Genomic DNA, 55,713 nt, shown 5'->3' on the forward strand with positions numbered 1-55,713 from the left:
CGGTGTGTCAGTCGCCATCTTCATTAACTGACCCACCGCCTTCGCGAGCAAGCCCGCTCCCACACTCAGGCCTCACCCGGCTTGACTACAGCGCGACCGGCGCTCTTTCACACAGGGTATTGAGCGCCGCCGCCCACTGCGGGTCATCGTTCAGGCACGGCACCAACACCAACTCCTCGCCCCCCGCCTCGCGGAATTGCTCCAGGCCACGATCACCAATTTCCTCCAGTGTCTCGATGCAGTCCGCAACAAACGCCGGGCACATCACCAGCAGCTTCTTCACGCCCTGTTGAGCCAACGCTTCAAGGCGTGCCTCGGTGTACGGTTCGATCCACTTGGCCCGGCCCAGCCGCGACTGGAACGCCACCGACCATTTGCCATCCGGCAACCCCAGGCGCTCGGCAAAATCCCGCGCAACGCTGAAACACTGCGCGCGATAGCACGTGGCAAGCACCTCGGGAGAGGCGTTCTGGCAGCAGTTGGCGTCCTTGAAGCAGTGTTGCCCGGTAGGGTCGAGCTTTTTCAGGTGGCGCTCGGGCAACCCATGAAAGCTCAGCAGGAGGTGATCGAAATCCTCTTCCACATAGGCTCTGGCGCTGTTGGCCAAGGCGTCCAGGTACTCCGGTTCATCGTAGAACGGCTGCAGAATCGAAAACTCGATCGCCAACTTTTTGTGCCGCACCACGCGCCGGGCCTCTTCGATTACCGTGGTCACGGTGCTGTCGGCAAACTGTGGGTACAACGGCGCCAGGGTCACTCTCTTGATGCCTTGGGACGCCAGCCGGGTCAGTACGCTTTCAATCGACGGCTCGCCATAGCGCATGGCCAACTCCACCGGCCCCTGGGTCCACTGTGCAGTCATCTGTTGTTGCAAGCGACGGCTAAGAACTACCAGCGGCGAGCCTTCGTCCCACCAGATCGAGGCGTAGGCATGGGCCGATTGCTCCGGGCGCTTGATCAGGATCAGCGACACCAGCAAACGCCGAACCGGCCATTGCAGGTCAATGACGTAAGGGTCCATCAGGAACTGATTGAGGTAGCTGCGCACATCCGCCACCGAAGTGGACGCCGGTGAACCCAGGTTGACCAGTAACAACGCGTGATCCGTCATGCAACATCCTATCTCTAGAGGCGGCTGGACAAGTCGTCCAGGGCCGCATGCAACTCAGTGAACTGGAAAGTGAAACCGGCCGCCAACAGCCGCTGCGGCAAAGCCCGCTGGCCACCCAGCAACAAACCGGACAACTCGCCCAGGCCGATACGCAAGGCAAACGCCGGCATGGGCATGAACGCCGGGCGGTGCAGCACCTTGCCCAGGGTCTTGGCGAACTCCAGGTTGCGTACCGGGTGTGGCGCGCAGGCATTATAAGGACCGCTGGCATCGGTCTTGTGCAGAAGAAAATCAATCAGGGCGATTTGATCCTTTATATGGACCCATGGCATCCACTGCCGACCATTGCCGATAGGCCCGCCCAGCGCCAGTTTGAACGGCAGCAACAGCCGCGACAAAAAGCCGCCCTCCGCCGCCAGCACCAGCCCGGTACGCACCAGCACCACGCGGATGCCCAATGCCTCGGCACGCTGGGCGGTTTCTTCCCAGGCAATGGATAACTGGCTGCCGAAATCGTCCTGCACCGGGCCGCTGTCTTCGGTCAGCTCGCGCTCACCACCGTCGCCGTACCAGCCCACCGCGGAACCGGAGATCAACACCGTCGGTTTGTGTTCAAGGCCCTCAAGCCAGGCCAGCAGCGTTTCGGTGAGGCCGATACGGCTGCTCCACAACAGCGCCTTGCGTTTATGCGTCCAGGGCCGGTCGGCAATCGGCGCGCCGGCCAGATTGACCACCGCGTCCACCGCCTCGTTTATGTCTTGCAGGCGGGCGACGCCACGCACCTGGGCGCCGCACAATTTAGCCACTTGTTCGGGATGGCGGCTCCAGACCGTGAGGCGATGGCCCTGGGCAAGCCAGTATTGGCAAAGTTGACGGCCGATCAAACCGGTACCGCCGGTCAGCAAAATGTGCATGAGTTGTTCCTCGTGTAACGTTCGCCGACCACCGTTAGTCTATTTTATAAACAGGGATGTTTTAATCGGGCGCAACGCTGGTTAAACCTTCAGGTTTAACCATAGGTCACGCCAAACGATCAGGTACGCCAAAACTTATACCAAAAAACAATATTGTACAGCTATTGGTGTCGGCGTAGTCTGTACCCAACGGTAAAACGAGGCCTCCCATGACTGTTCCCATCGCGATCATTGGCACCGGCATCGCCGGTCTCTCCGCCGCCCGAGCGTTGAAAGACGCGGGGCACGTTGTACAACTCTTCGATAAAAGCCGCGGCAGTGGCGGTCGCATGTCCAGCAAGCGCAGCGATGCGGGCTCGCTGGACATGGGCGCACAGTACTTCACCGCCCGCGACCGGCGCTTCGTCAACGAGGTGCAACGCTGGCAGGCCAATGGTTGCGCCGAGCAATGGAAGCCACAGCTGTACAACTTCAAGTCCGGCCAACTGACGCCCTCCCCCGATGAACAGATCCGCTGGGTCGGCACGCCGCGCATGAGTGCGATCACCCGCGCCCTGCTCGATGACTTGCCGGTGCAGTTCGGTTGCCGCATCACCGAAGTGTTCCAGGGTAAACATCACTGGAACCTGCTGGACGCCGACGGCGAAAGCCACGGCCCGTTCAGCCACGTGATCATCGCCACCCCGGCGCCCCAGGCCACTGCCTTGCTGGCCGCTGCGCCCAAGCTGGCGAGTGTCGCCGCCGGGGTCAAGATGGACCCGACCTGGGCCATTGCCCTGGCCTTCGACAAGCCGCTGGATACGCCCATGGAAGGCTGCTTCGTCCAGGACAGCCCGCTGGACTGGCTGGCGCGCAACCGCAGCAAACCGGGGCGCGACACCACCCTCGACACCTGGGTTTTGCACGCCACCAGTACCTGGAGCAAGCAACACCTGGACCTGTCCAAGGAAGCCGTGATCGAACACCTGCACGGCGCCTTCGCCGAACTGCTGCACAGCGCCATGCCGGCGCCATCCTTCACCCTCGCCCACCGCTGGCTGTACGCGCGGCCGTCCACCAGCCATGAATTTGGCGTGCTGGCCGACGCCGACCTGGGCCTGTATGTATGTGGCGACTGGTGCCTGTCAGGCCGCGTGGAAGGTGCGTGGCTCAGCGGCCAGGAGGCGGCGCGGCGGTTGATCGAGCACCTGCGATGAACCGCATCAATCCCGCCAAGTTGCTGCTGTCGAAGTGGACAGCAGCCCGCCCGCAGCACAAGGAAAAACATTTTCTGGTGACCAAACTGCTGCGTGATGACGAAGGCGATGTGCAGGAAATCGAGCTGGAAGCCGTGATGAGCCATCGCGTGCAGCGCCTGGCCTGGCAAACCCTGCAAAACGCCGAAGACTGGAAAATCGGCTGGAAATAGCCATTCCGCAAATACCTGTACAAATTATTTGACTTGTACAGCTTCAAACCTATGATGAGATTAAGTTGTACAGAAATTTAACTCTGTACAGGAATTTCATCGAGGTTTGGCCATGTCCAGCACCCTGCCCGCCACCGGCAAACCGAAAATCGCCATCAGCGCCTGCCTGTTGGGCGAGAACGTGCGCTTCAACGGCGGGCATAAACAATCCCAGCTGTGTAGCCAGACCCTGGCCGATTATTTCGACTTCGTGCCGCTGTGTCCTGAAGTCGCCATTGGCCTGGGCATCCCCCGCGAGCCGATTCGCCTGGTGGGCGACCCGCTCAATCCCCAGGCCGTTGGCACCGTAAACCGCGAACTTAACGTGACCCAGCCGCTGGACGATTACGGCCAGCAAATGGCTGCTGAACACACCGACCTCTGCGGTTACATCTTCATGCAGAAATCCCCGTCCTGCGGCCTGGAGCGGGTCAAGGTCTATCAGGACAACGGCATGCCCATCGACGGCGGCGGGCGCGGCATCTACGCCCAGGCGTTTTGTGCGCGCCACCCCAACCTGCCGGTGGAAGAAGACGGTCGGCTGAATGACCCGGTGCTGCGGGAAAACTTCCTGACCCGGGTGTTCGTCTACGCCACCTGGCAGCAACTGCTCGCCGAAGGCCTGACCCGTCACCGCCTGCTGGAATTTCACTCGCGCTACAAATACCTGCTGATGGCCCACAGCCCGGTGCATTACAAAAGCCTCGGCAACCTGCTGGGCAGCATGCCCAGGGACGTCGACCTGGGCGCCTTGGCCGCCGGTTACTTCAGCGAACTGATGAGCGCCCTGACCCAGTGCGCCACACGCGGCACCCACACCAACGTGCTGCAACACATCAGCGGCTACCTCAAGCAAGCCATCAGCGCCGAAGACAAACAGGAAATGCAGACCATCATCAGCCAATACCGCCAGGGCATCGTGCCGCTGGTGGTACCGCTGACGCTGCTCAAGCACCACTTTCGCCAGCACCCGGACCGCTACATCGCGCAGCAGGCTTACCTGCAACCGCACCCGGAAAACCTCAGCCTGCGTAATGCGATTTAACCTATGACTTTTCCCCTGCAAGAACCTGGCGAAGACATCGCCGAGGCCATCGAACAAGGCTGGCTGCCGATCCGCGAAGTGGCGCGACAGACCGGCGTCAACGCCGTGACCTTGCGCGCCTGGGAGCGCCGCTACGGCCTGATCGTGCCCCAGCGCACGCCCAAGGGGCACCGCCTGTTCAGTGCCGAGCACGTGCAACGCATCCATACCATCCTGACCTGGCTCAACCGCGGTGTGCCGGTCAGCCAGGTCAAGAGCCTGATCGACACCGCGCAAGCCACCAGCGAACCGCCGGTGGAAAACGAATGGCACAACCGCCGCCAGCACCTGGTGCAGGCCATCAGCGAACTGGCCGAGCGCCGGGTGGATGATGCCTTCAACCAGGCCATGGCGCTGTACCCGCCGCGCACCTTGTGCGAGCAACTGTTATTGCCGTTGCTCAAGGAGCTCGAACTGCGCTGGCAAGGCCAGTTCGGCGCGCAGATGGAACGGGTATTTTTCTATTCCTGGCTGCGCAGCAAATTCGGTGCGCGGATGTATCACAACAACCGCCAGCTCAACGGCGCCCCCCTGCTGCTGATCAACCATTCCGACCTGCCGCTGGAGCCGCACCTGTGGCTCACCGCCTGGCTCGCCAGCAGCGCCGATTGCCCGGTGGAAGTTTTCGACTGGCCATTGCCGGTGGGCGAACTGGCCCTGGCCGTCGAGCATCTGCAACCCCGCGCGGTACTGCTGTATTCGAGCAAGGCACTCCATACCTCGGTGCTGGGCAAACTGTTGAGCGGCTTCAGTTGCCCAAAACTGATAACCGGACCAACGGTATGCATCCACCAGGCGGAGCTGTCCGTATTAACCCAAGAGATTCCTGAATTGCTCCTGGCCGAAGACCCGTTGTCGGCCCATCAGGTACTGATCCAGCGTGGACTTATTTAAATGCACTTGATCTGGCTGCGCACCGACCTGCGCCTAAAAGACAACACCGCCCTCGCCGCCGCCGCACAGCGTGGCCCGACAGCGGCCGTCTACCTGATCAGCCCCGGGCAATGGCTGGCCCACGATGACGCGCCGTGCAAGGTCGATTTCTGGCTGCGCAACCTGCAGCGCTTGAGCTCAGCGCTGGGCGAGTTGAACATTCCGTTATTGATCCGCCATGCCGACACTTGGGATCAAGCACCTGAAGTTTTGGCAGGCCTGTGCCAGGAACTGTCGGTGGAGTCGGTACACGTCAATGACGAATACGGCATCCACGAAGAGCGCCGCGACGCCGCCGTGGCCAAGGCCCTCGAAGCTCAAGGCATCACGTTCCACACCTATCTGGACCAGTTGTTTTTCCAGCCCGGCAGCGTGCTGACCAAGACCGGCACCTACTTCCAGGTGTTCAGCCAGTTCCGCAAGGTCTGCTACAGCCGCCTGCATGGCGCCTTGCCGCGTTTGGTCGCCACTCCCAAGGCGCAGGCGCCGCTCACACTCAAAAGCGACGAGGTTCCGGATCACGTCGAGGGCTTCGCTACCCCGAGCGAAGCCTTGCGCGCCCTGTGGCCTGCCGGCGAAGCCGAAGCCCGGCGCCGTCTCGACCAGTTCGCCGACGCACAAATCAGCTACTACAAGGACGAACGCGACTTCCCGGCCAAGCCCGGTACCAGCCAGCTTTCGGCCTACCTTGCAGCGGGCGTGGTTTCACCGCGCCAGTGCCTGCATGCCGCGCTGCAAAGCAACCAGGGTGAATTCGAAAGCGGCGACATCGGCGCGATTACCTGGATCAACGAGCTGCTGTGGCGCGAGTTCTACAAACATATTCTGGTGGGCTACCCACGGGTCTCGCGCCACCGCGCATTCCGCCCAGAGACCGAAGCCGTGGCCTGGCGCAACAGCCCGGAAGACTTGAAAGCGTGGCAGGAAGCACGCACCGGCCTGCCGATCATCGACGCCGCCATGCGCCAGCTGCTGGAAACCGGCTGGATGCACAATCGCCTGCGCATGGTGGTGGCGATGTTCCTGACCAAAAACCTGCTGATCGACTGGCGCGAAGGCGAGCGCTTTTTCATGCGTCACCTGATCGACGGCGACCTGGCAGCCAACAACGGTGGCTGGCAGTGGAGCTCGTCCACCGGCACCGACTCGGCCCCGTACTTCCGGATTTTCAGCCCCTTGAGCCAATCGGAAAAATTCGACGGCGAAGGTGTGTTTATCAAGCACTGGCTGCCACAGTTGTCGGCGCTGAACAAAAAGGAAGTGCACAACCCCGACGCCGTGGGCGGCCTGTTTGGTGTGGCCGACTATCCTCGTCCTATCGTCGATTTGAAAAAATCCCGCGAGCGCGCCCTCGCCGCTTTCCGCAGCCTGCCTTCACGCCAGGCGGTCGGAGGTGCTTATGAGTGATTTCCTGCGCCGCTTCGCCCAGGTGTTCGCCAGTGTGGACAAGCACAACCTGCACCTGCTCGACGGCCTGTACAGCCAGGACATCAGTTTCACCGACCCACTGCACGAGGTGCACGGGCTGCCGGCGTTGCACCGCTACTTCGCCGAGCTGTACGACAACGTTACCCAGTTGCGCTTTGACTTCCATGGCTTTGATCAAGTGGCGGAAGGCGAAGGCTACCTGCGCTGGACAATGAGCTTCTGCCACCCGCGCCTGGCCAAGGGCGAAGTGATTCGTGTGGAAGGCTGCTCGCACCTGCTGTGGCGCGACAAGGTGTATCGCCACCGGGATTATTTTGACGCTGGACAGTTGCTGTATGAACACGTGCCGGTCCTTGGCGGTGTGGTCAGCTGGCTGAAAAGGAGAATGGGATGAGCCTTAACCTTCCACGTCGTTACTGGTTGACCGGTGCCAGCAGTGGCATCGGGGCCGAACTGGCCAAGACGCTGCTCGAAAGCGGTGCCCATGTGGCCCTCAGTTCCCGCTCCAAGGCGCCCCTGGAACAGCTTGCCCAGCAATACCCCGGGCAAGTGCTGGTGGTGGCCGGCGACCTGACCAACAGCCAGACCGTGCGCGAGATCGGTGAACACATCGCAGTGGTCTGGGGCTCGCTGGACACCGTGATCCTGAATGCCGGTACCTGCGAATACGTGGATGCCAGGCAGTTCGACGCCTCGATCATCGAGCACGTGGTGCGCACCAACCTGCTGGCCAGCAGTTACTGCATCGAGGCCGCGCTGCCGCTGTTGCGTGCCGGTCATACACCGCACCTGGTCGGTGTGGCCAGTGCGGTGACCTACCTGCCGATGCCCAGGGCGGAAGCCTATGGTGCGTCGAAGGCAGGCCTGCGTTACCTGTTCGAGTCCCTGCGTATCGACCTGTCACCTGAAGGGATCGACGTCACCGTGGTCAGCCCGGGGTTTGTCGACACGCCGCTGACCGCCCGCAATGACTTCCCGATGCCCTTGAGCTGGCCGGCGGACAAGGCCGCGCGACATATCTTCGCCAAGCTGCAAAACCGCCCATTGGAAATTGCCTTCCCTGCCCTGTTTATTGCCGCCTTGTGGCCACTGTCGAAACTGCCGAACCGCGTCCAGTTGATCATTGGCAAACGCATGCTGCGCAGCCCGCCGCCGAGAAAGGACGACCTGTGAAGATCGCCATTATCGGCAGCGGCATTGCCGGGCTGACCAGCGCCTACCTGCTCAGTCGCCGCCACGACATCACCCTGTTCGAAGCGGGCGACCGCATCGGCGGCCACACCCATACGGTGAATGTCACGGTGGAAGGCAAAAGCCATGCGGTGGACACCGGCTTTATCGTGTTCAACGACTGGACCTATCCCAACTTCATCAAGCTGCTGGGGCAAATTGGCGTGACGTTCAAACCCACCGAAATGAGCTTTTCGGTGTGCGACCCGAACGCCGGGTTCGAGTACAACGGCAACAACCTCAACAGCCTGTTTGCCCAGCGCCGGAATATTCTGTCGCCGGGGTTCTGGGGCATGTTGCGCGATATCCTGCGCTTCAACCGCCAGGCGCCCCTGGACCTGCAAGAGCAACGCATCAGCGCCGAGATGACCCTGGGCGAGTACCTGCAAGCGGGCGGCTACGGCCAGCGATTTATCCAGCACTACATCGTGCCGATGGGCGCGGCGATCTGGTCGATGTCCCTGGCTGACATGCTCGGGTTTCCCCTGCAATTCTTCGTGCGGTTCTTCAAGAACCATGGCTTGTTGTCGGTGAGCAACCGGCCGCAGTGGTGCGTGATCGAAGGCGGTTCCAGCCGCTATATCGAGCCGCTGACCCAGTCCTTCCGCGAAAATATCCGCCTCAATTGCCCGGTCACCCGGGTTGAGCGCTCAGCCATCGGCGCAGTTATCCACAGCGCCGCCGGCAGCGAGGCATTCGACAAGGTGGTGTTCGCCTGCCACAGCGACCAGGCCCTGGCGTTGCTGGGGGATGCGAGCCTGGCCGAGCAACAGATCCTTGGCGCCCTGCCCTACGCCGACAATGACGTCGTCCTGCACACCGATACCCGTCTGCTGCCCGAGCGCAAACTGGCCTGGGCCAGCTGGAATTACCGCCTGGATGGCCGCGCGCAAAAACAGGCGGCGGTGACCTACGACATGAACATCCTGCAAGGCATCGACAGCACCACCACCTTTTGCGTGAGCCTCAATCAAACGGCGCTGATCAACCCGCTCAAAGTCCTCGCCCGCTACACCTACGCCCACCCGCAATACAGCCTGGCCGCCGTGGCCGCCCAAGCGCGCTGGGAAGAACTGCACGGCACGCAGCACACCTATTATTGCGGCGCCTACTGGGCCAACGGTTTCCACGAAGACGGCGTGGTCAGCGCATTGCGCGTGGCCAAGGCGTTCGGGGAAATCCTGTGAACAGCGCCCTGTACAGCGGCTGGATCGCCCATCGGCGGTTTACGCCAAAGGGCCATGCCTTCCGCTACCGGATCGGCCTGCTGTACCTGGACCTCAGCGAACAGGACGAAGTGTTCGGCTTGTCGCCATTGGCGGGCGAGCGCTGGGCGCCGTTCGCGTTTCGCCAGCAGGATTACCTGCGTGAATTTACCCGTCACGGCATGAGCTTGACCGATGCCGTACGCCAAGAAGTCGGCAAGGCCCTGGGGCGCATCCCCTCGGGCGTTATCTGCCTGCTGACCCAGGCCCGCAGTTGGGGCCTGGCCTTTAACCCGGTGAGTTTCTTCTACTGCTTCGAGGCCGACGGAACGCTGGCCGCGATCCTTTGTGAAGTGACCAACACCCCGTGGCGCGAGCGCTATCACTACGTGCTGCCAGCCCAGGCGCTGCCTGCCGGTGAGCATCAGCACTTCGCCGTGGCCAAGGCGTTTCATGTGTCGCCGTTCTTGCCCCGGGACCTGGAATACCGCATGAGCTTCAGCCCGCCCGCCGCCAGGCTCGGCGTGCATATGGCCGACTGGCAGGGCGAACTGAAAGTCTTTGACGCCACCTTGAGCCTGCAACGCGAAGCCCTGAACCGCGCCAGCCTGCACCGCTACCTGTGGCGCTTCCCGTGGATGACCGCCAAGACCTGCCTGGCCATTTATTGGCAGGCCTTGCGCCTCTTGCTGAAACGCACGCCGATTTTTTCCCATCACGCCGCCGAAGGCGCTTCTCGCACCGCAGTCGGTTACACCAAGGATCGCCGCCATGAAATCCCCTAGCTTATCGGTCAAATCCAACCGCTTGAACGTCAACGGCATGACCGCCGCGCTGCTGCGCAAAGCCGTGCTGCGCCAGCTCGGCCAACTGCGCCACGGCCAGTTGGTGGTGATCGAGGACGGCGAACGGCAAGTCTTCGGCGCACGGGAAGCGCACCTGCTGGGGGAGATCCAGATCCTCGATTCAGCCGTGTGGGGGCTGGTGGCAGCCAACGGTTCCATCGGCGCGGGCGAGGCATTTATTCATGGCTACTGGAGCAGCCCGGACCTGACCGCCGTGGTACGGGTAATGGTCAGCAACCTCGACGTGCTGGATGCGCTGGAAGGTGGGCTGGCGAAACTCGCACGGCCCTTCACCCAGGGCCTGCACTGGCTCAACCGCAACACGCGCAAGGGCTCGCAGAAAAACATTGCCGCCCACTACGACCTGGGCAACGACCTGTTCGAGGAATTCCTCGACCCGACCATGATGTATTCGGCCGCGCAGTTCCTCACCGCTGACGACACCCTGGAACAGGCGCAGTTGAACAAGCTGGAACGCATCTGCCAGAAGCTCGCGCTGAAACCGTCCGACCACCTGCTGGAAATCGGCACCGGCTGGGGCAGCATGGCGATTTATGCCGCGCAGCAGTACGGCTGCAAGGTCACCACCACGACCCTGTCCAAAGAGCAGTTTGCCTACACTGAAAAACGCATCGAGGCCCTGGGTTTGCAGAATCAGGTGACGTTGCTGCTGGAGGACTACCGCGACCTGACCGGGCAGTACGACAAGCTGGTGTCGATCGAGATGATCGAAGCCGTGGGCCACCGCTTCCTGCCGACCTATTTCAAACAGTGCGCGCAGTTGCTCAAGAGCAACGGCCTGATGTTGCTGCAAGCCATCACCATTCGTGAACAGCGCTACGAACAGGCCAAGAGCAGCGTGGATTTTATCCAGCGCTATATCTTCCCCGGCGGCGCCTTGCCGTGTGTACAGAAGATGCTGGAGGTCGTCAGCCGCGACACGGACATGAACCTGCTGCACATGGAGGACTTCGGCCTGCACTACGCGCGAACCCTGCGCCTGTGGCATGAGAACTTTCGTCGCGCCCACAGCCGCCTGACGGAAATGGGCTACGACGAATACTTCCTGCGGCTGTGGGAGTTTTACCTGTGCTACTGCGAAGGCGGCTTTATGGAGCGCACCATCGGCACCGCGCAGATGCTGCTGGCCAAGCCGGCGGCGCTGACCCAGCCACTGCTCGGGCGCTTTGATGCTTAAACCACTGGCAAATGCCGTGCTGTTCCAGTGCGGCTGGTTTGCCTGTGTGCTGGGCGGCGACAGTCTGTGGCTGTTGGTGGGGTTGGCGGTGCTGGTAATCCACCTGCTGTGGATAAGTTCGTGGTCAGCGGAAGGCCAGGTGATTGTTGCCGTCACCTTGTTGGGCACCGTGATCGACACCGTGCTACGAGCATTCGGCGTGTTTCATTTCAGCCTGCCCGGACCGTTGGCACCATTGTGGCTGATCCTGTTGTGGGCATTGCTGGCGACCACGCTGCGCCATTGCCTGGCCTGGAGCGCGCAGCCCTGGTGGCGTGCGAGTTTGTTGGGGGCGGTGGGCGGGCCGCTGTCCTATTACGCGGGCAGCCAACTGGCGGGGGTGAGTTTCGGCTATGGCACCGTGCCGACCGTCATCGGCCTGGCGTTACTCTGGGGGATGATTTTTCCGTTGTTGCATTGGGTCGCCAGGCAGTTGGCGCATTGACGTCCGTCAGGCCTTTCACACACCTATGAGCCGCTTGCCTTACACTGCGCGCCTATGACCAACATCCCCCATACCCAAATCGCCGAACCTGCCGTCACCTGCTCCACCTGCGCCGCGTGCTGCTGCCAGCTGGAAGTCATGCTGATCACCGACACCGGCGTGCCCGATCGCTTTATCGATACCGACGATTGGGGCGGCGAAGTCATGCTGCGCCTGGATGACGGCTGGTGCGCGGCGCTGGACCGCGACACGATGATGTGCACGATTTACGAGAAGCGGCCGCTGATCTGCCGGGAATTCGAGATGGGCGCGCCGGAGTGCATCGATGAGCGCCAGGGGATTGCGACGGTGTATCGCTGATTTCGGAACCAATGAGTAGCCAATGTGGGAGCGGGCTTGCTCGCGAAAACGGTGTGTCAGTCAACTGATTCGTGGCTGATACACCGCTTTCGCGAGCAAGCCCGCTCCCACAATGGTTTTGCAGTGTGCTTAAAAAACTACAACGGCAGCGTGTAGTGCAGCGAATAACTCTCTACACCATCGTTATTGCTGCTGATCCCGGCATTGGAGTAATGGGTGGCCCGAATCCCCACTTCACTGCCACCGACAAAGCGCAAGCCAAAGCCCAGCCGGTCTTCAAACTGGAAAGCCTGGCCGATATTGTTGTCTTCTACCCGCGTGCGGGAGAACACGGCCACACCCACGCCGGCCTCGATGTACGGCTTCACCCTCTCCCCGGCGAACTCATACACAAACACGGGTGAGAACGACAGGCTGCTGACGCTGGCCCGCTTGTCACCGTCCCAGTAGGTGTAGGCGCCGCTCCAGTACCCGGTCACGCGCCCCGTATCGGTCTGCCACCAGCTTTTATCCCAGTCCGAGGTCAGCCCCAACCGATAGGTCATGGTCGAATCGCTCGTACTTCCCACCCCAAGTTCCAGGCCTGCCGCCTGTGCGGAAAAAGAGTGCCCCAACATTGCGGCCGCAATCGCAGCCAAACAGAACAAGCGCTTCATAGAGAAACATCCCTTCCGAACGAAGTTGTATGATTTTGTACCGGCTAACTTGCTATAGAAGCTGCCGTATAGCCAGAAGTTCAGCGGATAAAGGCGTTATTTCACGTTTTTTTCACACGCCAAAACTACGCACAACTCCGGGAGATTTCCATAGGGTCGGTAGGATATTTCTTAGATGCTGCGGATCGCCGCTGGTCCAGAACTGTACAGGCGGCGGATTGCCAGTGGCCAGCAGTTCGCGATCACTCAAAAGACGTTGCAATTGACGCGCTACTGCCGCCCCGGTGTCGATCAAAATGATCGTCGGCGGGAGCATCTCGGCGAGCAGGGGCTTGAGGAACGGGTAGTGGGTGCAGCCAAGGATGATGGTGTCGCAACCGGCCGCAATCAGCGGCTCCACGTAGCCTTGCAACAGCAGGCGCAGGGCCGGGCTGTCCAGGTCGCCGGTTTCGATCAGCTCCACCAGGCCCGGGCAGGGTTGGGTGATCACCCGCACATCGGTGGCGAAGCGGTCAAGCAAGGCGACGAACTTGGCGCTTTGCAGGGTGCCGGTGGTCGCCAGCACGCCGACGACGCCACTGCGGGTCGCGGCAGCCGCGGGTTTGACTGCCGGTTCCATGCCCACCAATGGCCAGTCGGGATAGTCCTGGCGCAAATCGGCAACCGCCGCAACGGTCGCCGTGTTGCAGGCAATCACAAACGCTTTGGCGCCCTTCTCACGGAAGAACGCCGCCACCTGTCGCGAACGATCGAGGATGAACGCCGGGGTTTTCTCGCCGTAGGGGATATTCCCGCCATCCGCCACGTACAGCAGCGACTCATGGGGCAGCAGACGCTGGATTTCGTCCAGCACCGACAGACCGCCGACACCGGAGTCGAACACACCAATCGGCGCATCCTTAACCATGTTGGCTACCGCAGACGCTGCAACCGGGATCGCGCTTGACCCGCAACTCGCGAAAACGCGTGGTCAGGGCGTCGATCAACAACAGCCGCCCCACCAGCGGCTCGCCGAAACCGGCCAGCAATTTCAAGGCTTCCAGGGCTTGCAGGCTGCCGACCAAACCCACCAGCGGGCCGATGACACCGGCTTCGCTGCAGGTCAGTTCGGCGTCGCTGCCGTGCCCGTATAAACAGTGGTAGCAGGGGCTTTCGGCGCGACGAGGGTCGAACACCGACAGCTGGCCTTCGAGGCGAATCGCCGCACCGCTCACCAAAGGCTTGCCGGCAGCGACACACGCAGCGTTGACCGCTTCGCGGGTGGAGAAGTTGTCGCTGCAATCCAGTACCACATCGACCACCGCAACGGCGGCCGCGAGGGAATCCTCATCCAGCGCGCTGCGATGGGCAACCAGCTGTATTTCAGGATTGATCGCGCTCAGGCGGCGAATCGCCGAGTCGACCTTGCTCAGGCCGACGCTGTCGGTGTCGTGAATGATCTGGCGTTGCAGGTTGGTCAGGTCGACAGTGTCGAAATCCGCCAAATGCAGCTCACCCACACCCGCCGCCGCCAGGTACAGCGCCACTGGCGAACCGAGGCCACCCAGGCCGACGATCAGCGCACGGCTGTTTTTCAGGCGCAACTGGCCTTCGATGTCGACATGCTGCAACAGAATCTGCCGGCTATAGCGCAACAGCTCCTGGTCGTTCATCACGGGCGGCGTCCCAACGTAATGCGTTCGTGGCCGCCCAGGTCGATGCGGCTGTGGACTTCTTCAAAGCCTTCCCCCAGCAGCAGGTCGCGCACGGCGGGCGCCTGGTCGTAACCGTGTTCCAGCAGCAACCAACCTGCGGCGTCGAGGTGCGCAGGTGCCTGGGCGATGATCAGCCGCAGGTCGTCCAGGCCGTCATGCCCGGATACCAGCGCGCTGGCCGGTTCAAAGCGCACGTCACCGGCCACCAGGTGCGGGTCGGTGTCGGCTATATAAGGTGGGTTGCTGATGATCAGGTTGTAAGTGTGGCCTTCGAGGGCACTGAACCAATGGCTGTTCAGCACCGTGGCGTTGTTCAGGTGCAGGCGCTGGCGGTTGCGTTCGGCCAGGGCCACAGCTTCCAGCACGCGGTCGACCGCCGTGACTTGCCAGGCCGGGCGTTCGCTGGCCAGGGCCAGGGCAATCGCGCCGCTGCCGGTGCCCAGGTCCAGGACCTTGGCCGGTGTGGCAGGCAGCAATTCCAGGGCGGCTTCCACCAGCATCTCGGTTTCCGGACGCGGGATCAGCGTGTGCGGTGCCACTTCCAGGTCGAGCTTCCAGAAGCCTTGCTGGCCGAGGATGTAGGCCACGGGCTCGCCGGCACGACGGCGTTGCAGGTAGTCGGCAAAGGTCAGCGCGTGTTCACTGCTGACGATTTTTTCCGGCCAGGTGTGCAGGTAGCTGCGGGACTTGCCCAAGGCGGCGGCCAGCAACAATTCCACGTCCAGGCGCGCAGTCGGCGAGTCCGGCAGGTCGGCGGCGCGTAACAAACTGGCAATAATGGTCATTTATTCACCTATCGCCGCAAGCTGGTCGGCCTGGTATTCGGCCAACAACGGCTCGATTACCGCATCGACGCCACCGGCGAGGATTTCGTCCAGGGAGTACAGCGTCAGGTTGACGCGGTGGTCGGTGACCCGGCCCTGGGCAAAGTTGTAGGTACGAATGCGCTCGGAACGGTCGCCCGAGCCCACCAGCAGCTTACGCTCGCTGGCAATCGCATTGGCGGCGGCGCTGGTCTGCTGGTCATTCAGCTTGGCCGACAGCCAGGACATGGCCCGCGCACGGTTCTTGTGCTGGGAACGTTCTTCCTGGCACTCCACCACGATGCCCGAAGGCAAGTGAGTGATACGGATCGCCGAGTCGGTCTTGTTGACGTGCTGGCCACCGGCGCCCGATGAGCGGTAGGTGTCGACCCGCAGGTCTGCCGGGTTGATCTCGATGGCTTCCTGCTCGTCGGGCTCGGGCAACACGGCCACGGTGCACGCCGAGGTGTGGATACGGCCCTGGGATTCCGTGGCCGGCACCCGCTGCACGCGGTGCACGCCGGATTCGAACTTCAGTTTGCCGTAGACATTCTCGCCCTCAACCCGGGCGATGACTTCTTTATAGCCGCCGTGTTCGCCTTCGTTCTCGGACAAAATCTCCACACGCCAGCCGCGACGCTCGGCATAGCGCGAATACATGCGGAACAGGTCGCCGGAGAAAATCGCCGCTTCGTCACCGCCGGTGCCGGCGCGGATTTCAAGGAACACGTTGCGCCCATCGTTCGGGTCCTTGGGCAACAGCATGCGTTGCAGGTCGCCTTCCAGTTCGATCAGCTTGTCCTTGGCCTCTCGCACTTCTTCAACGGCCATTTCGCGCATGTCCGGGTCGCTGTCCTTGAGCAGCGCCTGGGCGCCTTCGAGGTCAGCCTGAACCTTGAGCAACTGTTTATAGGTGCCCACGATCGGTTCAACTTCCGCGTATTCCTTGGAATAGGTGCGGAACTTGGTCTGATCGGAGATGACCTCGCCATCGCCGAGCAAGGCGGTCAGTTCTTCGAAACGGTCCTGAAGGACGTCCAGTTTATTGAGCAGTGACGCTTTCATTGCGGTTTTTTATCCGAAGAGCTTTCTGTCGCGCCCTCACCGAGGGCAAAGAGTTCCTGGGCCATGGCCAGCGCATCGAGGCGGCCTTCGGCGGTAAGCTTTTTCAACTGGACACTGGGAGCATGCAGCAATTTGTTGGTCAGGCCGCGCGCCAACTGCATCAGCACGTCTTCGGCGCTGCTGCCGTTGGCGAGCATACGCTGGGCCTTGATCAATTCCTCGTCCCGCAGGCGTTCGCCTTGCTGACGGTAGGCCTTGAGCACATCCACTGCCGCCAGTTCACGCAGGCGCACCATGAAATCGTCGGCACCGGTGCTGACCATTTCCTCGGCAGCCTGGGCAGCGCCCTGGCGACTCTTGAGGTTTTCGGCGACCACTTCGTGCAGGTCGTCGACGCTGTAGAGGTAAACGTCGTCCAACTCGCCGACTTCAGGCTCGATATCCCGGGGAACGGCGATATCCACCATGAAGATCGGCTTGTGCTTGCGCAGTTTCAGGGCGCTTTCCACCGCGCCCTTGCCGAGGATCGGCAACTGGCTGGCAGTAGAGCTGATGACGATGTCGCTGCGCACCAGCTCGGCCGGGATGTCGGAGAGCAACACCGCGTGGGCACCGAACTGCTCGGCCAGGATGCTGGCGCGTTCCAGGGTACGGTTGGCGACGACGATGCGCTTTACGCCCAGCTCGTGCAGGTGGCGGGCGACCAGGGTGATGGTCTCGCCGGCGCCGATCAGCAGGGCCTGGCTGCGCTGCAAGTCACTGAAAATCTGTTTGGCCAGGCTGACGGCGGCAAACGCCACGGACACCGGGTTTTCACCGATGGCGGTGTCGGTGCGCACCTGCTTGGCGGAGTTGAAGGTGGCCTGGAACAGGCGCCCCAGCAGCGGGCCGATGGTGCCGGCCTCGCGGGCCACGGCGTAGGCGGACTTCATCTGGCCGAGAATCTGCGGTTCGCCCAACACCAGCGAATCCAGCCCGGAGGCGACGCGCATCATGTGACGAACTGCCGCATCCTCTTCGTGCACATATGAGCTTTGGCGCAGCTCATCGAGGCTCAAATGGTGGTAATCGGCCAGCCAGCGCAGCACCACATCCGCTGAAAGATGTTCCTGCTCTATATAGAGCTCGCTGCGATTACAGGTCGAAAGGATCGCAGCTTCGCGACTGTCGGTGAGCCGGCAGAGCTGCTGCAAGGCCTCAACCAACTGCTCGGGAGTAAAAGCCACGCGCTCGCGGACGTCTACAGAAGCAGTCTTGTGGTTAATACCGAGTGCAAGGAAGGCCATTCAATATCGCTGATGATGTCGGGAAGCCGACAATTGTCCTACTTCGAATGATTCAGAACAACCACCGTAGGCTATTGTCCTAGTAGCTTACGCCTATAAAGGCCATCTGTAGGAGCGAGCTTGCTCGCGATGGTCGTTAACGATAACGCTGGCTTACGGGATAAAACGCGTTGTCCTCTGGTTCTTCGCGAGCAAGCTCGCTCCTACACGGTTATGTTTGGCCGAAGGCTTGTGTCATGATGATCCGACCGCAGGTTAGTCGTCCTCTTCCTATATGAATAGATCTTCCGCGTTGCTCCTTGCTTTTGTCTTTCTCAGCGGCTGCCAGGCCATGGCACCCGTGTCGCCGGACGGTACGCCGCCGGTAGAAGACAGCACCCCCGCCCCTGAAAAGCCCAAGGTTTATTCCTCGTTCAGTGAAGAGACGATCTTCAGCCTGCTGAGCGCGGAGCTGGCCGGCCAGCGCAATCGTTTCGACATTGCCCTGGATAACTACGTGACCCAGGCCATCAATACTCAGGATCCGGGGATTTCGGAGCGGGCGTTTCGCATCGCCGAGTACCTGGGCGCCGATCAGGCGGCCCTGGACTCCTCGCTGATCTGGGCGAAAAACGCCCCGGACGATCTCGAGGCACAACGGGCAGCGGCCATTCAACTGGCCCGCGCCGGGCGCTATGACGACTCCATGGTGTATATGGAGAAGGTCCTGCAGGGCAAGGGCGACACGCATTTCGACTTCCTCGCGCTGTCGGCCGCCGACACCGATCAGGACACCCGCAACGGCCTGATGAAGAGTTTCGACCGCCTGCTGCAAAAACACCCGAACAACAGCCAGCTGATTTTCGGCAAGGCGCTGTTGTTGCAACAGGATGATGAGCCCGAGGCTGCGCTGAAGCTGCTGGAGCAACACCCGCCGGAAGAAGGCGAGATTGCGCCGATCCTGCTGCGCGCCCGCCTGCTGCAAAACCTCAACCGCGGCAAGGAAGCGATTCCGCTGCTGGAAAAAAGCATCAAGAAGTACCCGGGCGACAAACGCCTGCTGCTGACCTATGCCCGCATGCTGGTTGAACAGGACCGCATGGAAGACGCCAAGGTGCAGTTCGCCAACCTCGTGCAGCAATACCCGGACGATGACGAATTGCGCTACTCCCTGGCGCTGGTGTGCCTGGAAGCCAAGGCCTGGGATGAGGCCAAGGGTTACCTGGAAGACCTGATCGCCCGCGAGAGCCATGTGGATTCGGCGCACCTGAACCTGGGCCGTATCGCTGAAGAGCGTAACGACCCGCAGGCTGCATTGCTTGAATACGCTCAGGTCGGCGCCGGCAATGACTACCTGCCGGCGCAACTGCGCCAGGCCGATATCCTGATGAACAACGGCCGCACCGACGAGGCGGAAAAACGCCTGGCTGCCGCACGGGATGCCGAACCGGACTACGCGATCCAGCTGTACCTGATCCAGGCCGAGACCCTGTCGGCCAACAAGCAGGGCGATCGCGCCTGGAAAATCCTCCAGCAAGCCTTGCTGCAATATCCGGACGACTTGAACCTGCTGTACACCCGCGCCATGCAGGCGGAAAAACGCAATGACCTGGCGCAGATGGAAAAAGACCTGCGCCTGATCATCAAGCGCGATCCGGACAATGCCATGGCACTGAACGCCCTGGGTTACACCTTGTCCGACCGTACAACGCGTTACGCCGAAGCCAAGGAGCTGATTGAAAAAGCTCACCAGCTCAACCCGGAAGACCCGGCCGTACTCGACAGCCTCGGCTGGGTGAATTACCGCCTGGGCAACCTGGACGAAGCCGAACGCTTGCTGCGCCAGGCGCTGGAGCGCTTCCCCGACCAGGAAGTCGCCGCACACCTGGGCGAAGTGCTCTGGGCCAATGGCAAGCAGCGTGAAGCGCGACAAATCTGGGAGAAGTTCCTCAAGGAACAGCCTGAAAGCCCAATCCTGCGCAGCACCATCAAGCGCCTGACCGGATCCGAGACCCTTTAATTTTATGTTTTTGCGCCACGTTATCGTTTTCAGCTTTATCGCCCTGCTTGCCGGCTGTTCCGGTCTTGGCACCCGTGAATCTGTCGAAGGGCCGGGCAACCCGGCGCAGTGGCAGCAGCACAAGGATCAACTGAGCAGCCTTGATGGCTGGCAGATCGAGGGCAAGGTGGGCATTCGCGCCCCGAAAGATTCGGGCAGCGGCACCTTGTTCTGGCTGCAACGCCAGGACTATTACGACATTCGCCTGTCCGGCCCGCTGGGCCGCGGTGCGGCACGCCTGACCGGCCGGCCGGGGCAAGTCAGCCTGGAAGTGGCCAATCAGGGCCGCTATGAAGCGCCAACGCCGGAAGCCCTGCTGGAAGAACAGATGGGCTGGAAACTCCCCGTATCGCACCTGGTGTGGTGGGTACGCGGTCTTCCTGCGCCAGACAGCAAGAGCCGCCTGAGCCTCAATGGCGACAGCCGCCTGGCTTCGCTGGAACAGGATGGCTGGCAGGTCGAATACCTGAGCTATGTGCAACAGAACGGTTACTGGCTGCCCGAGCGCATCAAGCTGCATGGCACCGACCTTGACGTCACGCTGGTGATCAAGGACTGGCAACCGCGCAAGCTGGGGCAGTGAGATGAACGAGCAACGCCTGACCCTGCCCTCCCCGGCCAAACTCAATTTGATGCTGCACATTCTCGGTCGCCGTGAAGACGGCTATCACGAGTTGCAGACGATTTTTCAATTTCTCGACTACGGCGATGAGCTGACCTTCGCCGTTCGGGATGACGGCGTGATCCAGTTGCACACCGAATTCGACGGCGTGCCTCACGACAGCAACCTGATTGTGAAGGCCGCGAAAAAACTCCAGGAACAATCCGGTTGCCCATTGGGCATCGACATCTGGATCGAAAAAATCCTGCCCATGGGCGGCGGCATCGGTGGCGGCAGCTCAAATGCCGCAACGACATTGCTCGGCCTGAATCACTTGTGGCAACTGGGTTGGGACCACGATCGCCTGGCGGCGCTGGGCCTGACACTGGGCGCGGACGTCCCGGTTTTCGTGCGTGGGCACGCCGCTTTTGCCGAAGGCGTGGGGGAGAAACTCACCCCTGTAGACCCCGAAGAGCCGTGGTATGTCGTGCTTGTTCCGCAAGTATCTGTAAGTACAGCAGAAATTTTTTCAGATCCACTGTTGACACGTAACTCTCCTCCCATTAAAGTGCGCCCCGTTCCCAAGGGAAACAGTCGAAATGACTGCTTACCGGTTGTAGCAAGGCGTTATCCAGATGTACGTAACGCTTTGAATTTGTTAGGTAATTTTACCGAAGCAAAATTAACCGGAACTGGAAGTTGTGTGTTTGGGGGCTTCCCAAGCAAAGCTGAAGCTGATAAAGTCTCGGCCCTTCTTACAGAGACCCTTACAGGGTTTGTAGCAAAGGGAAGCAACGTTTCGATGTTGCATCGCAAGCTGCAAAGTCTGCTCTAAAGGAACCGAGTACTGGGTACTCGTTGCAACAGATACAGGGGCGTCGCCAAGCGGTAAGGCAGCAGGTTTTGATCCTGCCATGCGTTGGTTCGAATCCAGCCGCCCCTGCCATTTTCTATACTCATCCAGGTTACCCTCAGCCTCTAGGTACTGCGCGTGTCCAAGATGATGGTCTTTACGGGGAATGCTAACCCCGATCTGGCTCGGCGTGTTGTACGTCAGCTGCATATCCCTCTCGGTGACATCTCTGTCGGTAAATTCTCCGACGGCGAAATTACAGCCGAGATCAATGAAAACGTCCGCGGTAAAGATGTCTTCATTATTCAGCCGACTTGCGCTCCGACCAACGATAACCTGATGGAACTCGTCGTGATGGCTGATGCCTTCCGCCGCTCCTCAGCGACTCGAATCACAGCTGTAATCCCTTACTTTGGTTATGCCCGTCAGGATCGCCGTCCGCGTTCCGCACGTGTGGCTATCAGCGCGAAAGTTGTTGCTGACATGCTGACCGTGGTAGGTATCGACCGTGTTCTCACGGTTGACCTGCACGCTGACCAAATCCAGGGGTTCTTCGATATTCCGGTAGATAACATCTACGGCTCCCCCGTCCTGGTGGATGACATCGAAGACCAGCGCTTTGAAAACCTGATGATCGTGTCCCCGGACATTGGTGGCGTCGTGCGTGCACGGGCTGTTGCCAAATCCCTGGGCGTGGATCTCGGGATCATCGACAAACGCCGCGAGAAAGCCAATCACTCTGAAGTGATGCATATCATCGGTGATGTCGAAGGGCGTACCTGTATTCTGGTTGATGACATGGTCGACACCGCCGGCACCCTGTGCCACGCGGCGAAAGCCTTGAAAGAGCACGGTGCAGCAAAAGTCTTCGCCTACTGCACACACCCTGTGCTGTCGGGCCGAGCGATCGAGAACATCGAGAACTCAATGCTGGACGAACTGGTGGTGACTAACACCATCCCGTTGTCCGCTGCCGCTCAAGCCTGTTCGCGTATCCGTCAACTGGATATCGCACCGGTAGTTGCCGAAGCGGTTCGCCGCATCAGCAACGAAGAATCGATCAGCGCGATGTTCCGTTAAGGGTCAAACCTTAGCAGCATCAACCTGACGAAAAGCGCCCCGCCCCAGCATTCTGTTGGGGCGGGGCTTTTTTGCCCATATCGCCTTTAGCGCTGGTCGCAAACGCTAGGGCGAATGTGGTTATTTTGGAGATACAACATGAACGATTTTACTTTGAATGCTGAACTGCGTTCCGACCTGGGGAAAGGTGCGAGCCGCCGCCTGCGTCGTCTCGCAAGCCTGGTTCCAGCTGTAGTTTACGGTGGCGAAAAAGCCCCTGAATCCATCAGCATGCTGGCTAAAGAAATCGCCAAACTGCTCGAAAACGACGCGGCTTACAGCCACATCATCGAGCTGAACGTTGGCGGCACCAAGCAGAACGTCATCATCAAGGCACTGCAACGTCACCCAGCTAAAGGCCACGTGCTGCACGCTGACTTCGTACGCGTAGTAGCTGGTCAGAAACTGACCGCTATCGTGCCTGTGCACTTCGTTGGTGAAGAAGCTCCGGTCAAGAAAGGCGGCGAAGTTTCGCACGTTATCGCCGAGATCGAAGTGACCTGCCTGCCGAAAGACCTGCCTGAGTTCATCGAAGTCGACCTGTCGGCTCTGGAAATCGGCGCAATCGTTCACCTGTCCGACCTCAAGGCTCCTAAAGGCGTTGAGTTCGTTGCACTGGCTCACGGTGACGACAAAGCTGTTGCAAACGTACACGCTCCACGCGTTGCACCAGAAGCTGAAGAAGGCGCTGCAGAGTAATTCACTCTGTAATGCCGGAGCTTGAGGAAACATCGCGGACCGGAACGTAGCGAGAAAGCGGGCGAGAATGCGAAGTTGGCCTCTAACGGTTAATGAGTTTTTGTCGTCCACTTTCGCCGCACCAACGGCGATGTTATCCACAACTCCAAAGGAAGGGCCCCTGTCGTGACTGCCATTAAACTGATCGTTGGCCTGGGAAATCCAGGCGCCGAATACGAACAGACCCGGCATAACGCGGGGGCCCTTTTTGTTGAGCGCATCGCCCACGCCCAAGGCGTCAATCTTGTGGCCGATCGCAAATATTTCGGCCTGACCGGACGCTTTTCGCATCAGGGTCAGGATGTTCGTCTGTTGATTCCCACCACCTACATGAACCGCAGCGGCCAGGCTGTCGCGGCGCTTGCGGGCTTCTTCCGGATCAAACCCGAAGAAATCCTGGTGGCCCATGACGAACTAGACCTGCCACCCGGCGTTGCCAAGCTCAAGCAAGGCGGCGGCCATGGCGGGCATAATGGCCTGCGCGACATCATCGCGCAGTTGGGCAATCAGAATACGTTCTACCGCTTGCGGCTTGGCATTGGCCACCCGGGCGTTGCCAGTATGGTTTCAAATTTCGTCCTGGGTCGTGCGCCACGCGCCGAACAGGAAAAACTCGATGCCAGCATCGATTTTGCCCTCGGCGTGCTGCCGGATATCTTCGCCGGTGAATGGAACCGTGCGATGAAAAACCTGCACAGCCAGAAGGCCTGACTCTTTACCCGAGGGGAAACACCATGGGATTCAATTGCGGCATCGTCGGCCTACCTAACGTCGGCAAGTCCACCCTATTCAACGCCCTGACCAAATCCGGTATTGCGGCGGAGAACTTCCCCTTCTGCACCATCGAACCGAACACCGGTATCGTGCCGATGCCCGATACACGCCTGGACGCCCTGGCGGCCATCGTGAATCCAAAGCGCATCCTGCCGACCACCATGGAGTTCGTCGACATCGCGGGCCTGGTAGCCGGCGCGTCGAAAGGTGAAGGCCTGGGCAACAAGTTCCTCGCCAACATCCGCGAGACCGATGCCATCGCCCACGTGGTCCGCTGCTTCGAAGACGAGAACGTGATTCACGTCTCCAACAGCGTCGACCCGAAACGCGATATCGAGATCATCGACCTGGAACTGATCTTCGCCGACCTCGACAGCTGCGAGAAGCAACTGCAAAAGGTCACGCGTAACGCCAAGGGCGGCGACAAGGACGCAGTGGTCCAGAAAGCCTTGCTGGAGCAACTGATTGCCCACTTCACTCTGGGCAAGCCGGCACGCAGCCTGATGAAGAACATGAGCACCGACGAAAAGGCGGTGATCAAGGGCTTCCACCTGCTGACTACCAAGCCGGTGATGTACATCGCTAACGTGGCTGAAGACGGTTTCGAGAACAACCCGCTGCTCGACGTGGTCATGGCAATTGCCGAAGAAGAAGGCGCGATGGTTGTTCCAGTGTGCAACAAGATCGAAGCGGAAATCGCCGAGCTGGAAGACGGCGAAGAGAAAGACATGTTCCTCGAGGCCCTGGGCCTGGAAGAGCCTGGCCTGAACCGCGTGATCCGTGCCGGCTACGAAATGCTGCACCTGCAGACCTACTTCACCGCCGGTGTTGAAGAAGTACGCGCCTGGACCGTCAAGGTCGGTGCCACTGCCCCGCAAGCGGCTGGCGTGATCCACACCGACTTCGAAAAAGGCTTCATCCGCGCCGAAGTCATCGCCTACAACGACTTCATCCAGTTCAAGGGTGAAGCCGGTGCCAAGGAAGCCGGTAAATGGCGCCTGGAAGGCAAGGAATACATCGTCAAGGATGGCGACGTGATGCACTTCCGCTTCAACGTATAAGCTTTACCTGCGGCCTATGCCGCAAAACAAAAAGCCGATGCACTGCATCGGCTTTTTTGTGGGCGCTCACTTCCCCGCCACCGAAAAAAACTTCGGTATTCAATATTGTTAGAGCCAGTCCCATCTCTAAAATTAGCAGCGAGAACTTCAGAATTCGATTCGGTAGATATGAAAAATCACCAGCCCGGTAGGCAGTCCAGCTCGCTACCAACGTGCGCATGCCCCTGGGGAAGCGCCTCCCTGCGATAGGGCGCCGTTGTAAGCTAGTAAGCGGCCTACCCTGCCGTTATTGCTAACGACGGCACCTGGGCGGAATCGGACTACTTGCCTCGATGTTAGACAGCCGGACCTTCTACTGCTCCAGACCGTCACAGCTTTCCTAAACTCCCTGTGACTGTTAGCTCAGCAATTCCCTGACGAATAAACACAAGGTTCTCATCCAGTGTTTCGAGCGCACCGCGCACGTTGTTGGCAATTTCTGCCGACCCACGTTGTTCGACCCACTTGGAAAGCTCTTCAACTGCGGCGCCTAGGGCGAGTTGGTTCTGATTAAGGCGATCAAACAAGCTAGCAATCAGTTTGATATCCGTCATGGCGGCTCTCCGTGTTTTGAGCAAGCGTAGCACCGACGCCTTAATCACTCGGAATCACTTTCATGGAAAGCATATCTACCGGCGGCTGGAACCTGCTGACTTAGTACAGCAACAAGCACTTGCCGATGGAAACGCCCAATACACCGCCGACACCTTGGACATCCCCATTAGCACGGTGCGCCTACGTTTGTCCCGGGCGCGAGAACAGCTCAAGCGGGCCACCTACAACCCGCTACAACCGTAAATCAGCGCACCGGCGCAACGCCGACACCCTTTGCAGGAGCAGTTGATTTACCCGTTTGACGCAAGCGTTGGGCAGCAGGGATATCTGCCCGACTCGATTGACCTGGTATCAGGCCTTTTTGGTACGCGGCAACAGAATCGCCAACACCCCGAACAGCGGCAGGAACGAGCACAGCGTGTACACGTACTCGATGCCGTGGATGTCTGCCAGGTGCCCCAGCAGCGCCGCACCGATCCCGCCAAAACCGAACATCAAACCGAAGAACACCCCGGCGATCATCCCCACATTGCCCGGCACCAACTCTTGCGCATACACCACAATTGCCGAGAACGCCGAAGCCAGGATAAAGCCGATCACCACGCTCAGGATGCTGGTCCAGAACAGGTCCACATGGGGCAGAATCAGGGTGAACGGCGCCACGCCGAGGATCGAAAACCAGATCACTGCCTTACGGCCGATCTTGTCGCCAATCGGCCCGCCAAAGAACGTGCCCGCCGCCACCGCGCCGAGGAACAGGAACAGATGCAGCTGGGAACTGGCCACCGACAGGTCGAACTTCTCGATCAGGTAGAAGGTGAAGTAACTGGTGAAACTGGCCATGTAGAAGTACTTGGAAAACACCAGCAGCCCCAGCACCACCAGCGCGCTCAGCACCCGGCCCTTGGACAGGCCGTGAGTGGCCGCCTGGCCTTGCTTGAGCTTGAACAGGTTCAAGTGGTGGGCGTACCAGCGGCTGATCGCATACAGCACAAACAACGCAAACACCGCGAACAGGCCGAACCAGGCCACATTGCCCTGGCCGAACGGAATGATGATCGCCGCCGCCAGCAACGGGCCGAAGGCCGAGCCGGCATTACCGCCCACTTGGAACGTCGACTGCGCCAAACCATAACGCCCGCCCGAGGCCAGGCGCGCCACGCGGGACGCTTCCGGGTGGAAGGTCGACGAGCCGATGCCGATCAACCCCGCCGCCAGCAGGATCAGGGGGAAGCTGCCCACCTGGGACATCATCAGGATGCCCACCAGCGTGCAGATCATTCCGCAGGGCAACAGGTACGGCTTGGGATGGCGATCGGTGTAATAACCCACCCACGGCTGCAGCAGGGACGCGGTGAGCTGGAACGTGAGGGTGATCAGGCCGACCTGGGTGAACGTCAGGCCGTAATTGGCCTTGAGCATCGGGTAGATCGAGGGCAGTACCGACTGGATCAAGTCATTGATCAAATGCGCCAGCGCCACCGCGCCGATTACACGCATCACCAACGGGCTGGTTTGCGCGGCGGCAGGCGCCGTAGCCACGGAGGGCTGGGAATTGCTCAGAGCCATGGGAGGTTTTCCGTACAGCAGATGGATGCACAGGTGCAGGTGCGACAATGTGCCACTTTTGGGTGCAGGAAGGCTATCCCGTTAGCAGGCTAACGAGTAGATGAATCGATGCAGCGGTCATGGTTTGTAAAGGGCCAGCAAGATGAATCCCTTTAATTTGCGGGACGTTTCCTAGAGAATCTTTCGGCCTTGTGCCTGGGGGAGTCGGTGGCTAGTCTTCGGTCCGTCGCTGGTTTTCAGTGATCGGGTTTAGTCGCCCGGACTTATATCAGGCGCATGCTCCCATGAGGTTTCATGGTGGCTGTGCGCAGGGCACCTTCGGGTGCGCCGGGTTTTCCTGATTAGCCGGTCGACTAACCTGCGTACAGCCGCCACCCTTCGTTTAGTCGCGAACGGTACGGCTTCAAGTTAATCAGGAGCTATGCCATGTTTAAAATTGTCCCCGATCCACCCCGTGACCAAGCCAAAGACCGCGCCGCCTTCAACCGAGCGCTCGACCACTACCTACCCACTGACCCGCCGCAACCCTCGACAAACTTCTACGCCATCAGCGACGAAATCAGCTTCGAAGACTCCCTGCTCTACACCGCCGACCTGCTGCACAGCGCCTCGGCCACCGCGCTCGACTGTGGCGAACAACTGCAAAGCCCCGAGCGTGCCAAAGTGCTTGCCGTGTGGCACCTGCTGGAAATGGCCAAAGCCATGGTCGACCGCTCGATAGAGTGCCTGCACCCGCGCAAAACCTGACGCACGAACGCCAGAACACCGCAGATCAACTGTGGGAGCGGGCTTGCTCGCGAAGGCGGTGGACCAGCCAATACCTCTGCTGACTGACACACCGCATTCGCGAGCAAGCCCGCTCCCACCTTTTGATCTTCGCTGCCTTGGGATCTGCGCAAACCCCAACCGCTCGTCACCAAACCCGGTGTTTCCCGTTAAACAGTTGATAGCGTAGATAAATTTTCAAAAAAAGCGCTTGACGCATTCCCGTTCTCCGCGAATAATGCGCGCCACTTGGCTACATAGCTCAGTTGGTTAGAGCATAGCATTCATAATGCTGGGGTCCGGGGTTCAAGTCCCTGTGTAGCCACCAAGTACTAAAAACGGCTTACCGAAAGGTAGGCCGTTTTTTTATGCCTGAAGAAAAGTAAACCGCCCTATTGCCCCACAGACGTCAGTGTTTATGCCGATGGTGCACATCGGGAAAATGCGCATGACTGTGCTGGATCGGTGCGTGCTCATGGGCATGACTATGTGGCTCGGTACCGTCCCACGCAAAGTTATGCACATGCTGGTGGTGCTCATCGTGTGTATGGCGATGACCGTGCATGAGGGGATCGTGCTGATGCTCGTGCGCATGATGTTCCATCAGATGAATCCACACCCCGATGGCCATCAAGGCGGCCGCGAGCAAGAACATCAGCGAAACTGACTCGCCCAGGATCAGGATCGAGATGACCGCGCCCAGGAAAGGAGCCGTGGAAAAATAGGCGCCGGTGCGCGCACTGCCAAGCCCGCGCAGAGCGAGCACAAACAGCACCAGACTCACGCCATACCCAAGCAGCCCAACCACCATGGTTGACCCGAGCGTGGCCACCGCTGGCAGTTGCGACCCGATGGCCAACGCCAAACAGCAATTGACCACACCCGCCGCCAAGCCTTTGCTGCCGGCGATAAACAGCGCATCCGAGGCAGAGACCTTACGGGTCAGGTTATTGTCGATGGCCCAACAAAAACAGGCGAACGCCACGGCCAGCGGCCCCGTCCAATCATGAGCCGTCGCTGTCCCGTGCGGCCATGACAAAACGATCCCGCCCAGAACAATAGCGATCATGCCGATCACGATGCGGCGATCTGCGTTCTCTTTGAACACGACCCACGCCAGCACGGCCGTGAGCACCGACTCAAGATTGAGCATCAGCGATGCGGTGGCGCCCGCTGTGCGGGTGAGCCCGTACATGAGCGCCACAGGCGCAAGCACGCCCCCAAAGACAATGGCGCCCACCAACCAGGGCCACTCTCCGGCTGCAAGCCCGGGCCGTTTCCAGCCGTGGTCGCGAGCAAACCGAACGATGGCCAGGCCCAGGCCGCTGCCCAGATAGAGCAGCCCGGCCAACAGGATGGGCGGCGTATCCACCCCTAGGAGCTTGGCAAGCGGAGTGCTGGCGCCGAACAACGCCGCCGCCGCCAACGCGTAGAGAATGCTCACATTCATAATGGGTCGCCCTGTCAGGCTTATTGCATAAGGACGAGCATCATAGCTGTGCCCGGGTAAGAATTATGTGAATGCCAGCCTGGCTGGATTCTGTACGACTGAAGCGGCAGGATAGCCCGGCTGGCAAACCACAAGAAGGTGACGCATGACATTCCCCGCTACCGGCATCAGCACTGACCGCCTCTTACTGCTGGGCGCCCACCCTTCCCACGCTCGCGCCCTGCAAATGTACCTGCTGCAAAATCGCGCCTTTCTGCAGCCTTGGGAGCCTTCGCGTGACGACGCCTTTTTTGAACTGGACGCCATCACCGAACGCCTCCACGCCATGGCCGACAAAACCGCCAGCGGCGAAGCGTTGCACCTGCTGATATTCAGCCAGGACCAAATCATCGGCGCCTGCAACTTCAGCAACATCGTGCGCGGTGCGTTTCAGGCCTGTCACTTGGGTTATGCCCTGGCTGAATCCGCCCAAGGCCAAGGCTTGATGCACGAAGCGCTGACGGCGGCGATTGCCCATGTGTTCGACGCCATGCAACTGCACCGAATCATGGCCAACTACCGCCCAGAGAATGAGCGCAGTGCGCGCCTGCTGGCACGGCTGGGGTTTGAAAAAGAGGGCGAGGCGCGGGCGTATCTGAGGATCAACGGGGTCTGGGCGGACCATGTGTTAACGGCACTGATCAATCCGGCAAGCGACCGTCTATTGCAGCCCGAAGTTTTAAACCACTAGAATGGGATTAATTCTCACTTACGACTCTCTCTCATGAAGCTGTCTTCGCCCACCGACGCTCCTACGCTCGATGCGCTGTACCGCGGCTACCACGGCTGGTTGTTGACCTGGTTGCGGCGTCGCGTGCATTGCTCCCATCAGGCGGCCGACGTGGCGCAAGACACTTTCGTACGCTTGCTGGCATCGGGTACTTACGTGGCGCCGGGTGAGCCACGGGCTTATCTGGCCACCATCGCGCGCCGGTTGCTGATGGACAATGGCCGCCGCCGACGCCTGGAACAGGCCTACCGCGAAGAGCTCGAACGCTGCGCCGCGTACCTTGAACAGGCGCCTTCGCCGGAGCAGATCCTGCAAGCCGCGCAAATGCTTGAAGCGATTGATCGGGCCTTGGCGCGCATGAACAAGCGGATACGCGACACCTTCATCCTGCGTTACCTCGAAGGCCTGGACCAGGCGCAAATCGCCCAGCGCCTCGGGGTCTCGGTGCGCACGGTACAGAACGATCTGGTGGAAGCCTTGCTGGCGTGTGATGCGTGCGCCCAGCCATGAACCAGCCTCTGCCCCACGCAGTGCTGCGCCAGGCTGCCGAATGGCTGGTGCGGCTGGATCACGAAGGCAACGACGCCAGCGAACAGGCGTTTCGCACCTGGCTGGCCGCCGACCCGCAGCACCCGCAAGCCATTGCCCGCCTTCAGGGCCACTTGCTGCCTCTCAAACAAGCCCCGGCCCGTGCCGCATTGCGCCGGGCCCGGCAGCCTCGCCAAGGGGCAACGCTGGTCAAGTGTCTCGCCCTGGCCCTGCTGCTCGCGGGGGTGCCGGCGTACCAGTACGAGCAACGTGGCTATCTGTTCGCCGACCTGAGCACCGACCGTGGCCAATGGCGCCAGACGCTGCTGGCCGACGGCAGCGACCTGCAACTGGAAGGCAGCTCTGCGGTGAACCTGCACCTGGACGCCAGCCAGCGCCGCGTGCAACTGCTGCATGGTGAGATTCTGGTAACAGTGGCCAAGGACACCCAGCGCCCGTTTTATGTCGACACCCCGCAGGGCAGCATTCGCGCCCTGGGCACGCGTTTTATCGTCGAACTCAGCGACACCGCCACCGTGGTCAAGATGCTCGAATCCTCGACCCGCATCGACAGTGCCGGGCATACGATTACCCTCGGCCCCGGCGAGCAGGTGCGCCTGGATGCAAGCGGGCCCGGCACGCCGAAAAGCGTTGATGTGCAAGCGCAGCAGCAAGCCTGGACGGCCCACCAGTTGCTGGCCAACGACGAGCCGCTGGCGGATGTACTTGAGCGCCTGGCGCGGCATCGCCCGGGTGTGCTGATGTTCGATCGCCAGGCGCTGCAAGGCATTCGGGTGACGGTGATGCTGCCGACGGACGACAGCGACCGCGCATTGCGCCTGCTCACACGCACCCTGCCGATTGAAGTCAGCACCTACACCCCGTGGCTCACACGTGTGCGCCTGAAATCCCCCGCCGGATAATTCTTACGCACCGTTGCGTGTTTTCGGTTTTGCCGCGTCCTTTCCTTGGCCAACATCCAAAGGAGCACCGATAACATGTCTTCAACCCCCACACGCGGCGGCCTGTTGCTGGCCAGTCGACTGTTGCTTGGCTGCCTGCCCCTGGCGGTGCCGGGCCTGGCCTACGCGCAGCAGCAGGTACAGGCGTTCGACATCGCCCCCGGAAAACTCGGTGACGTGCTGACGCGTTACGCCCAGGCCGCCGGCGTGCCGATCTCGTTCCTGTCGCAACAAGTGGCCGGGTTGGACAGCCCCGGCGTGCGCGGCAGCTACAACGTGGAGGACGGGTTCGCGCAGGTGCTGGCCGGCACCGGCTTCGCAGCACGCGGCAATGCCGATGGCTACCAGCTGGAAAGCCTGCCGGTGGCCGGCGGCGCGCTGTCGCTGGGTGCCACAGAGATCACCGCGAATCAGTTGGGCACCATCACTGAGGGCAGCGGTTCCTACACCCCGGGCACCATCGCCACCGCCACGCGCATGGTGCTGACCCCACGGGAAACCCCGCAGTCGATCACCGTGATCACGCGCCAGCATATGGATGACTTCGCGCTCACTTCGATCGACGACGTGATGCGCCATACACCGGGCATCACCGTGTCGACCTTCGACAGCGAGCGTAACAATTACTACGCCCGCGGCTTCTCGGTGGAAAACTTCCAGTACGACGGCATCCCGACCCTGCGCAACTCCGCCTACTCGTCCAGCCAGACCCTCAGCGACATGGCGATCTATGACCGCGTGGAAATCCTCAAGGGTGCCACCGGACTGCTGACCGGCGCCGGCGCCCCTGGCGCGACGATCAACCTGATCCGCAAAAAGCCCACGCGGGACTTCAAGGCCAGCGTCGAACTCGGCGCCGGCAGCTGGGACAACTATCGTTCCCAGATCGACGTGAGTGGCCCGCTGACCGACAGCGGCAACGTGCGCGGGCGTGCGGTGGCGGCGTACCAGGACAAGCACTCGTTCATGGACCACTACCAGCGCAGCACCAATGTGTATTTCGGCACGCTGGAAGCCGACCTGACCGACGACACCCTGCTCACCGTCGGTTTCGATTACCTGGACAGCGACCCGCAAGGCTCGGGCTGGTCCGGCAGCCGTGCGCTGTTCGATCGCAACGGCAACCGCATCGATGTAAAACGCTCCTACAACAACGGCGCCAAGTGGAGCCGCTGGGAGCAGTACTCCCGCAGCGTGTTCTCCACCCTGGAACACAACTTTGACAATGGCTGGGTGATCAAGGGCCAATACACCCACCAACTCATGGGCTACGACGCGCCCCTGGGCTCGATCATGAGTGGCCCGTTCCCCGCCACCGGACTGTCGTCCCTGTACGCGAACAAGTTCACCGGCAATACCCGCGCCGACTCGGGCGATGTCTACGCCAGCGGCCCATTCAGCCTGCTGGGCCGTACCCATGAACTGGTGATTGGCGCGTCGGCCTCGAATTCCCACTGGACCGGAAAGGACTACGGCGCCCCCACCTATGTGGGCAACAACGAGATCGATTTCTGGAACTTCGATGGCAACGCTCCGGAGCCGAACTGGGGTGAACCGACACGGATCATCGATGCCACGACCCGACAATCCGCAGGCTATATGGCCGCACGTTTCAACCTCATGGATGACCTGAACCTGTTCCTCGGCAGCCGCGTGGCCAACTACAAATTGCGTGGCGAAGACGACTCCACCGAGACCGGCAAGCTGGTGCCCTACGCCGGGGTCACCTACGACCTGAACGACAACTTCACCGCGTATGCCAGCTACACCGACATCTTCATGCCGACGACCTACAGCCGCGACCGCAACAACAAATTGCTGGAACCGGATGAAGGCAAGAACTACGAGACCGGCCTCAAGGGCGAGTTCTTCGAGGGCCGGCTCAACACCAGCATGGCCTACTTCGAAGTGCACGAAACCAACCGTGCGGAGCCGGACGCCGAATACAACGCCGCGCCGACCAACCCATCCCTCGGGTATGCCGAGAAAGGCATCAAGGCCAAAACCAAGGGTTTCGAGGCCGAGATGTCCGGCGAGCTGGCGCCGGGCTGGCAGGCCCAGGCCGGCTACACCCACAAGATCCTGCGGGATGAGCATGGCGACAAGGCTTCGACCTGGGAGCCGGAGGACCAGCTCAGTTTCTTCACCTCGTACAAACTCAAGGGTCCGCTGGACCGCCTGACCGTCGGCGGCGGCGCGCGCTGGCAGAGCAGAAGCTGGCAAGTGGTGTACAACCGGCCCAAGGCGCAAAACGAAGAGTTCTCGCAGGAAGCGTATTGGGTGGTGGACGCGATGGCCAAGTATCAGGTCAGCGAACATCTTTCCGCGACGCTGAACGTCAACAACCTGTTCGACAAGCAGTACTACACCAACATCGGCTTCTATAACACGGCCTATTACGGCACCCCGCGCAACGTGATGCTCACCACGCGCTGGGACTTCTAACCGGCCAGGCGCCAGCGCCCCGTGACGTGGGGCGCTGTTGCGTCAAACAGCGTGCCGCACAAAACACTGCTCCACCACCGATTTGCCCCACTGCTGCCCCTCCTGTTCCGACTCCAGCACAAAGCCCGCGTTTTCATAGAGCTTGCGCGCCACATCCAGGCCCTTGAACGTCCACAGCCGCACCGCCGGGAACCGGTGCCCGTCACAGAAATCCAGCGCCTCTTTCAACAACCGTTTACCCAAGCCCTGGCCGTGGGCAGACGGGTCGAGGATGAAGCAGCGCAGGGTCGCCTCGCCGTTTTCGCCCTCGCCATCAATCGCGATCGAACCGACGATCTGCTCTGCGTCCAGCACTGCCCAGACTTGGTTGCGCGGGTTGGCCAGGCGCCCCATCAACTCGGCCATGTCCGCCGCCACCAGGCTTTCAAACGGCTGGCCAAAATTCGCATGCTGGGCGTAGTACTCGGCGTGCATCTGCGCGATACGCCCGATGATGCCTGGCCGGTAGCCATGGGCAATGCGGTAGTGCCTCGGCTGCCGGGCGCCAGTACGTTGGGTTTGCAGGGCTGCGGCGTATTGATCGAGCCCACGGCTGACGGCCTGTTGCTGTTCGCTGGACAAGTCGCCAATCGCCTCGCCCACCTGGCGCCGGGCAAACGTTTCGATGTCGCGTAACGTCTTCTGGCCTCGTGTGGTGAGCCGCAGCTTTTTCGAACGGGCATCGTCCTCGTTGGCAAACTCTTCCAGCTCGCCCGCCTCGACCAGCTTGCGCACCATGCGGCTCACCGACGACTTTTCCAGCCCCAGCAACATGACCAGTTCAGCCGCTGTCAGCGCGCCACGCTCGCCGATTTCAACAATCGTGTGCACCGATGACGGTGGGTAACTGCTGGCCGCCAACTTCGGCTGCATGAAGCCCAGCTCTCGCACCATAAGACGCGAGGCACAGCGGATCTGATCGATAAGGTCTGGCTTGGAACGGTTCACGGGGGGAAACCTCTTGCCCGAATGACGAAGGATATAGTTGTACCGCACAACCAAATACAGATCAATCTCCCAACCTGCAAACCACTGAGGTACATTCCCTCCCCACGGACAACAGATCATTCTCAAATGAACGGAGTCATCGCGTGTTTTCGATTTTTCGCCGCCAACGCCTTACCACCCTCTCGCTGATCACCGCCGCCCTCACCCTCGCCGCCTGCCACAGCGCCACCGCGCCGGAACTGCCGCCCGCCCCGGAGCTCGGCTCGGGCTATCGCACCGACATGAGCCCCCGCCACGCCGAGCGCCACATGGCCGCCGCCGCCAACCCGCTGGCCGCCGAAGCCGGGCGCGAGATATTGCGCAAGGGCGGCTCGGCCATCGACGCAGCGATTGCCATGCAGGCCGTGCTGACCCTGGTGGAGCCGCAGTCCTCCGGGATCGGCGGCGGCGCGTTCATCATGCTGTGGGACGGCAAGCAGGTGCACGCCTACGACGGTCGCGAAACCGCACCGGCGGGCGCTACCGAGCGGTTGTTCCTCAACGCCGATGGCACGCCGATGTCGTTCCCGCAGGCACAGATTGGCGGGCGTTCGGTGGCCACCCCGGGGGTGTTGCGCGCCCTGGAAATGGCCCATAAAAAGACCGGCCACCTGCAATGGGCCAAACTGTTTGAGCCGGCCATTCGCCTGGCCGAAGAGGGTTTCCCGATCTCTGCGCGCCTGCACAGCCTGATTGCCGCTGACCGCTACATCAGCCGCTCGCCGGAAATGACCGCGTACTTCCTGAATGCCGACGGCAGCCCGAAGGCCACCGGTACGCTGCTGAAAAACCCGGCGCTGGCCAACGTGTTCAAGCGCATCGCCAAGGAAGGGCCGGACGCGCTGTACTACGGCCCGATTGCCGACGAAATCACCCGCAAGGTACAAGGCAACAGCAACGCCGGCAGCCTGACGCTGACCGACCTCAAGGGCTACAGCGCAGTTGAGCGGGCGCCGTTGTGCACCGACTACAAACGCTGGAAAGTCTGCGGCATGCCGCCGCCGTCGTCGGGCGGGATCGCCATTGCGCAGATCCTCGGCACGTTGCAGGCCCTGGAAACCCGCGACCCGCGTATGACGCTTGGGCTGTTGAAGCCGGTGAAGAACGACTCCCCGGCCGGCCTGGAACCGGTGCCTGAAGCGGTGCATCTGATCGCCGAGGCCGACCGCCTGGCCTATGCCGACCGCGCCCAGTACGTGGCGGATTCCGACTACGTGCCGGTGCCGGTGGCCGGGCTGGTCGCGCCGGACTATCTGGCCGGCCGTGCCGCATTGATTGGTGAGCGCAGCATGGGCGTCGCCAAGCCGGGCAAGCCTGCGGGAATTGAAGTGGCCTACGCGCCGGATCGCTCGCCGTTGCGCATTTCCACCTCGCAAGTGGTGGCAGTGGATGACGTGGGTGGCGCGGTGTCGATGACCACCACGGTGGAGTCCGCATTCGGTTCCCATGTAATGGTCCAGGGCTTTTTGCTGAATAACCAGATGACCGACTTCTCCTTCATCCCCGAAGAGAACGGCCAGCCGGTGGCCAACCGGATCGAGCCGGGCAAGCGCCCGCGTTCGTCGATGGCACCGACCCTGGTGTTTGATCGCCAGAGCGGTGAGTGGGTGGCCACGGTGGGTTCGCCGGGCGGTTCGCAGATCATCGAATATGTGAGCAAATCCCTGGTGGCCATGCTCGACTGGAACCTCGACCCGCAAGCGGCCGTCGGCCTGCCCAACTTCGGCAGCCGCAACGGCGCGACCGAGCTGGAAGCCGGGTTGTTCAGTGCTCAGCTGAAACAGGCACTGAAGGACAAGGGCCACGCCCTGAGCGAAATCGACATGACCAGCGGCGCCCAGGCGATCGTCCGGGTGCGCGATGCGCAGGGCAAGGCGTCGTTGGTCGGCGGGGCTGATCCACGCCGTGAAGGCGAAGCGCTGGGGGATTGAATTGACTCACTGGAGAGCTGCGCGTGCACAAGGCAAATAACCTCGGCGCCCTGGCTGGCGTCGACCATGGGTTTTGTACGATTGACGATCCATTGCGGCCCGACGAGGTGTTCATCTGCAAGCAGGTGCACAGCGCCACGACCATTGAATGGCACCCGCAGCTTACGCCCAACACGGTGGAGGCTGACGGGGTTTTCAGCCGGGAGGCGCAGCCGATTGCGGTGATCACCGCCGATTGCCTGCCGCTGCTGATGGCTTCGGAGAGCGGGGATTTTGTCGCGGCGATTCATGGCGGCTGGAAGGGGCTGCAAGGCGGGATCATCGCCAATGCCATGCAACGGTTTGCCGCCGAGGGAGTGGCGTTGGACCAGTTGCGGATTGCGATTGGGCCGTCGATCAAGCCGTGCTGTTATGAGGTGAGTGGCGAGTTTGTGGCGCAGTTGCAGGCGAGCCAGGGGCATTTGTGGCGGGATGGAAATGCGCCGTGGACGTTTGAGCAGCCGGGGCCGTTGTTGGCACCGCAGATTCAGCCGCCAGACCCCAGGCAGGCGTTGAGTGCGTGGTTTGATTTGGGCCGGTATGCGCTGATCTTGCTGGAGGCGGCAGGGATAAAACCTGAGCAGGTTGAGGTGAGCGAGGTGTGTACGTATTGCACCTCGCCGGCGTTTGCGAGTTACCGCCGAAGGACCCATGACAGTACGGAGCGCAAGACGTTGTTGTATTCGTGGATTTCCAGGACTGCGCAAATCTAGTGTGGGAGCTGGCTTGCCTGCGATGACGGAGTGTCAGTCAATATTTTATTCACTGATCCACCGCTATCGCAGGCAAGCCAGCTCCCACATTTGATCTTTAGCGGCTGATCTTCAACCCCTTACGCCCCGCATGCCGCTCCAGCGCCAGCTCGATCAACCGGCTCACCAGCTCGCTGTAGCTCATGCCTGCCGCCTGCCACAGCTTCGGATACATGCTGATGCGCGTAAAGCCCGGCAACGAGTTGATCTCGTTGATCAGCACCTCCCCCTCATCCGTCAGAAACACATCCACCCGCGCCAGCCCGGCACAGCCCAGGGTTTCAAACGCTTCGATAGCCAACGCACGAATACGCTCGCTGTCTTCAACGCTGATATCCGCCGGCACCACCACCTGGGCTGCCTGGTCATCGATGTATTTGCTGTCGTAGGAATAGAACCCGTCCCGCACCACGATCTCGCCACAGCCGCTGGCGATGGGATTCTCGTTACCCAACACGGCGCATTCGATTTCCCGGCCTTTGACCGCGGACTCCACCAGCACCTTTTCATCAAACCCGAGGGCCAGTTCTACGGCGGCATGATATTCAGCCTCGCTGCCCACCTTGCTCACCCCGACGGACGAACCCTGGTTCGCCGGTTTCACGAACATCGGCACTCCGAGTTTCTGCCGGGCTTGTTCGAAGGTGGTTCGCGCCGCCGTGCGACGGTTGAGGGTAATGAACGGCGTCACGGCAATCCCGGCATCGCGCAGCAGGCGTTTGCTGATGTCCTTGTCCATGCACACGGCCGAGCCCAGCACGTCGGAGCCGACAAACGGCAAGTCGGCCATGCGCAGCAGGCCTTGCAGGCAGCCGTCTTCGCCGAGGGTGCCGTGGACGATCGGGAAGATCACATCGACATGTTCCAACGAGGCCTGGCTGGCGGTTTCCACCAGTTGCTGGCTGGCCTTGCCCGGCACCACGGCCAGTTCACGATTGGATTGATTGAGGGCGATCAGCGCCGGATTTTCTTCGTTGAGCAGAAAGCCCGAGGTGTCGTTGAGGTGCCAGTGGCCGGCCTTGTCGATACCGATCAGGATCGGCTCGAAGCGCGAACGGTCCAGTGCATCGACGATGTTGCGCGCCGATTGCAGCGACACTTCGTGCTCGGCCGAACGGCCACCAAAAATAATCCCTACCCGCAGCTTGCTCATGATCGGCCTCACGTTTGAAAGTAAGGCTTCTTACCATGAGCCATCAGCGATTCGCTACCAGCGTGGCCCCGAACAGCACATAACAACCACCGGCAAACCGGTCCAGCCACTTGCGCGAGCGGGCATAGACGTTGGCCATCCGCTCACTGGAAAACACCAGTGCCACGCAGGAGTACCAACTGAATGACAAGGTCGCCATGGTGATCACGGCCAGGGTCAGCAGCGTCGGCGACGGTGACTGCGGCATGGTGGATGCAAAGATCGTCGCGACGAACAGCGCCGCCTTGGGGTTGGACAGGTTGCCCAGCAAACCCAGGCGCCAGGCGGAGAACAGTGAACGCCGAGGTTCGTCGGGCAACAGGTTCTGGGCCATCGACGGTGCCGAGCGCCGGAACAGTTTCAACCCCAGGTAAATCAGGTAGCAGCCGCCGATGATCTTGAACGCCAGGTACAACATGGGTGCTGCGGTGAACAGCGACTTGATCCCCAAACCGCCTGCCAGACCCCACATCACGGTGCCGGTGGCCACGCCCGAGGACGCCACCACGCCGTGGCGACGCGAGCAACTGGCGGCCAGTTGCGCGGTGTTGAAGAAGTTCGGGCCGGGCGTGACGACCGCGACGGTCCAGAGCAGGGCCAGCGAGACCAGAGGCGCCGCGTAGGCCGGATTGAACAATTCCATTTGGGATTCCGCCGAGGGCAGTGCAGGAATAAGGATCATATGCCCGGTACCCGCCCTGCACAATCGTACAAGACCCCGGCAGACAGCGGATTCAGACTGGGTTACCGTATTTCCATCTCTTTGCGCGACAACTCATCATGGCGACCAATATCGACTGGCTGCACCGCGCGCCCCACGCCAGTGGCCTGGAGCGTATCGAGGCGTATTTTGCCGGGTTTGGCTTCGACCCCCATCGCCACGACACCTATGCCATCGGCCGTACCCTGTTCGGTGTGCAGAGTTTTCACTATCGCGGCGGCATGACCCACAGCCTGCCGGGGCGGACCATGGTGATCCATCCCGATGAAGTGCATGACGGCTGGGCCGGCAGCGAGGAAGGTTTCAAATACCGGATGATTTACGTGGAGCCGGCGCTGATCCAGCAGGTGCTCGGTGGCAAGCCGTTACCGTTCATCCCCGGCGGATTGTCCAGCGACCCGTGGCTGTACCGCGCCAGTGAAGTGTTGCTGCAAAGCCTGGATTGCCCGATTGACCCGCTGCAGGAACAGGACGCGATGTTTGACCTGGCCCAGGCGCTGAATAACGCGTCGGGCATCACGGTGACGCGCAAAACCTTCGACTACCGGGCCGCCGAGCGCGCACGGGAATTTATCCACAGCGCCCTGGGCCGCCCGATCACCCTCGATGAGATGGCGGAATACGCCAACCGCGACCGCTGGGCGTTGTCGCGGGATTTTCGATTGTTGTTCGGCACCAGCCCCTATCGCTACCTGACCATGCGCCGCCTGGACCTGGTGCGCAGCCTGCTGGGCCAGGGCCAGTCACTGGTGGATGCGGCACTGACCGCCGGCTTCACCGACCAGAGCCACATGACCCGCCAGTTCCGCAGCACTTTCGGCATGCCGCCGTCGCGCTGGGTGAAGATGCTCGGGCGCTGAAATCCCGCCTTGAAACGCGATCAACCTGTGGGAGCGGGCTTGCCTGCGATAGCGGTGGATCAGTTAATAAATTGTTGGCTGACACTCCGCTATCGCAGGCAAGCCAGCTCCTACAGTTGAACTATGTCGCTGCCGAAATCGTATTCGACGCTGGAGCTCGTTCTTTAAGGGCCAACGCCAGCACCGCACCCGCCAGGGCAATCGCCGCGCTCCACCACAACGCCAGCTCAATCCCGCCCGCCTGCGCCGCGCCCGTCGACCCACCGGCGTTCGCCAACGACACCAGCAACGCCAGTCCCAACGCACCGCCAATCTGCTGGCTGGTGGACGCCATGCCTGCCGCCACGCCCTGCTCGCCCGGCCGGATGCCCAGCCCCGCAGCCACCCACATCGCCGTCCAGGTCATGCCCTGGCCAATACTCAGGATGAAAATCCCCGGCAGCAACGACCAGAACCCCGCCCCCGTCGGCAACGCCACACATACCAAAGCGATACCCACCGCGCCCGCCAACTGGCCGCTGACCAGGGTGTTGCGCAACCCCAGACGCGCCAATGAACGCTCCGCCAGCCAGATACCCGCGGTGCACACCAGCGTCGCCGGCAAAAACGCCAACCCCGCCTGCAACACGCTGTAGCCGTAGACCTGCTGGTAATACACCGCCAAAAAGTAGTACTGCACGCCAAAGCTGCTCATGAACACCGCCGTCAACACCATGGCCATGCGCAACTCGCGATAGCCCAACAAGCGTAGCGGCATCAACGGATCACGGCCCCGGTGTTCGATCCACCCAAACAACCCGAGCAGCACCAACGCCAGGGCCATGCAGCCCAGGGTTGACGGCGCCGCCCAGCCCCACTCCGGCCCCTGCACCAGGGAGAACACCAGCAAGGTGCCGCCCAGCGTCACGGTCAACGCGCCGCTGATATCAAAGTTGCGCCCGCGGGCCCGCTCGCCATCGGCGGGAATCCAGTAGCGCGCCGCCAGGGCACAGGCACCGGCCAATGGCACGTTCACCAGAAACACCGCTTCCCAGCCCCAGGCCTGGGTCAGCACGCCGCCGAGCAACGCGCCCAATGCCAGGCCCGCCGCAGACGCCGCGCTCCACACGGCAAACGCCCGATGACGCGCGGGCCCTTCGGCGTAGTGGGTGTTGATCAGCGCCAGCGTGGCCGGGAACAACAGCGCGCCGCCCACGCCCTGCACCGCCCGCGCCAGCACCAGCAGCAAGGCGCTGCCACCGAGCACCGCCGCCAGGGAAGACAGCGCGTACAGCGACTGGCCAAGCATGTACAAGCGCCGCTTGCCCAACAGGTCCGCCGCCCGACCACCCAGCAACAGGAAGCCACCAAACGCCACGCTGTAGGCACTGACCACCCACTGCAATTGCTGGGCAGAAAAACCCAGGTGGCTGCCGATTTGCGGCAGCGCGACAAACACGATGGTCGCGTCGAGGGCGATGATCAGTTGCGCGGTTGCCAGCAGCAACAGCATCCAGCCAGAGGGTCGAGAAGAAGACATCACAGCGTCCTGCCTGAAAATGAGAGGCGCCAGTTTCTTTCATGCCCAACAGATGATAAATACCCCTATCACTCTTTCAGTAATGACTTTAATCATGGATCTGAATGCTGTTCGCCTGCTGGTGCGCGTCGCCGAAACCCGCAGTTTCACTCGCGCCGCCGGAGACCTGGGGCTGACCCAATCGGGCTTGTCCCGGGCCATTTCCCGACTGGAAAACCAGCTGGGTGTGCGCCTGCTGCAACGCAACACCCGCAGCGTCAGCCTCACGCCCGACGGGCAGATGCTGTATGAACGCAGCGCGCCGCTGCTGGCGGAACTGGCCGAAGCCGAGCGGCAAATGCTCGACCGCCGTGCCTCACCGTCCGGTTTGCTGAAGATCAGCACGCCCTCGTTGTTTGGCCGCAAGGTGGTGATGCCGGTAATCGGCGAGCTGACCCTGCAATACCCCGATCTGCGCATTGAAGCGGTAATGACCGACCGCCTGGTGGACATCGTCGACGAAGGCTTTGACGCCTTGCTGCGCACCGGCGACATCCAGGACCAACGCCTGATCGCCCGGGCACTGCCACCGCTGCGCTGGGTCACCGTCGCCTCCCCGGCTTATCTCGCGCGTTTTGGTACGCCGCAGACCGTCGATGAACTCCAGGACCACAATTGCCTGACCGTACGTAACCTGCGTACCAGCCGGCTGGTGGACTGGCAGTTCATGCTCGATGGCAGGGTGCAGGACGTGAGTGTCGAGGGGCGGTTGATCTTTGATATCGGCGATGCGCTGGTGGACGGCGCGCTGGGCGGATTCGGCATCGCCCAGGTGATGGACTTTGCGGTGCGGGAAGATCTGGCGGCCGGGCGCCTTGTGCCCTTGCTGGAGGAATTTGCCGGGCGCAGTCGGGCGATATCGCTGGTGTATCCGCCATCGCGGCAGTACTCGCCGAAGTTGATGGCGTTTGCCGAGGCACTCAGCAAAGCCCAGTGGTAACACAACCTTTGTGGCGAGGGAGCTTGCTCCCGCTCGGCTGCGCAGCAGTCGTATATCTACCGACCAAGTGTATTGGCAGGAAACAATGGGACCGCTTCGCGCTCCAGCGGGAGCAAGCTCCCTCGCCACAAAACCAGGCTGTACCGGAAGAATTGGCACTGGGCTTAAAGCTGTCGCCCATCAATCGGCTCACCAATCGTCAGGAAATGCCCGCCCGCCACATGGTGCAAGGTACGCAGCGCATCCTGCCCTTCGAAATGCCAGCGACCGTCGCTGAATACGCGCTCATCAGCCTGGGCGGCCACCACTTCGGCGAGGAACAGATCGTAGGTCTGCTGGTTATGCGGTTCCGGCAGCAAGCGGCATTCCAGCCACGCCACGCAGCCTTCAAGCATCGGCGCTTCGGTGTGTTCGCCGCTGAACGTCTGCAAGTCATATGCGGCGAACTTGTCGGTCTCGCTGCCGGTGGTGTTGCCCACGGTCTGCACGATATCGGCCTGGGCCGCACACGGTACGTTGAGCACGAAAGTGCCGGCGCCTTCGAGCAGTTGCCGGGTCCAGGTGGCCTTATCCAGCACGACGGCGACTTTGGGCGGCTCGAAATCCAGCGGCATCGCCCATGCCGCGGCCATGATGTTGCGCTGGCCGTTGTGCGCGGCGCTGACCAGTACGGTCGGGCCGTGGTTGAGCAAGCGGTAGGCCTTGGACAGCGGGACGGGACGGCGATGGTTAGGGCTCATGGACGAAAGGCTCGGAAAAAAAACCTACGATACCTCAAGCATGAGCCCGGGTGACTAGCTGCTCAGTTGATTGGCGAATTGCCCTACAGCGCTGACCACTTTCTGGGCGCCGTCCTGGATCTCGACGATCACTGTGCCCGCCTCGGCCGCCAATGCCAGCCCTTGCTCGGCCTGCAGGCGGCCATCGGTCATCAGCGCCACTGCATCGCGGGCCATGTCCTGGTTCTGGCGCACCACGCCGACGATTTCCTCGGTGGCCTTGCTGGTACGCGACGCCAGTTGCCGAACCTCATCGGCCACCACCGCAAAACCACGGCCTTGCTCACCGGCACGGGCGGCTTCGATGGCGGCGTTGAGCGCCAGCAGGTTGGTCTGCTCGGCGATGCCGCTGATGGTCTTGACGATGCTGCCAATCACCTGGGACTGGGCGTTCAGCGCTTCAATGCCCTCACCCGCCTGCTCCATGTGCTTGGCCAGGTCGCGCATCACCTCCACCGCCTGGGTGACCACGGTGGTGCCGCGCTGGGCGCTGCTGTCGGTGTGCAGCGAGGTGCTGTAGGCGATGTTGGCCGCGTCGGCCACGGCCTGTTCCTGGTTGACCTGGTCGGTGATCACCGTGGCGAACTTGACCACTTTGTACAGCCGCTCGTTGGCGTCAAGCACCGGGTTATACGAAGCCTCCAGCCACACCACCCGCCCGTGACTGTCCACCCGCTTGAAGCGCCCCGCGACGAATTCACCGGCGTTCAGGCGCGTCCAGAACTGCTGGTACTCGACGCTGCCGGCATCCTGCGGCTCACAGAATATCCGGTGATGTTTGCCCTGGATCTGCGCCAGGCTGTAACCCATGCCGTTGAGGAAACGGTCGTTGGCCGTCAGCACATTACCGTTGAGGTCGAACTCGATCACTGCCGTGGAACGCACCAGCGCGGTGATCAGGTTTTCGTGCTCGCGGGACGCCTCGATAGTGCGGGTCAGGTCGCTGGAGTACATCGAAATATGCTTGATACGCCCGTCACTGCCACGCACCGGTTGCACGATGGAGCGCAGCCACGCCTCATTGCCGTTGCCGCGCATCAGGCGTACGGAACCGGCGAAGTGTTCGCCACGCACCAGGGCGTTCGTGAAGCGCAGTTGAAAGGTGTCGTGCTTGACGTGCGCCGGCACCAGATCCTCGATCAGGCGGCCTTGCAGCTGGCTTGCCTGGTAAGCCATCTCTTGAAGGAAGATGGCATTGACGGACTCGATGCGCCCTTCGGGATCCAGGGTCAGGGCCATCATTTCGCTTTCCAGGCTCTCCTTGACCTGCTGCAAACTGGATAATTCTTCGCGAAGAGCAGACAGCTCCTGCTTGAGACGGGTGTTGAACATGGAGGCACCGGTGGGCAAATGAGGGCGGGATCTGACCTGCATCGGCGCTGCCGGCATTTTCTTAAGAGAGCTTTAGCCCATTGCCCAACTATATTTTTTCAGCCCCTCAACTGCCGTTGTTACGGCAGATGCCCATCACTTGGTAGTGGAGCGTGTTGAGCTTGCCGGTGGAGTCTTCGTAGGTCATGCGTGACGGCACCGCGCTGCACGAGCGGATCGGCGGCGTGACATTCACCACCCTGGCAATGTCCAGCTTCATGCCGTAGCGATACACCAGCACCTCGGGCGCAGGCTTGCCCTTTCTGGCGGCGTAGGCGGCCATGGCTTGCTCATTGTTTTGCATCAATTGGGCGAAGGTGCGGTCGCCTCCACCTTCGGCCATCGCGCTGGCGGAAACGATCAGGGCCAATGCAGCGACAGTGGTTTTCAGGGTATTCATGAGGGCGTCCTCGTCTGACTTATTGAATTAAAAGTTCAGAGCAAGAATAACTAACCAAGCCTGTCGCAAAGTTCACCGAAAGATTACTTATCCGTTATGTTTTATTGAAATTCCAAAATTGTAATCTGTGCGCCACCTCGCCGTTATCTCGTGTTTGCAACTATCTGCCCGGGCGCCATCACAACAAGAATGCCCCATCGATAAGAAGCTGATAGCTGCCACTACCGAGGAGCGCTACATGAGCACTAACCGCACACTTTCACTCTCCATGATTGCCGCCCTGGCGGGGCTCACCCCGCTGTCAGGCATGGCCGTGGAAGAAAAACCCGAAGGGTTTATCGAAGGCAGCACCTTGAACGTGCTGGCCCGCAACTTCTACTTCAACCGCGATGACCGCAAGGGCCAGTCGAGCCCCACCGGCAATGGCTATTCCGAAGCCTGGGCCCAGGGTTTTATCGGCAAGTTCGAATCCGGATTCACTCAGGGTCCGGTGGGTTTCGGCCTCGATGCGTTTGCGATGTATGGCCTGAAACTCGACTCCGGCACCGGTCGCAGCGGCGGCAAGGGCTCGTTCGGCGTACTGCCGGTAGACAGCGACAACCACCCCGAGGACGGCTACAGCAAGCTCGGCGGCGCGGTAAAAGTGCGCCTGCTGGATACCGTGATCAAGGCCGGTGACGTGTTCCCGCTGACCCCGGTGGTGGCCTACGGCGACTCGCGGGTGTTGCCGGAAAGCTTCCGTGGCGTCACCGCGCAAAACACCAGCATTGACGGCTTGAGCTTGCAGGCCGGGCACTTGAGCGGCATGAGCCAGCCCACCCAAAGCGGCATGGATAAAGGCTTCGCGACCTTTTATGCGGGCAAGGTGGATTCACCCTGGATCGGCTATGCCGGCGGCGACTACCAGGTGAACAAACACCTCAGCGTCAGCCTGTACACCAGCCGCCTGAAGGATGCCTGGGACCAGTACTACTTCGGCAGCGCCGCCAGCTACCCGCTGAACGATGACGTGTCGCTGTTTGGCGACTTCAACTATTACAAGGCCGTGGACGAGGGCAAGAAACGCCTTGGCGAGTTCGATAACAACATCTGGAGCGCCAGGCTTGGGGTCAAGGTCGGCGCCCACAGCCTGGCCCTGTCGCACCAGCGCAACAACGGCGATGACGACTTTGACTACCTGCGCATGTCGGACTCGATCTTCCTCAACAACTCGATCCAGTACAGCGACTTCAACTCGCCCAGGGAACGCTCGTGGATGCTCGCCTACAACCTCGACATGCAGGCCTTCGGCATTCCTGGCCTGACCTTCATGACCCGCTATGGCAAAGGTACCGGCGCCGACTACAGCAACGCCAACAGCGTGTACATGCGCCGTGACGCGGCCGGCGACCCGCTGACCGATCAACGCCGCTGGGAGCGGGATATCGAGGCGAAGTACGTGGTGCAGGGCGGCAACTTCAAAGACCTGTCGCTGCGTTTGCGCCAGGCAACCGTTCGCTCAAGTGCCTTTGAGTCGGACTTGGAAGAAGTTCGGTTGATTGTCGAATACCCATTGGCAATTCTGTAAATGAACACAACGGCAAATGCTTACATTCATTTGCCGTTGACTAACATCTGTTCACAAATTGAAGCCTGTCAGAACTGTAATATGCGCCTCACCTTCTCGTTAAGTTGCGCTTCATATACTGGCCACAACTAACGGCACACGCCTTATTTGGAGACACGTCATGAAGCCATCCCGCCTGTTATTGATCAGTTTTCTCGGCGCCACTTCCACCCTCGCATTCGCCGACGACGGCGCCGACCGCTCCCGGCAGTTCCTCGCCGAGTTCCGCCAGCAACAGCAGCAGGTCCACGGTGAACAGTCCGTGGCCGAGACCGCGCCCGCCGACGCACAGAAGCAGTCGATCTGAACGGCGCACACCGAGCACATTCATCTCTGAAGCTTTTGTGTAGCTCCTTTGGAAAGAGATGAATTTTTAACGCCCCGGATGGGGCGTTTTTTTTGCCCGCCCGTTCTGCAACGCAACAACCAGTCACAAACTGGCTGATTGACCCTGTAGCTACTTCAGCCTTCAGGCTTCGGAAAATTCGAATTTCAGTCTCTCTCTATCAGTAAAAGGTAAACCCCCATGCGTATCCTTGTGGTTGAGGACGAGCAAAAAACCGCCGCCTACCTGCAGCAGGGCCTGACCGAAAGCGGTTACGTGGTCGACTGCGCCGCCAGCGGCGTGGACGGCCTGCACCTGGCCGGGCAACACGCTTATGAACTGGTGATTCTCGATGTAAACCTGCCGGCAAAGGACGGCTGGGAAGTGCTTGAGCAACTGCGCCGCGACAGCAACCAACGGGTGATGATGCTCACAGCCCGTGGCCGGCTGACTGACAAGATCAAGGGCCTGGACATGGGCGCCGATGATTACCTGGTCAAACCCTTCGAATTCCCCGAATTGCTGGCCCGGGTGCGTACGCTGTTGCGCCGCAGCGAGCACATACCGGTGCCGGAAGTCTTCCGCGTGTCGGACCTTGAACTGGACCCGCGCCGCCACCGCGCCTATCGCGGCACCCGGCGCATTGACCTGACCACCAAGGAGTTCGCGCTGCTGCATGTGCTGATGCGTCAGTCCGGCGAAGTGCTGACCCGCACGCAGATTATTTCCCTGGTGTGGGACATGAATTTCGACTGCGACACCAACGTGGTGGAAGTCTCCATCAGCCGCCTGCGGGCCAAGGTCGATGACCAGAGTGACGTCAAGCTGATCCATACCATTCGCGGCGTGGGCTATGTGCTGGAGGCCCGCCAATGAAAGCCAGCAGCCTGTCGATGCGCCTCGGGCTGACGGTGAGCCTGATGGGCGCGGGCCTGGTGGTGCTGCTCGCGACACTGGCCTACCTGGCGCTGACCCACGAGCTTGAGAAACTGGCGCGCAAGGGCCTGGAAAGCAAGATGGAGCAGATCCAGCACAGCCTCGCCCTCGGCCTGGACACCCGCGACATAAAGGCCCGCCCGCATTCGCTGATGGACCTGGTGATGGGGCATGACAATTTCTACCTGACCATCGTCGGCACCGCACCCGATGAAGCGGTGCTGCTGAGCGTCGGTGCCAAGCCACAGGAACCGTTGCTGACCGACTTCGCACCACGCCAGACCCTCGGTTACCTGAACTGGGACGACAGCAACGGTAACCAGGTGCTCAGCGCCTCCAGCCTGATGCGCCTGTCCAGCGGCGAACGCGTGCGGGTGCTGCTGTCCCTGGACCGCATGGACGATCAGGCATTGCTCAGTGCTTACCTGCGTTCCACGGTGATCGCCCTGCCGCTGCTGTTGCTGCTGATCGGCATCGGCGCGTGGTGGGTGGTGCAACGCGGGCTCGCACCGCTGCAACAGTTCAGCCGCGTCGCGGCCAAGGTCACCACACAGGATCTGACCCACCGCCTGGCTGTGGATAACTTGCCCAACGAGTTGGGCGAGTTGGCGCAGGGCATCAATTTCATGCTGCAACGCCTGGATGGCGGTGTGCAGCAGTTGTCGCAGTTCTCCGATGACCTGGCCCACGAGCTGCGCGCGCCACTGACCAACTTGATGGGCAAGGCCCAGGTGACGTTGTCCCGGGAGCGACCTCCCGAGGAGTACAAGGCGGTGCTGGAATCCAGCACCGAAGAAATGGAGCGGCTGGCGCGGATCGTTTCCGACATGCTGTTCCTGGCACAGGTCAGCCACCCGGCGGCGCGGGTTTCGTTTGCGCCCGTGTCCCTGGCCGCTGAAGCACGCCGGGTGATGGAACTGTTTGCGTTGAGTGCCGAAGACAAGCAACTGAGCCTGAGCCTTCACGGTGATGCCTCGGTGCATGGCGACCGCCTGATGATTCAGCGGGCGATTTCCAACTTGTTGTCCAATGCCATCCGTCATACGCCACACGCTTCCACGGTGTCGTTGCAGGTGGAAACCCACGGGCAGCAGGTGTCGCTCTCGGTGGGCAACCCGGGCCCGGGGATTGAAGCGCACCACCTGCCGAACCTGTTCGAGCGTTTCTACCGCGTCGACAGCAGCCGCGCCCGCTCCGAAGGGGGGACCGGGCTGGGGCTGGCCATCGTGCGGTCGATCATGACCCTGCATCAAGGCCTGGCAGAAGTCAGCAGCGAGCCCGGAGATTTCACTGTGTTTCGGTTGGTGTTTCCCCTTCATACCAACGCTATCTGCCAATAACCCATTGTGGTGAGGGAGCTTGCTCCCTCGCCAAAGGTTATTGGCCAGGCATCGGGCGGTCTTCCTGTTCTTCACGCCGGTGCGCCCAGTGATACAGCGCCGGCAATACCAGCAGGGTCAGCAGCGTCGACGAAATAATCCCGCCAATCACCACCGTCGCCAACGGGCGCTGCACTTCGGCGCCGGTGCCGGTGGCCAGGGCCATGGGGATAAACCCCAGCGACGCCACCAACGCCGTCATCAACACCGGGCGCAAGCGCGTCAGGGCGCCTTCGTTGATGGCCACCGACAATGAGCGCCCCTCTTCCCGCAGGTTGCGAATGAACGCAATCATCACCAACCCGTTCAGCACCGCCACCCCCGACAGCGCGATAAAACCCACGCCCGCCGAGATCGACAACGGAATGTCCCGCAGCCACAGCGCCATGATCCCGCCGGTCAACGCGAAGGGAATCCCGGTGAACACCAGCAGCCCGTCCTTGAGGTTGTTGAACATCATGAACAGCAACCCGAACACCAGCAGCAACGCCACCGGCACCACGATGCGCAAGCGCTCGGAAGCTTCCTTCAACTGCTCGAACTGGCCGCCCCAGTTGGTCCAGTAGCCCGCGGGGATTTTCACCTGAGTGTCGATGGCCGTCCCGGCTTCCTCGACAAACGAGCCGATATCCCGCCCACGCACGTTGGCGCTGACGATCACCAGGCGCTTGCCGTTTTCACGACTGATCTGGTTGGGGCCGAGCACCAGGTCCAGGCTGGCGACTTCCGACAGCGCGATAAAACCCAACTGCCCCGCCGCGTTATTCGCCAGCGCCGGGATCGGAATCAACAGCCGCGACAGGCCTTCGATATCGGTGCGCAGCGCATCAGACAAACGCACGACCATATCAAAACGCCGGTCGCCTTCGTACATCGTCCCGGCCTGGCGCCCACCCACGGCGACGGCAATCGTGTCTTGCACATCGCCCACGTTCAGGCCGAAACGCGCGGCCTTGTCGCGGTCGATATTGATGGTCAGCACCGGCAGGCCGGAGGTCTGTTCCACCTTCACTTCCGAGGCGCCCTTGAGGGTTTGCAAGGTCTCGGCGATTTCCCCGGCGGTCTTGTTGAGCACCGCCATGTCGTCACCAAACACCTTCACCGCCACGTCACTGCGCACGCCGGAAATCAGTTCGTTGAAGCGCAGCTGGATCGGTTGCGACAGTTCATACACGCTGCCCGGCACAATCGCACTGGCGCGCTGGATGTCGGCAATGATTGCCTCACGGGACTTCTTCGGGTCGGGCCACTGGTCCTTGGGCTTGAGCATCACGTAGCTGTCGGAGATGTTCGGCGGCATCGGGTCGGAGGCGATTTCCGCGGTGCCGGTGCGGGCGAATACCCGCTCGATTTCCGGCACCTCGGCCATCAAGGTCTTTTCCAGTTGCTGCTGCATCTGTACCGACTGCGTCAGGCTGGTGCCCGGCACCCGCAACGCTTGTTGGGCGAAATCACCCTCGCTGAGGCTGGGGATAAATTCGCTGCCCATGCGACTGGCCACCAGGCCCGACGCAACGATGGCCAGCACCGCCAGGCCGAACACCAGCGGCCGGCGCGCCATCACCCAATCCAGCACCGGCGCGTAGACACGGCGTGCGCTGCGCATCACCAGGTTTTCCTCTTCCTTGACCTTGCCGGTGACGAACAGCGCAATGGCCGCCGGCACGAAGGTCACGGACAGAATCATTGCCCCCAGCAGCGCGATCACCACGGTGAACGCCATCGGGTGGAACATCTTCCCGGCCACCCCGGTGAGGGCGAAGATCGGCAGGTACACCACCATGATGATCAGTTGCCCGAAGATCAGCGCGCGCCGCGCTTCCTTGGCCGCCGCAAACACTTCATGCAGGCGCTCGCTGCGGGTCAGCAATCGCCCGTGGCGCTGCTGGGCGTGGGCCAGGCGGCGGATGGCGTTTTCGACGATCACCACCGCGCCATCGACGATAATCCCGAAATCCAACGCGCCGAGGCTCATCAGGTTGGCGCTGACCTTGTTGGTAAACATCCCGGTAAAGGTGAACAACATGGCCAGGGGAATCACCATCGCGGTGATCAGCGCCGCTCGGATATTGCCGAGGAACAGGAACAGCACTGCCACCACCAGCAGCGCCCCTTCGAAGAGGTTTTTCTTCACGGTACTGATGGCTTTTTCCACCAGGTTGGTGCGGTCGTAGACGGTGACGGCCACCACACCTTCAGGCAGCGAACGGTTGATCTCTTCGAGTTTTTTCGCGACCGCCAGGGACACCGTGCGACTGTTTTCGCCGATCAACATGAACACCGTGCCCAGCACCACTTCGCGGCCATTTTCCGTGGCGGCACCGGTACGCAGCTCGCGGCCAATGTCGACCTGGGCGACGTTGCGCACCCGAATCGGCGTACCGTCGGAAGTGGTGATGACGATGTTGGCAATGTCGTCGATGGACCCGACTTGCCCCGGCGCACGGATCAGCAATTGCTCGCCGCTGCGCTCGATGTAGCCGGCGCCGACGTTGGCGTTGTTGCGCTCCAGCGCCGTGACCAGGTCGCCCAAGGTCAGGTTGTAGGCCGCCAGGCGCTTGGGGTCCGGGGCGATCTGGTATTCCTTGGCAAAGCCGCCGATGGTGTTGATCTCGGCCACCCCCGGCACGTTGCGCAGTTGCGGCTTGATGATCCAGTCCTGGATCACCCGCAGGTCGGTCGGCGTATAGGCTGAGCCGTCCTCCTTGCGCGCGCCGTCTTTCGCCTCCACGGTCCACAGGAAGATTTCCCCGAGCCCGGTGGAGATCGGCCCCATCATGCTTTCGATGCCATCGGGGAGTTGCTCGCGAGCCACCTGCAAGCGTTCGTTGACCAGCTGGCGGGCGAAGAACAGGTCGGTGCCGTCCTTGAAAATCACCGTGACCTGGGACAAGCCCGAGCGCGACAGCGAGCGGGTCTGCTGCAAGCCCGGCAGCCCGGCCATGGCGGTCTCGATGGGAAAGGTGATGCGCTGCTCGGTTTCCAGCGGCGAAAAACCCGCCGCCGCCGAGTTGATCTGCACCTGGACGTTGGTGATATCCGGCACGGCGTCGATGGGCAATTTCTGATAGCTGGCGATACCGACACCGGCCATCAGCAGCACCGCCAACAGCACGATGATGCGCTGCTCGATGGCGAATTGGATAAGGCGCTCAAACATGGGAAATCACTCGCAGGATCAATGGGCGTGCTCGGCCGAGGCCTTGCCCAACTCGGACTTGAGGATGAAGCTGCCGGCGGTGGCCACCTGCGCGCCGGCGTCGAGGCCCTGGCGCACTTCGACGAAACCGTTTTCGCTGACGCCCAGTTCGATATGCCGGGTCATGAAGCCGTCGCTGGTGCGCACGAACACCGAGGGTTTGTCCTCGACGGTCTGGATCGCCTCCTGGGGGACGGTGACCTTGGCCGGGTAGGTGTCGGTGGCGACCTGCACGGAAACGAACAGCCCTGGACGCCACGAAGCGTCGGGGTTCGGCACCGTGACGCGTACGGTGGCGGTGCGGGTCTGCTCCCCCAGTAAGTTGCCGACATAGGCCACGGTGCCAAGTACTTCGGTGCCCATTTCCGAGGACGTGACCTTCACCGGTTTGCCGACCCGGACCTTGTTCAAATCCTTGGGGAACACGCCGAAGGTGACCCACACCTGGGACAGGTCCGACAGGGTGAAGGCGTTGCTGGTCTCGCTCACCACCTCGCCGACACCCAGGTGTTTTTCCACCACCACGCCGTCGAACGGCGCTCGCAGTTCGTAGCGATTGCCGCCGACCAATACAGCGCTGCCGCTCAGGGCATTCATCTTTTGCCGGGCATTGTTCAGGGCGATTTCGGCCTCTTGCAGCGCCTGGCGCGCCAGCAGGTAATCCTGTTCGGCGGAGATCCTGTCCTGCCACAACTGGCGCTCGCGCTGGAAGGTGGTGCGGGCCAGTACCACCCGGCGCTCACTGGCCGCCAGTTCACTGCGCTGATCGGAAATCTGCTGGCTGGCGATCACCGCGAGCAGCTCGCCCTTCTTCACCGATTGGCCGAGGTTGACCTTCACCGACTCCACCACGCCGGCAGCACGCGGGACGATGTGGGAGGTGCGGTCTTCGTCGAAACGCACCTCGCCCGGCAGCGAAAGCACAGTGCTGATCTGCCGGGATTGCGCCGGGGCCAGTTGAATACCGGCGGCCTGGACCTGCTGTTCGGTCAGCTCGATCTTGCCTTCTTCTTCCGCCTCTGCCGCACCGCTGATGGCCGGCCACGCCAGCATCAGCGCAACGGCCAGCGCCATCCTGTGTTTGTTGTTCATGGAACGCTCCTGAAAAAATCAAAACCGGGCGAGGTCGCCGTAAATCCGTTCGATGCGCACCCAGGCTTCGGTGGCCTGGGCGGTCGCCGCGAGGTATTGGGTGCGGGCCGCAATCAAGGTGCGCTGGGCGTCGAGTACGTCGAGGAAGTTGAACTTGCCCATCTCGAAACCGCGGGTGGCGCTGTCCACCGCGCTTTGTGCGGCGGGCAGGATCTGTTGGTTGAACGAGCGCACTTCGGTATTCGCGGTTTGCCAAAGGTCCAGGGCCTGGCGGGTTTCGGTGCGCAGGCGCAGTTCGGCGGCGTTGCGCAGGTCGCGGGCCTGGTCGGCACGGCGACTCGCGGCCAGCACGTTGCCCTGGTTGCGGTTGAACAGCGGGATTGGCATCGACACGCCCACCACGTTGACCCGCTCACGCACGCTGGCGTCGTATTGGCTGCCGATGGACACGTCGAGGTCGGGAATGCGCTGGGCTTTTTCCAGGCCCAGGGCCGCTTCGCCCTGGACGATTTGCAGCTCGGCCAGGCGCAGTTCGGCGGTCTGTTCCAGGCGCGCCAGCAGCTGCGCGGGCGACGGTAATGCCGGGGCGGCCTGGGCTTGGGTGGCGACGGCCTGGAAATCGGTGCTGGCCGCGCCAGTACTGGCCGCGAGGCGCCGGTAGGCATCGCTCAGGCCCATCTGCGCGCGGTTGAATTCCAGGCGGATTTCCGAGAGTTGCACCTGGGCGCGGGTGGCTTCCACCGGGGACGTTTTGCCGGCGGTGACGCGACCATTGGCCACCACCAGGCCGCGCTCGGCCAATGCCAATGAGCGCTGGGCCAGGTCGAGGCGTTCCTGAGCGCGAAGTGCGCCGTAGTAACCGTCGATGACCTCCGCACGCAGACCGTTGCGGCGCTGTTCCAGGGTGAGTGCGGCCGCCTCCTGGGCACGGGTGGCGACATCAATCCGGGCGCCGCGCTTGCCACCCAGTTCCAGGGTTTGGCTCAGTTTCACGGTGGTGGTGCGCGAGTTGCGGCGGGTGTCTTCGGCATCCCAGGAGGCCACCGGATTCGGGATCAAACCGGCCTGCTGGCGACCGCCTTGGGCGATGTCGATTTCCCACTGCGCAGCGGCCATGTCGGGGTTGTTGGCGAAGGCGGTTTGCAGGGCCGATTCGAGGGTCAGGGTTTGCGCGTTTGCGCCCTGGACCGTCATCAGCAACAGCACCGAAGCGCCGATAAACGTGCGGACAAAAGTTGGCATAACAAGAGTTCCATGCCCATGAATTAACAGGTGGGCAATGTAACTTTCGGTACTTATCAGAGGAGTGGCCAGAACATTACAAATCCGTTAGCAACGGCTCTGGCGCGGGCTTTTGCTTTAAGCTCCGGGCAACTTTTCCACTGCCCAGCGGGATCCTCGACATGCGTATTCTGGTTATCGAAGACGAACCTAAAACCGCCGATTATCTACATCAGGGATTGAGCGAAAGTGGCTATATCGTCGACTGTGCCGCCACCGGCGCCGACGGCCTGCATTTGTCTCGCCAGCACGCCTACGACCTGGTGATGCTCGACGTGAATTTGCCGTTGATGGATGGCTGGGACGTGCTGCAACGC

General features: G+C 61.4%; 54 protein-coding genes, 2 tRNA genes and 2 pseudogenes (1 of these 58 only partly in view). 36 read left to right on the plus strand and 22 right to left on the minus strand.

Going from position 1 to position 55,713, the window contains the following annotated elements:
* Positions 1 to 85: 85 nt before the first annotated feature.
* Positions 86 to 1,111 carry a ferrochelatase gene (gene hemH, locus AC3WKX_RS16780; protein WP_102604716.1) on the minus strand — a complete coding sequence of 342 codons (1,026 nt, stop codon included), beginning with the start codon at positions 1,109 to 1,111 and terminating at the stop codon, positions 86 to 88.
* 14 nt (positions 1,112 to 1,125) lie between these two features.
* A complete protein-coding gene (locus AC3WKX_RS16785; RefSeq protein WP_102604717.1) occupies positions 1,126 to 2,025 on the minus strand; it encodes a TIGR01777 family oxidoreductase in 900 nt (299 codons plus the stop codon).
* A gap of 209 nt (positions 2,026 to 2,234) precedes the next feature.
* Here AC3WKX_RS16785 and AC3WKX_RS16790 point away from each other — a divergent pair, with 209 nt between their 5' ends.
* The 12 genes from AC3WKX_RS16790 (at position 2,235) to AC3WKX_RS16845 (ending at position 12,239) form a co-directional block, all read left to right on the plus strand.
* On the plus strand, positions 2,235 to 3,221 hold the full coding sequence (locus AC3WKX_RS16790; protein WP_003208434.1) for an NAD(P)/FAD-dependent oxidoreductase: 987 nt from the start codon (positions 2,235 to 2,237) through the stop codon (positions 3,219 to 3,221).
* Positions 3,218 to 3,433, plus strand: coding sequence for a TIGR02450 family Trp-rich protein (locus AC3WKX_RS16795; RefSeq protein WP_003208432.1), 216 nt, complete (start codon positions 3,218 to 3,220; stop codon positions 3,431 to 3,433). Before AC3WKX_RS16790 ends, AC3WKX_RS16795 begins: the two co-directional genes overlap by 4 nt.
* A gap of 112 nt (positions 3,434 to 3,545) precedes the next feature.
* Positions 3,546 to 4,517 (plus strand): YbgA family protein, encoded by a 972-nt coding sequence (locus tag AC3WKX_RS16800; RefSeq protein ID WP_008432288.1) that lies wholly within the window; start codon positions 3,546 to 3,548, stop codon positions 4,515 to 4,517.
* Positions 4,518 to 4,520: 3 nt separating this feature from the next.
* Positions 4,521 to 5,450: a MerR family transcriptional regulator gene (locus tag AC3WKX_RS16805; RefSeq protein ID WP_008432286.1), complete on the plus strand. Its 930-nt coding sequence runs from the start codon at positions 4,521 to 4,523 to the stop codon at positions 5,448 to 5,450.
* Positions 5,451 to 6,896, plus strand: a complete 1,446-nt coding sequence (phrB, locus tag AC3WKX_RS16810) for a deoxyribodipyrimidine photo-lyase (RefSeq protein WP_102604718.1) — start codon at positions 5,451 to 5,453, stop codon at positions 6,894 to 6,896. It abuts the gene before it with no gap.
* On the plus strand, positions 6,889 to 7,311 hold the full coding sequence (locus AC3WKX_RS16815) for a nuclear transport factor 2 family protein (protein WP_008432282.1): 423 nt from the start codon (positions 6,889 to 6,891) through the stop codon (positions 7,309 to 7,311). The genes phrB and AC3WKX_RS16815 overlap by 8 nt, the downstream gene beginning before the upstream one ends.
* Positions 7,308 to 8,090 carry an SDR family NAD(P)-dependent oxidoreductase gene (locus AC3WKX_RS16820; protein ID WP_102604719.1) on the plus strand — a complete coding sequence of 261 codons (783 nt, stop codon included), beginning with the start codon at positions 7,308 to 7,310 and terminating at the stop codon, positions 8,088 to 8,090. Before AC3WKX_RS16815 ends, AC3WKX_RS16820 begins: the two co-directional genes overlap by 4 nt.
* Positions 8,087 to 9,334 (plus strand): NAD(P)/FAD-dependent oxidoreductase, encoded by a 1,248-nt coding sequence (locus AC3WKX_RS16825; RefSeq protein WP_102604720.1) that lies wholly within the window; start codon positions 8,087 to 8,089, stop codon positions 9,332 to 9,334. Before AC3WKX_RS16820 ends, AC3WKX_RS16825 begins: the two co-directional genes overlap by 4 nt.
* Positions 9,331 to 10,137 (plus strand): DUF1365 domain-containing protein, encoded by an 807-nt coding sequence (locus tag AC3WKX_RS16830; RefSeq protein WP_003208422.1) that lies wholly within the window; start codon positions 9,331 to 9,333, stop codon positions 10,135 to 10,137. The genes AC3WKX_RS16825 and AC3WKX_RS16830 overlap by 4 nt, the downstream gene beginning before the upstream one ends.
* The gene (locus AC3WKX_RS16835) at positions 10,124 to 11,395 is read left to right on the plus strand and encodes an SAM-dependent methyltransferase (protein WP_087693767.1); all 1,272 of its coding nucleotides are present in this window, start codon (positions 10,124 to 10,126) and stop codon (positions 11,393 to 11,395) included. The genes AC3WKX_RS16830 and AC3WKX_RS16835 overlap by 14 nt, the downstream gene beginning before the upstream one ends.
* Positions 11,388 to 11,879 (plus strand): DUF2878 domain-containing protein, encoded by a 492-nt coding sequence (locus tag AC3WKX_RS16840; protein WP_102604721.1) that lies wholly within the window; start codon positions 11,388 to 11,390, stop codon positions 11,877 to 11,879. The genes AC3WKX_RS16835 and AC3WKX_RS16840 overlap by 8 nt, the downstream gene beginning before the upstream one ends.
* A 54-nt stretch (positions 11,880 to 11,933) precedes the next feature.
* On the plus strand, positions 11,934 to 12,239 hold the full coding sequence (locus AC3WKX_RS16845; protein ID WP_003208416.1) for a YkgJ family cysteine cluster protein: 306 nt from the start codon (positions 11,934 to 11,936) through the stop codon (positions 12,237 to 12,239).
* A 137-nt stretch (positions 12,240 to 12,376) separates the two neighbouring features.
* On the opposite strand, the gene AC3WKX_RS16850 is transcribed toward AC3WKX_RS16845, so the two are convergent.
* The 6 genes from AC3WKX_RS16850 to hemA form a co-directional block, all read right to left on the minus strand.
* Positions 12,377 to 12,895 carry an acyloxyacyl hydrolase gene (locus AC3WKX_RS16850; protein ID WP_003208415.1) on the minus strand — a complete coding sequence of 173 codons (519 nt, stop codon included), beginning with the start codon at positions 12,893 to 12,895 and terminating at the stop codon, positions 12,377 to 12,379.
* Positions 12,896 to 13,007: 112 nt separating this feature from the next.
* Positions 13,008 to 13,802, minus strand: coding sequence for a glutamate racemase (gene murI / locus AC3WKX_RS16855; RefSeq protein WP_102604722.1), 795 nt, complete (start codon positions 13,800 to 13,802; stop codon positions 13,008 to 13,010).
* Entirely contained in the window at positions 13,795 to 14,550 is a 756-nt protein-coding gene (locus AC3WKX_RS16860) for a molybdopterin-synthase adenylyltransferase MoeB (RefSeq protein WP_008432269.1), read from the minus strand. The genes murI and AC3WKX_RS16860 overlap by 8 nt, the downstream gene beginning before the upstream one ends.
* Positions 14,547 to 15,374 carry a peptide chain release factor N(5)-glutamine methyltransferase gene (prmC, locus tag AC3WKX_RS16865; protein ID WP_003208408.1) on the minus strand — a complete coding sequence of 276 codons (828 nt, stop codon included), beginning with the start codon at positions 15,372 to 15,374 and terminating at the stop codon, positions 14,547 to 14,549. Before prmC ends, AC3WKX_RS16860 begins: the two co-directional genes overlap by 4 nt.
* Positions 15,375 to 16,457, minus strand: a complete 1,083-nt coding sequence (prfA, locus tag AC3WKX_RS16870) for a peptide chain release factor 1 (RefSeq protein WP_003208405.1) — start codon at positions 16,455 to 16,457, stop codon at positions 15,375 to 15,377.
* Positions 16,454 to 17,743 (minus strand): glutamyl-tRNA reductase, encoded by a 1,290-nt coding sequence (gene hemA / locus AC3WKX_RS16875; RefSeq protein WP_008432265.1) that lies wholly within the window; start codon positions 17,741 to 17,743, stop codon positions 16,454 to 16,456. Before hemA ends, prfA begins: the two co-directional genes overlap by 4 nt.
* A gap of 274 nt (positions 17,744 to 18,017) precedes the next feature.
* Between hemA and AC3WKX_RS16880 the strand changes: the two genes are divergently transcribed.
* From AC3WKX_RS16880 to ychF, 8 genes are all read left to right on the plus strand, one after another.
* Complete coding sequence (locus AC3WKX_RS16880; RefSeq protein ID WP_008432263.1) at positions 18,018 to 19,742, plus strand: tetratricopeptide repeat protein; 1,725 nt, start codon at positions 18,018 to 18,020, stop codon at positions 19,740 to 19,742.
* 4 nt (positions 19,743 to 19,746) lie between these two features.
* Positions 19,747 to 20,364: a lipoprotein insertase outer membrane protein LolB gene (lolB, locus tag AC3WKX_RS16885; RefSeq protein ID WP_008432261.1), complete on the plus strand. Its 618-nt coding sequence runs from the start codon at positions 19,747 to 19,749 to the stop codon at positions 20,362 to 20,364.
* A 1-nt stretch (position 20,365) separates the two neighbouring features.
* A complete protein-coding gene (gene ispE / locus AC3WKX_RS16890; RefSeq protein ID WP_003208395.1) occupies positions 20,366 to 21,217 on the plus strand; it encodes a 4-(cytidine 5'-diphospho)-2-C-methyl-D-erythritol kinase in 852 nt (283 codons plus the stop codon).
* A gap of 36 nt (positions 21,218 to 21,253) precedes the next feature.
* Positions 21,254 to 21,328, plus strand: a tRNA-Gln gene (locus tag AC3WKX_RS16895).
* Between the two features lie 45 nt (positions 21,329 to 21,373).
* A complete protein-coding gene (locus AC3WKX_RS16900) occupies positions 21,374 to 22,315 on the plus strand; it encodes a ribose-phosphate pyrophosphokinase (protein ID WP_003208392.1) in 942 nt (313 codons plus the stop codon).
* A 138-nt stretch (positions 22,316 to 22,453) separates the two neighbouring features.
* Positions 22,454 to 23,053 carry a 50S ribosomal protein L25/general stress protein Ctc gene (locus AC3WKX_RS16905; RefSeq protein ID WP_003208391.1) on the plus strand — a complete coding sequence of 200 codons (600 nt, stop codon included), beginning with the start codon at positions 22,454 to 22,456 and terminating at the stop codon, positions 23,051 to 23,053.
* Between the two features lie 165 nt (positions 23,054 to 23,218).
* Entirely contained in the window at positions 23,219 to 23,803 is a 585-nt protein-coding gene (gene pth, locus AC3WKX_RS16910) for an aminoacyl-tRNA hydrolase (protein ID WP_003208389.1), read from the plus strand.
* Positions 23,804 to 23,826: 23 nt separating this feature from the next.
* Positions 23,827 to 24,927 (plus strand): redox-regulated ATPase YchF, encoded by a 1,101-nt coding sequence (gene ychF / locus AC3WKX_RS16915; RefSeq protein WP_010177033.1) that lies wholly within the window; start codon positions 23,827 to 23,829, stop codon positions 24,925 to 24,927.
* A gap of 368 nt (positions 24,928 to 25,295) precedes the next feature.
* Here ychF and AC3WKX_RS16920 read toward each other — a convergent pair whose 3' ends face one another.
* On the minus strand, positions 25,296 to 25,520 hold the full coding sequence (locus AC3WKX_RS16920) for a hypothetical protein (RefSeq protein WP_087693771.1): 225 nt from the start codon (positions 25,518 to 25,520) through the stop codon (positions 25,296 to 25,298).
* 124 nt (positions 25,521 to 25,644) lie between these two features.
* Here AC3WKX_RS16920 and AC3WKX_RS16925 point away from each other — a divergent pair.
* Positions 25,645 to 25,764: pseudogene (locus tag AC3WKX_RS16925) on the plus strand (RNA polymerase subunit sigma); the annotation flags it as partial.
* Positions 25,765 to 25,872: 108 nt separating this feature from the next.
* Here AC3WKX_RS16925 and AC3WKX_RS16930 read toward each other — a convergent pair.
* The gene (locus tag AC3WKX_RS16930) at positions 25,873 to 27,090 is read right to left on the minus strand and encodes an MFS transporter (protein WP_102604723.1); all 1,218 of its coding nucleotides are present in this window, start codon (positions 27,088 to 27,090) and stop codon (positions 25,873 to 25,875) included.
* A 426-nt stretch (positions 27,091 to 27,516) separates the two neighbouring features.
* Here AC3WKX_RS16930 and AC3WKX_RS16935 point away from each other — a divergent pair, with 426 nt between their 5' ends.
* Both AC3WKX_RS16935 and AC3WKX_RS16940 read left to right on the plus strand, forming a co-directional pair.
* Positions 27,517 to 27,837, plus strand: coding sequence for a DUF6124 family protein (locus tag AC3WKX_RS16935; protein ID WP_063033154.1), 321 nt, complete (start codon positions 27,517 to 27,519; stop codon positions 27,835 to 27,837).
* A 269-nt stretch (positions 27,838 to 28,106) separates the two neighbouring features.
* A tRNA-Met gene (locus AC3WKX_RS16940) sits at positions 28,107 to 28,183 on the plus strand.
* Positions 28,184 to 28,264: 81 nt separating this feature from the next.
* Here AC3WKX_RS16940 and AC3WKX_RS16945 read toward each other — a convergent pair.
* The gene (locus AC3WKX_RS16945) at positions 28,265 to 29,305 is read right to left on the minus strand and encodes a DMT family transporter (RefSeq protein WP_102604724.1); all 1,041 of its coding nucleotides are present in this window, start codon (positions 29,303 to 29,305) and stop codon (positions 28,265 to 28,267) included.
* 145 nt (positions 29,306 to 29,450) lie between these two features.
* Between AC3WKX_RS16945 and rimJ the strand changes: the two genes are divergently transcribed.
* From rimJ to AC3WKX_RS16965, 4 genes are all read left to right on the plus strand, one after another.
* Positions 29,451 to 30,035 carry a ribosomal protein S5-alanine N-acetyltransferase gene (rimJ, locus tag AC3WKX_RS16950; RefSeq protein WP_102604725.1) on the plus strand — a complete coding sequence of 195 codons (585 nt, stop codon included), beginning with the start codon at positions 29,451 to 29,453 and terminating at the stop codon, positions 30,033 to 30,035.
* Between the two features lie 33 nt (positions 30,036 to 30,068).
* Entirely contained in the window at positions 30,069 to 30,584 is a 516-nt protein-coding gene (locus AC3WKX_RS16955) for a sigma-70 family RNA polymerase sigma factor (RefSeq protein WP_087693776.1), read from the plus strand.
* Positions 30,581 to 31,525 (plus strand): FecR family protein, encoded by a 945-nt coding sequence (locus AC3WKX_RS16960; RefSeq protein ID WP_087693777.1) that lies wholly within the window; start codon positions 30,581 to 30,583, stop codon positions 31,523 to 31,525. Before AC3WKX_RS16955 ends, AC3WKX_RS16960 begins: the two co-directional genes overlap by 4 nt.
* A 75-nt stretch (positions 31,526 to 31,600) precedes the next feature.
* Positions 31,601 to 34,009, plus strand: a complete 2,409-nt coding sequence (locus AC3WKX_RS16965; RefSeq protein WP_087693778.1) for a TonB-dependent siderophore receptor — start codon at positions 31,601 to 31,603, stop codon at positions 34,007 to 34,009.
* Positions 34,010 to 34,051: 42 nt separating this feature from the next.
* Here AC3WKX_RS16965 and AC3WKX_RS16970 read toward each other — a convergent pair whose 3' ends face one another.
* Entirely contained in the window at positions 34,052 to 34,942 is an 891-nt protein-coding gene (locus tag AC3WKX_RS16970; protein WP_219736749.1) for a bifunctional helix-turn-helix transcriptional regulator/GNAT family N-acetyltransferase, read from the minus strand.
* Positions 34,943 to 35,139: 197 nt separating this feature from the next.
* On the opposite strand from AC3WKX_RS16970, the gene ggt reads away from it, so the two are divergent.
* Together ggt and AC3WKX_RS16980 are read left to right on the plus strand one after the other, a co-directional pair.
* On the plus strand, positions 35,140 to 36,966 hold the full coding sequence (ggt, locus tag AC3WKX_RS16975) for a gamma-glutamyltransferase (RefSeq protein ID WP_102604727.1): 1,827 nt from the start codon (positions 35,140 to 35,142) through the stop codon (positions 36,964 to 36,966).
* Between the two features lie 23 nt (positions 36,967 to 36,989).
* Positions 36,990 to 37,718, plus strand: a complete 729-nt coding sequence (locus tag AC3WKX_RS16980; RefSeq protein ID WP_102604728.1) for a purine nucleoside phosphorylase YfiH/LACC1 family protein — start codon at positions 36,990 to 36,992, stop codon at positions 37,716 to 37,718.
* A 97-nt stretch (positions 37,719 to 37,815) separates the two neighbouring features.
* Here AC3WKX_RS16980 and ddlA read toward each other — a convergent pair whose 3' ends face one another.
* Both ddlA and AC3WKX_RS16990 read right to left on the minus strand, forming a co-directional pair.
* Entirely contained in the window at positions 37,816 to 38,910 is a 1,095-nt protein-coding gene (ddlA, locus tag AC3WKX_RS16985; RefSeq protein WP_102604729.1) for a D-alanine--D-alanine ligase, read from the minus strand.
* Between the two features lie 43 nt (positions 38,911 to 38,953).
* Complete coding sequence (locus AC3WKX_RS16990; RefSeq protein ID WP_102368107.1) at positions 38,954 to 39,592, minus strand: LysE family translocator; 639 nt, start codon at positions 39,590 to 39,592, stop codon at positions 38,954 to 38,956.
* Between the two features lie 137 nt (positions 39,593 to 39,729).
* Between AC3WKX_RS16990 and AC3WKX_RS16995 the strand changes: the two genes are divergently transcribed.
* Entirely contained in the window at positions 39,730 to 40,530 is an 801-nt protein-coding gene (locus AC3WKX_RS16995) for an AraC family transcriptional regulator (RefSeq protein WP_102604730.1), read from the plus strand.
* A 121-nt stretch (positions 40,531 to 40,651) separates the two neighbouring features.
* Here the strand turns inward: AC3WKX_RS16995 and AC3WKX_RS17000 are convergent, their stop codons facing one another.
* Complete coding sequence (locus AC3WKX_RS17000; RefSeq protein WP_008437492.1) at positions 40,652 to 42,022, minus strand: MFS transporter; 1,371 nt, start codon at positions 42,020 to 42,022, stop codon at positions 40,652 to 40,654.
* 121 nt (positions 42,023 to 42,143) lie between these two features.
* Here AC3WKX_RS17000 and AC3WKX_RS17005 point away from each other — a divergent pair, with 121 nt between their 5' ends.
* A complete protein-coding gene (locus AC3WKX_RS17005) occupies positions 42,144 to 43,028 on the plus strand; it encodes a LysR family transcriptional regulator (RefSeq protein ID WP_102604731.1) in 885 nt (294 codons plus the stop codon).
* A gap of 164 nt (positions 43,029 to 43,192) precedes the next feature.
* Here the strand turns inward: AC3WKX_RS17005 and AC3WKX_RS17010 are convergent, their stop codons facing one another.
* From AC3WKX_RS17010 to AC3WKX_RS17025, 4 genes and pseudogenes are all read right to left on the minus strand, one after another.
* Positions 43,193 to 43,768, minus strand: coding sequence for a flavin reductase family protein (locus AC3WKX_RS17010; protein ID WP_003214424.1), 576 nt, complete (start codon positions 43,766 to 43,768; stop codon positions 43,193 to 43,195).
* Between the two features lie 54 nt (positions 43,769 to 43,822).
* Complete coding sequence (locus AC3WKX_RS17015; protein ID WP_371132413.1) at positions 43,823 to 44,254, minus strand: methyl-accepting chemotaxis protein; 432 nt, start codon at positions 44,252 to 44,254, stop codon at positions 43,823 to 43,825.
* Between the two features lie 108 nt (positions 44,255 to 44,362).
* Positions 44,363 to 45,196 (minus strand): annotated as a pseudogene (locus AC3WKX_RS17020) (PAS domain-containing protein); the annotation flags it as partial.
* Positions 45,197 to 45,245: 49 nt separating this feature from the next.
* Positions 45,246 to 45,578 (minus strand): DUF2790 domain-containing protein, encoded by a 333-nt coding sequence (locus AC3WKX_RS17025; RefSeq protein WP_008437494.1) that lies wholly within the window; start codon positions 45,576 to 45,578, stop codon positions 45,246 to 45,248.
* A 238-nt stretch (positions 45,579 to 45,816) separates the two neighbouring features.
* Between AC3WKX_RS17025 and AC3WKX_RS17030 the strand changes: the two genes are divergently transcribed.
* The 4 genes from AC3WKX_RS17030 (at position 45,817) to AC3WKX_RS17045 (ending at position 49,785) form a co-directional block, all read left to right on the plus strand.
* Positions 45,817 to 47,145 carry an OprD family porin gene (locus tag AC3WKX_RS17030; protein ID WP_102604733.1) on the plus strand — a complete coding sequence of 443 codons (1,329 nt, stop codon included), beginning with the start codon at positions 45,817 to 45,819 and terminating at the stop codon, positions 47,143 to 47,145.
* A 160-nt stretch (positions 47,146 to 47,305) separates the two neighbouring features.
* Positions 47,306 to 47,491 (plus strand): hypothetical protein, encoded by a 186-nt coding sequence (locus AC3WKX_RS17035; protein ID WP_102604734.1) that lies wholly within the window; start codon positions 47,306 to 47,308, stop codon positions 47,489 to 47,491.
* A gap of 219 nt (positions 47,492 to 47,710) precedes the next feature.
* Positions 47,711 to 48,385 carry a heavy metal response regulator transcription factor gene (locus tag AC3WKX_RS17040; protein ID WP_003214417.1) on the plus strand — a complete coding sequence of 225 codons (675 nt, stop codon included), beginning with the start codon at positions 47,711 to 47,713 and terminating at the stop codon, positions 48,383 to 48,385.
* A complete protein-coding gene (locus AC3WKX_RS17045; RefSeq protein ID WP_102604735.1) occupies positions 48,382 to 49,785 on the plus strand; it encodes a heavy metal sensor histidine kinase in 1,404 nt (467 codons plus the stop codon). Before AC3WKX_RS17040 ends, AC3WKX_RS17045 begins: the two co-directional genes overlap by 4 nt.
* A 37-nt stretch (positions 49,786 to 49,822) precedes the next feature.
* Here the strand turns inward: AC3WKX_RS17045 and AC3WKX_RS17050 are convergent, their stop codons facing one another.
* The 3 genes from AC3WKX_RS17050 to AC3WKX_RS17060 are packed head-to-tail and all read right to left on the minus strand — an operon-like array spanning position 49,823 to position 55,357.
* A complete protein-coding gene (locus AC3WKX_RS17050; protein ID WP_102604736.1) occupies positions 49,823 to 52,984 on the minus strand; it encodes a CusA/CzcA family heavy metal efflux RND transporter in 3,162 nt (1,053 codons plus the stop codon).
* A gap of 18 nt (positions 52,985 to 53,002) precedes the next feature.
* Positions 53,003 to 54,115: an efflux RND transporter periplasmic adaptor subunit gene (locus AC3WKX_RS17055; protein WP_102604737.1), complete on the minus strand. Its 1,113-nt coding sequence runs from the start codon at positions 54,113 to 54,115 to the stop codon at positions 53,003 to 53,005.
* 18 nt (positions 54,116 to 54,133) lie between these two features.
* Positions 54,134 to 55,357: a TolC family protein gene (locus tag AC3WKX_RS17060; RefSeq protein WP_102604738.1), complete on the minus strand. Its 1,224-nt coding sequence runs from the start codon at positions 55,355 to 55,357 to the stop codon at positions 54,134 to 54,136.
* 161 nt (positions 55,358 to 55,518) lie between these two features.
* On the opposite strand from AC3WKX_RS17060, the gene AC3WKX_RS17065 reads away from it, so the two are divergent.
* Positions 55,519 to 55,713, plus strand: the 5' end (the start) of a protein-coding gene (locus AC3WKX_RS17065) for a heavy metal response regulator transcription factor (protein WP_102604739.1). The gene runs 480 nt beyond the window's last position; 195 of the gene's 675 nt are visible here — the first part of the coding sequence; it begins with the start codon at positions 55,519 to 55,521; the stop codon falls past the right edge of the window.

The organism is Pseudomonas sp. GP01-A4 (assembly GCF_058780865.1).

What these genes read in the sequence shown, in the direction of transcription:
- AC3WKX_RS16815 (WP_008432282.1), top strand. Translation starts at nt 6,889, where the DNA reads ATGAGTGATTTCCTGCGCCGCTTCGCCCAGGTGTTCGCCAGTGTGGAC.
- AC3WKX_RS16905 (WP_003208391.1), top strand. Translation starts at nt 22,454, where the DNA reads ATGAACGATTTTACTTTGAATGCTGAACTGCGTTCCGACCTGGGGAAA.
- AC3WKX_RS17000 (WP_008437492.1), bottom strand. Translation starts at nt 42,022, where the DNA reads ATGCTGTTGCTGCTGGCAACCGCGCAACTGATCATCGCCCTCGACGCG.
- AC3WKX_RS16995 (WP_102604730.1), top strand. Translation starts at nt 39,730, where the DNA reads ATGGCGACCAATATCGACTGGCTGCACCGCGCGCCCCACGCCAGTGGC.
- AC3WKX_RS17040 (WP_003214417.1), top strand. Translation starts at nt 47,711, where the DNA reads ATGCGTATCCTTGTGGTTGAGGACGAGCAAAAAACCGCCGCCTACCTG.
- AC3WKX_RS17015 (WP_371132413.1), bottom strand. Translation starts at nt 44,254, where the DNA reads ATGCGCGACCTGGCCAAGCACATGGAGCAGGCGGGTGAGGGCATTGAA.
- rimJ (WP_102604725.1), top strand. Translation starts at nt 29,451, where the DNA reads ATGACATTCCCCGCTACCGGCATCAGCACTGACCGCCTCTTACTGCTG.
- phrB (WP_102604718.1), top strand. Translation starts at nt 5,451, where the DNA reads ATGCACTTGATCTGGCTGCGCACCGACCTGCGCCTAAAAGACAACACC.
- AC3WKX_RS17025 (WP_008437494.1), bottom strand. Translation starts at nt 45,578, where the DNA reads ATGAATACCCTGAAAACCACTGTCGCTGCATTGGCCCTGATCGTTTCC.
- AC3WKX_RS16790 (WP_003208434.1), top strand. Translation starts at nt 2,235, where the DNA reads ATGACTGTTCCCATCGCGATCATTGGCACCGGCATCGCCGGTCTCTCC.
- AC3WKX_RS16955 (WP_087693776.1), top strand. Translation starts at nt 30,069, where the DNA reads ATGAAGCTGTCTTCGCCCACCGACGCTCCTACGCTCGATGCGCTGTAC.
- ispE (WP_003208395.1), top strand. Translation starts at nt 20,366, where the DNA reads ATGAACGAGCAACGCCTGACCCTGCCCTCCCCGGCCAAACTCAATTTG.
- murI (WP_102604722.1), bottom strand. Translation starts at nt 13,802, where the DNA reads ATGGTTAAGGATGCGCCGATTGGTGTGTTCGACTCCGGTGTCGGCGGT.
- AC3WKX_RS16800 (WP_008432288.1), top strand. Translation starts at nt 3,546, where the DNA reads ATGTCCAGCACCCTGCCCGCCACCGGCAAACCGAAAATCGCCATCAGC.
- prfA (WP_003208405.1), bottom strand. Translation starts at nt 16,457, where the DNA reads ATGAAAGCGTCACTGCTCAATAAACTGGACGTCCTTCAGGACCGTTTC.
- AC3WKX_RS16935 (WP_063033154.1), top strand. Translation starts at nt 27,517, where the DNA reads ATGTTTAAAATTGTCCCCGATCCACCCCGTGACCAAGCCAAAGACCGC.
- AC3WKX_RS16970 (WP_219736749.1), bottom strand. Translation starts at nt 34,942, where the DNA reads ATGGTGCGAGAGCTGGGCTTCATGCAGCCGAAGTTGGCGGCCAGCAGT.
- hemH (WP_102604716.1), bottom strand. Translation starts at nt 1,111, where the DNA reads ATGACGGATCACGCGTTGTTACTGGTCAACCTGGGTTCACCGGCGTCC.
- AC3WKX_RS16930 (WP_102604723.1), bottom strand. Translation starts at nt 27,090, where the DNA reads ATGGCTCTGAGCAATTCCCAGCCCTCCGTGGCTACGGCGCCTGCCGCC.
- prmC (WP_003208408.1), bottom strand. Translation starts at nt 15,374, where the DNA reads ATGACCATTATTGCCAGTTTGTTACGCGCCGCCGACCTGCCGGACTCG.
- AC3WKX_RS16820 (WP_102604719.1), top strand. Translation starts at nt 7,308, where the DNA reads ATGAGCCTTAACCTTCCACGTCGTTACTGGTTGACCGGTGCCAGCAGT.
- AC3WKX_RS17050 (WP_102604736.1), bottom strand. Translation starts at nt 52,984, where the DNA reads ATGTTTGAGCGCCTTATCCAATTCGCCATCGAGCAGCGCATCATCGTG.
- AC3WKX_RS16840 (WP_102604721.1), top strand. Translation starts at nt 11,388, where the DNA reads ATGCTTAAACCACTGGCAAATGCCGTGCTGTTCCAGTGCGGCTGGTTT.
- lolB (WP_008432261.1), top strand. Translation starts at nt 19,747, where the DNA reads ATGTTTTTGCGCCACGTTATCGTTTTCAGCTTTATCGCCCTGCTTGCC.
- AC3WKX_RS17055 (WP_102604737.1), bottom strand. Translation starts at nt 54,115, where the DNA reads ATGAACAACAAACACAGGATGGCGCTGGCCGTTGCGCTGATGCTGGCG.
- AC3WKX_RS16805 (WP_008432286.1), top strand. Translation starts at nt 4,521, where the DNA reads ATGACTTTTCCCCTGCAAGAACCTGGCGAAGACATCGCCGAGGCCATC.
- AC3WKX_RS16850 (WP_003208415.1), bottom strand. Translation starts at nt 12,895, where the DNA reads ATGAAGCGCTTGTTCTGTTTGGCTGCGATTGCGGCCGCAATGTTGGGG.
- AC3WKX_RS16835 (WP_087693767.1), top strand. Translation starts at nt 10,124, where the DNA reads ATGAAATCCCCTAGCTTATCGGTCAAATCCAACCGCTTGAACGTCAAC.
- AC3WKX_RS17030 (WP_102604733.1), top strand. Translation starts at nt 45,817, where the DNA reads ATGAGCACTAACCGCACACTTTCACTCTCCATGATTGCCGCCCTGGCG.
- AC3WKX_RS16920 (WP_087693771.1), bottom strand. Translation starts at nt 25,520, where the DNA reads ATGACGGATATCAAACTGATTGCTAGCTTGTTTGATCGCCTTAATCAG.
- AC3WKX_RS17060 (WP_102604738.1), bottom strand. Translation starts at nt 55,357, where the DNA reads ATGCCAACTTTTGTCCGCACGTTTATCGGCGCTTCGGTGCTGTTGCTG.
- AC3WKX_RS16960 (WP_087693777.1), top strand. Translation starts at nt 30,581, where the DNA reads ATGAACCAGCCTCTGCCCCACGCAGTGCTGCGCCAGGCTGCCGAATGG.
- AC3WKX_RS16945 (WP_102604724.1), bottom strand. Translation starts at nt 29,305, where the DNA reads ATGAATGTGAGCATTCTCTACGCGTTGGCGGCGGCGGCGTTGTTCGGC.
- AC3WKX_RS17035 (WP_102604734.1), top strand. Translation starts at nt 47,306, where the DNA reads ATGAAGCCATCCCGCCTGTTATTGATCAGTTTTCTCGGCGCCACTTCC.
- ychF (WP_010177033.1), top strand. Translation starts at nt 23,827, where the DNA reads ATGGGATTCAATTGCGGCATCGTCGGCCTACCTAACGTCGGCAAGTCC.
- AC3WKX_RS16990 (WP_102368107.1), bottom strand. Translation starts at nt 39,592, where the DNA reads ATGGAATTGTTCAATCCGGCCTACGCGGCGCCTCTGGTCTCGCTGGCC.
- AC3WKX_RS17005 (WP_102604731.1), top strand. Translation starts at nt 42,144, where the DNA reads ATGGATCTGAATGCTGTTCGCCTGCTGGTGCGCGTCGCCGAAACCCGC.
- AC3WKX_RS16785 (WP_102604717.1), bottom strand. Translation starts at nt 2,025, where the DNA reads ATGCACATTTTGCTGACCGGCGGTACCGGTTTGATCGGCCGTCAACTT.
- AC3WKX_RS17010 (WP_003214424.1), bottom strand. Translation starts at nt 43,768, where the DNA reads ATGAGCCCTAACCATCGCCGTCCCGTCCCGCTGTCCAAGGCCTACCGC.
- AC3WKX_RS16880 (WP_008432263.1), top strand. Translation starts at nt 18,018, where the DNA reads ATGAATAGATCTTCCGCGTTGCTCCTTGCTTTTGTCTTTCTCAGCGGC.
- AC3WKX_RS16795 (WP_003208432.1), top strand. Translation starts at nt 3,218, where the DNA reads ATGAACCGCATCAATCCCGCCAAGTTGCTGCTGTCGAAGTGGACAGCA.
- hemA (WP_008432265.1), bottom strand. Translation starts at nt 17,743, where the DNA reads ATGGCCTTCCTTGCACTCGGTATTAACCACAAGACTGCTTCTGTAGAC.
- AC3WKX_RS16965 (WP_087693778.1), top strand. Translation starts at nt 31,601, where the DNA reads ATGTCTTCAACCCCCACACGCGGCGGCCTGTTGCTGGCCAGTCGACTG.
- ddlA (WP_102604729.1), bottom strand. Translation starts at nt 38,910, where the DNA reads ATGAGCAAGCTGCGGGTAGGGATTATTTTTGGTGGCCGTTCGGCCGAG.
- AC3WKX_RS16845 (WP_003208416.1), top strand. Translation starts at nt 11,934, where the DNA reads ATGACCAACATCCCCCATACCCAAATCGCCGAACCTGCCGTCACCTGC.
- AC3WKX_RS17045 (WP_102604735.1), top strand. Translation starts at nt 48,382, where the DNA reads ATGAAAGCCAGCAGCCTGTCGATGCGCCTCGGGCTGACGGTGAGCCTG.